The sequence below is a fragment of the Lachnoanaerobaculum sanguinis genome (assembly GCF_033242365.1).
In the GTDB taxonomy this organism is placed as follows: Bacteria; Bacillota; Clostridia; order Lachnospirales; family Lachnospiraceae; genus Lachnoanaerobaculum; species Lachnoanaerobaculum sanguinis.
This window is the reverse complement of the sequence record NZ_BTHK01000014.1, coordinates 1-57,671: the sequence shown is the minus strand read 5'-3', so window position 1 is coordinate 57,671 and position 57,671 is coordinate 1. Positions and strand designations below refer to the sequence as shown.

The window sequence follows — 57,671 nt, the reverse complement described above, 5'->3', positions numbered from 1 at the left end:
ATAAAACAAGGTATGGAGAGAATGGGAATGGAGGTTGAAACACAAAAAGGTAGTGGTGAGTTCATAGGTGAAACTATGCCTTATGTAACTGTAAGAGCAACCGATAATGGAAATACAGCATATCAAAAAATAGTATTTCTTAAAGTAGGAAATTATGTTGCGGAGATAACATCATATGCGGACAGTGAAGAAGGTGCAAGTAAATATATAGATATGTTTACAAAACTTGAAAAATAATATTTAATAAACTAAATTATCTTAAATAAAAATTAATACAAATCCTAAAGCTTTTATATGTTCCGGTTTGTATTTTGCACATGAGGTGGAGTCTATGAAACGAACCTTAAAATTAGTAATTATATGGTTTATTGCAGTAATTATATTACTGATTTCAGGTTGTAGAAATAATTTAAAAAATGTAGAAAATTTGGATTCAGAACATCAGGATTTAAAATACTCAGATACGGAATATTCAGATGATTATACTGGAGAAGTCCGTAAAGATGTATATATAAATGAAATGTTTCAGTTAAAACTTAACGGTAAAATACATAATATGTATGTGCTCGGCAGAAAAGAAATAGAAGGTATGGAAGTATACTCGGATACTGACTCTACAAAGGCCGGTAAAGACAAAAGAAATTATATAAATGATATGGAAGCATCGGATAGGTCAGGTGCATCCAGATATGTCAGCATAAAGATATATAGAGAAACCGAAGAAAAAGGCATGGAAAAACATATTGAAGCTGAGCTCCAAAAACAAAAAAAAGAATATGAAGGAGAATATGATAATGCTGAAGTGAAATTGTCAACCGGAATATTATTAGATAAAGAAGTACAGAGCATAGATATTCGCTTAAACGGAGAAAGAATAGAATATGCTGAAAGTATTTTATATATGAAAGTTGATGACTATTTTATTGAGATAAAAGTTGAGGGCAAAGACAGCAAGGATATTCAGGAAGTTTTGAGTATGTTTGTAGCTCCGGATTATGAAGAGCATGTAGAACCCAAATATATTTTTGATTTAGATGAAAATGTAAAGTTCACCGTCGGTGAAATTGAAAACGGTATATATACAAATAAGATGCTTAACTTAAAAGTTGACGGTAAAGCTAATAATTTAAGGTTTAGAAATGATGAGGAAATTAAAAAGAAGTTTGGATATAATGATTCTGACAGAGCAGATATAGAGTCTGTAAAAGAGGTTTTAAATAAAGGTGATTATTTTGTAGATATGCATGCTACTACACCTGATAATAAATTAGCTATTTCAATATTTGTTTATAAATCCGAATATGATTTGAATACATTCCTTGAAAAAGAACTTAATAAACTGAAAAAAGACTTTGATTCAAAAAAGAAAACAATAGAGTTATTTGGAGAAGAGGTTCCGGGTATAGAATTTAAAAAGGTTTATTATGACGGAACAGCAACCATAGAGTTGGCATTTATAAAAAGAGGAAAATATATAACCATTATTTCTTCAGGGGGAGAATATTCATTGGCACCAAAAGACGGATTTAAATTATTTGAAGTATTAGATAAACAAGTTGAGATTGATAGTGATGAAACAACAGATTCATCAGAGAGTATAAATGATGGGGAGGAAGTTGATAATAATTTTGAGTTTTCTATCGGTGAGATAAACAACGGTATTTACATAAACAAGATGTTCGGAATCAGATTTGATGAAAAATCACTTGGCATGAAGATAAAAAGTAGGGAAGAAGAAAATAATAGATTTTATAGTACCGATGAAAAAAAGTGGGATATTGATGAGGTATCGCAACTTCTGGAAAATGGTGACAAGTTTGTGGATATGCGTGCAGATATTGAAAATAAAAGTATATTAAGCGTCATTATAAAAAAGGAGGATACACTAAAGGACCTAGACAGTTATATAAACAGGCAAATGGCAGGCTTAAAGGATAAATATCACATGAAGGGTATATACCCGGAGATAAAAAAAGGTGAGGATGAATTTTTGGGAGAAACCAGAACATATATAAGTCTACACGCAAATATATATGGACAGGACTTATATGAAAGAGCTGTATATTTAAAAGTTGGAAATTATTTTGCTGAGATATCTGCATTTGCCGGTGATGAGTTATCAGCAAAGCAAATGATTGATGCAATCAGTAAAATTGAGGAATAAATATATTTGGAGGAGACTATGAAGAGAATTTTTAAATTAGGAATGCTGGCTGTTACTTTATCACTTTGCTTTTCGGGGTGTAGAGTAAAAGAAGATAAAAAAATAGGTGAAACTGTCAGTGAGTTCAAGGCTGAGGATATTTCTTTGGGAGAAGTAGTTGATGGAGTATACACAAGCAAAATGCTTAATTTAAAGTTTGACGGAAATGCCAATGATATGGAGGTATCAGTTGAAGAGGAATTTATCAACAGGCTTGACGGCAAAGTTGTAAAAAGGTCAGATATGAATGCTGTACATGACAGACTTAATAAGGGCTATTATATAAGTGATATGGAAGCCATTGATAATAAAAACCCCGGTAGTTATGTAGAGGTAATGATATATAAGGATAAAAACCATGAAATGAAAAACGGTTTGGAAAAGTATATTGATAAAGAGGTTAAAAAACAAGAAGGTGAGCAAAAAGAGAGATTTAAAAATCCTAAAGTAAAAAAGACAATAAGAGATTTTATGGGAGAAAAGCTGCTTAGTGTGGATATCGTTATAAATGAGGACGGTATAGAATATGCCGATTCTACATTGTATAAACAGTTAGGTGAATACTTTATAGAAATTCATGTAAGAGGAGATAATAGCGAGGATATTGATAAATATTTGGGAATGTTTGAAAAGTATACGGAAACTGATGGTGATGCAAAGAGCAGTAAATCTGATGAATCCGTTAAAAACGATACTAAATCGGAGATAGAATTTTCAAAGGGAGAGATAAATAATGATGTATATACAAACAAGATGTTTGATATAAAATTTGATGCAAAAGCAAACGGATATGTTTTTGATGAAGTAGCAACAAGTATTATGGACCCTATTTCAGAAGAAGATAGGATATATTATATTAAAAAAGGCGGATCTGCTATTGATATGGTGGTCAGTAAGGAGAGAGATAATGCACAAAAGCTGGTAGTTTCAATATCAGAAAACAAAGGACAACTAGACAAATACTTAGAGAAACAGTTGAAAAAAGATTCTAAGGCAGAAAGATTAACTGTTAAAATTTCCGGAAAGGATGTACCTTGTTTATTTACTGAAACAAAGGATAAAGATAGTAAATATCAATATACCGCCTATATAGAGGCAGGAGATTATATAGGAGTAATAAATTCTTACGGTCCGGATAAATACAGTGCTAAGTCAGCTTTTGAAATGTTTACAAAAACATCAGAAAACAGTGAAGATTCCGGTGATGTGCAGACAGATGGAATTATTCCGGGAAAAATAAATGATAATGTCTACAGTAATGAAATGATGAATATAAAATTCGATGCCAATACAACAGGTCTGGAGTTTGTAAGTGATGAAGGACTAAAAAATATGGGTAATGACGGTATAGAAAGATCGGATGTAAATGCTGTAAATAAGCATATTAAAGATGGTAAATCATTTATAGATATGTTTTTAATTGATAATACAGACACTACAAAGAGAATAAGTGTTTCTTTGGCAAAAAATGATATGTTAATGCCTATGGATGAATATTTGGATGCACAAAAAGAGATAATGGAAAGTCAACTTAGTAAAGTCCCTAAAGATCAGCTGAAAAGTTCAGAGGTAAAGAAATCGGATGCATATTTTCTCGGTAAGGAATTATCATGTTTGGATATTTATGTGGATACAACAGTTGCAAAACAGTGTCAGAAATATCTCTTTGTAGTAAAGGATGATTACATGATGATTATAGTATCAAGCGGAAAGGATGAAAAAGAGGCACAGGCAGGACTTGATTTATTTCAGAAATACGAATAAATCATATTAAACCTAAATTATCTTAAATAAAAATTAATACAAATCCTAAAGCTTTTATATGTTCTGTCTTGTATAATCAGTACGAAAAAAGTTATATAAAACGGAGGACATTATGAGAAGAAGTTTTAAATTAGCGGTATTGGCTATAGCATCGGTATTGGCTGTAACTGCATGTGGAGGTAACAAAAAGGCTGAAGCAACAGTGGGAAGTGAAAGTGTTTCTGAAGCACAAAGTAAAGAAACAAGCGCAGAAGCGACTACTGAAGAAAAGAAAGATGAAAGCAGCGCAGAAGCTTCAAGTGAAGCCAATATCCCTGCAGAGGATTTGGCAGGAGTTACTGCAGATAATGTTTATACAAATAAGGCTTTGAATTTGAAGTTTGATGCCACAGCCAATGATATGAGAATAGCAGATCAAGCTGAGCTTGAAGCTATGGGAATCCAGTCTGAAGGAAAATTGGAACTTTATGCTTACAACAATAATTATACTAAAATAGCTATGATAGGCATATTGGATGAAGGTACAGATTTAAAGACCTATATGGATGAGTATATTGAGACAACAAAGAAAAATAATGAGTCCTTAGGAAAGGATGCTTTAAAGATTGAAAGTACTACAACAAAATTAATGGACAAGGATGTACCTGCTATAGTTGCAGATTTAACTATGGGTGGAGTAACTCAGTATACAACTCAGGCTTTTGTTGAGGTTGGAGGAAGAATATATACAATTGCGACAATAACAACAAATGCTGAAGAAAGCTCTAAAGGACTTGATATGTTTACAAAGGCAGAGTAAACATTATTTATAATAAAAGGCATACCTTGATAAAAAAGGTGTGCTTTTTTGGTTGAACAATTTATTTTTATTTTAATAGGTGATATACTCAAATAAAAAGTATATTTTGTACTCGGGAGGAAAAATGAAGAAAAATTTTAAGCTTATAATTATGGGTGTTGCAGTGCTGTCTGTACTTTATATAACTGCTTGCGCCCGTAAAGATAAAGCAAAAGAGAGTGCACAGGCGGATAAGGATATAGTGGTGATGTCTTTTTCGGATGACAAAAAAAATACTGAGCTTGACGGTAAGCTTGACGGGGATGTGTATACCAATAGTGTATTTAATGTTAAGTTTGATGCAAAAGCTGCAAATATGGAGATAACAAGTGCCGACGAGATTAATGCTATGAGTATAAGCCACAATGATTATTCATTAAAGATGGAGGCACAAAGCGGCGATTCGGGTAGTAGGGTGGATTTTACAGTTTTGGATGACGGTACCGATGTAAAGGCGTACATAGATGAAGATATCTCTACAATAAAAGAGGAAAATAAAGGTCTTGGTGATGAGAATGTTAAAGTGGAAAGCTATACAATAAACTTTCTGGGTGAGGATGTAGAGTCTCTTCATGCGGAGCTTACTTCGGGAAGTGTGACATATTATCGTACAAAAGTATTTTTACAGTCGGACAACCATGTGGCTGTAATAGAAGTAAATTCACAAGATGCACAGAGTATTGATAATTGCCTCGGTGCATTTACAAAGGCAGAGTAAGTGTTTATAAAGGAGGAAAAATGAAGAAGAATATTAAACTTATAATGGCGGGTATTGTAGTTTTGTCTGCTCTTTCCATAACTGCTTGTGGAGGTAACAAGGCCGATAACAAAGCTGAAAGTAAGACAGAGAGTCCTGTTGCAAGTACTGTAGAAAGCACTGCTGAGCGCGCAAACAATGAAGATATGAACGGTACATATGACGGCAGTATATATACCAATAAAGTGTTTAATATAAAGTTTGATGCTAAGTCTGTAAATATGGAGATGGTAAGTACCGAGGATCTTAGTGATATGCAAAAAAAGACACATGATGATACATTAAAAATGTATGCACATGACACTGCAAACAGCAGCTCTGTATTATTCGGACTTGTAAATATAACCTCGGATTTAAAGGCATATATAGACGGAAATATAGCGAAAATCAATAAGGATAATGAGGGTGCGGGAGATATTAAGGCGGAAAGTACAACTATAAAATTTTTGGGTCAGGATGCTCCTTGTATAAATGCAAAGTTAACCGCAAACGGTGTTACACAGTATCATACACAGGTGTTTTTAGAGTCGGGAAAGGATGTATCAGTTATAGTTATAAATGCTAAAGACGAAAAGGTTGTTAAAGACTGTTTGAACGCCTTTACAAAAGCGCAGTAACTTGGAGTATATATGTTTTGGAATAAAATAAAAGATGCTTTTTCATCTAAAAAAAGTATTGATAATAAAGAAAATAAATCGGTTGAAACAGTTAAAAACAGATTTACCATGTTGGTAAAGAGCTGTAAAGATACGGGAAGTATAGTACTTGAAGGATATGTGCACGGTACGGTAAGTAAAGAGGAAGTAACCGTACTTTTTAAAAGCGGTAAAGTATCTCATCTTAAAATTGCAAAGATTACAGACGGTGCAGGAAATGATTTGGAAGTAATAAAAGATTCATATGCAAATATATGGTTTGAACATATAGACGAGTCGGATGATTTTAAATACGCTTTACTTACAAATATAGAATTTCAGATAGAATCCGATGTGAATAAGGCGGTGGAAAATCCATATATACTTGGACTTCTATATGAATATGATAATTACTATAAGGATGAAGATTTTGTAAATCTATTTTTCCGTGAGATGGTAAGTGCACATTATCTGTTGCCCATACATATGTCGGGAGATTTTAAGGGCAGCGGAGAGACTGTTTTAAAAAAAGATACAAAAATAAATATTTACGGTATAAATCTTGAAGGTGGAGTAACTGCACTTCCGGTATTTACAGACTGGACTGCTTTGAAAAATTGGGCGGATAAAGGACCTGCAAATTGGAAACAGGAAACAATCATTGTAAGATTCCCGGATATTTTGGGATGTTTAAAGAATGACGGTGGATTTATTATTAATCCTTACGGTCCTAAGTCTTTTTATATGAATCAGGAAAGTATCAACCGTATAGTTAATTCACCGGGGTATCAAAGCCAATTTGGAGAGGCAGTTATAGAAAAAAAGGTTACAAAAGGCGGAGAGGAAAATCTTTTGGTATATCCCTCAGATAATGAAGAAGTATCAGCTATAAAAAAGAGATTGATTGCCTTTGGAAATGCTCATAGTGAGATAAAATTAATAGACATGATGCTTAGGGTGGATGAGACAGGTACAAAATCATATCTTATAATAATGGATATAGATGATGAAGATGTCAGAAAATACTATAAGAGTGTTTATGAGAGTTGCAGAGATCTTCTTAGAGAAGTGGTATATCTGGATTTTGCCACTTTAAAACAGGCAGATTTTGCAAGTAATATGATGAAACAAGAGCCTTTATATAAAAAGAATTAGGCTAATTATTAATGATTAGAGAAGAGGGTTTAAAAAAATATTTACATTTTAATCACATTGTTGTAATATCTTATCAGAATTTAGTCACAGATGGATTCTAGAATACTCGGGAATTATTTATTACACGGAGTGATGACAATGAAGAAAAATATTTTTATACCTATATTATTTTTATCGGTTATGATGACTGCCTGTAGCGGCAAAACTAATGCCGAGACAACTGCCTCACAGGCGGAAACAACTGTAGTAGAAAGTACTACCGAAGTACCCACTACAGAGGAGACTACCACACAGGCTGAAGTCATACAGGAAGAGACACATGCCGAAGATGATATACAATATTACAGAGGCAGAAAAGAAGATTCAGTATATACAAATGAAGTTTTCAATATCAGGTTTGATGCGCCTGCAAATAATTACAAGATGGAAAGCAGAGATAATATCGCTCAGATGAGAGATATTTTTATAAAGCAAGCCGGTATGACACAGGAAGAAGCGGATGAAAGTATATATATGGATTTATACGCTACCAGTGAGAACGGTACCGGAGTCAGCAATGTAAATGTTGTCATAGAAAAGATGGGTACACCTTTTGAGACTGAAACCGAATTGGAAAATGTTGTGGCCAAACTCCAGGAGCAGTACAAAGCTTCAGGTATGGTAAATGTCAGTGTGGAGAGTGCCAAGGCAATGTTTAACGGTAGAGAAACCATAGCAATGAGTGCTACGGATACAAGCGGTGATTATACCGTGTACAGAAAGCAGATTTATATAAAGTCGGGAAACTTCATGGCAATTATTACAGCGAGCAGTACTTCTGAAGAAAAAGCACAAAAGGCTTTGGATGCATTTACATCATTGAAGTAAATTTTAAGAGTATAGTTTATATAAAAATATAGGCTATACTTTTTTTATTGCTTTAATTTATCGATGTAATGGTTTAAAATAAAAAGGTATTCTTTTAGATTAAGAGGGATAAAATGAAAAGATGGCAGACTTCAGAGTCCATAACGGTCGGGTTGTTCTTGGCACTTTCCGGAGGCTTTATGGATGCTTATTCATATATAAACCGTGGAAAGGTTTTTGCCAATGCCGAGACAGGTAATATTATACTGATGACAATAAAGATATGTGAAGGAAAGTTTTTAGAATCGGTAAATTATATTATACCTATAACATCCTTTGCCATAGGAGTGGCTATATCTGAAATAATAAAGCGTAGAAAAGAAAAAATTGATATGATACATTGGAGGCAGATTCCTTTACTGCTTGAAATAGCAGCATTTATAGTTGTGGCATTTTTGCCGCAGGATATGAACCAAATTGCCAATTCCATAATATCTTTGGTATCGGGAGTGCAGTTTGCCACATTCCCTAAAATTAGAGATGTTGTAATAGCAACTACAATGTGTACCGGAAATTTAAAGAGCGGAACACAGAATCTTTATCGTGGAATCAGTACCGGTGACAAATTTTCTTTAGAAAAGGGTTTATATTATTATATATGTATATTGATATTTATAGCCGGTACCGCTTTAGGATATTTTGCAGTAGGGCTTTTTAATGAAAAGGCTATTTTGATTGCGGCAGGAATGCTTACAATGATTTTTTTAATGATGTTCAAGGAATTTGAAAATTGATATTTGAAAGGGGTTTTTATGTATTTTGCAAAGGAAGACAGATATGAGAAAATGAAATATGCTTATTGTGGTAACAGCGGATTAAAATTGCCGTTGGTATCTCTTGGACTCTGGCATAATTTTGGAGACCATTCCAATCTTGAAAGTATGAAGGATATTTTGTTTACAGCTTTTGACAACGGTATCACTCATTTTGATCTTGCAAACAACTATGGTCCGGCACCCGGAAGTGCCGAAAAGAATTTCGGAATTATATTAAAAGAGGATTTCGGAAAGTACAGAGACGAGATGATTATCAGTACAAAGGCCGGATATACGATGTGGGACGGTCCTTACGGAGATTTCGGCAGCAGAAAGTATTTGATAGCAAGTATAGATCAGAGTTTAAAGAGAATGGGACTTGAATATGTGGATATATTCTATCACCACAGAATGGATAAGAATACACCGCTTGAGGAGACCTGTGGTGCTTTGGCGCAGATAGTAAACAGCGGTAAGGCATTATATGTCGGAATTTCAAACTATGACGGAGAAACTTTGGAGCAGGCTGCAAAGATTTTGGATGAGCTTAAAGTTCCTTTTATAATAAATCAAAACAGATATTCAATCTTTGACAGAACTATTGAAAATAACGGCTTAAAAGATATGGCAGGCAAATTAAAGAAGGGCATTATGTCTTTCAGTCCTTTGGCGCAGGGACTTTTGAGTGACAGATATCTTAACGGTATACCAAGTGACAGCAGAGTAGCAACTGACGGAAGATTTTTAAATGAAAATAATCTTACGGAGAAGAAAATGGAAGCTATAAGAAAATTAAATGATATCGCAAAAGAGAGAAATCAAAGTCTTGCACAGATGGCACTTTCATGGGTACTTAAGGATGATGTTATTACATCGGTACTTATAGGTGCATCCAAACCTTCACAGGTACTTGATAATATTGCATCTGTAGAAAATACTTCATTCAGCGAAGAAGAATTAAAAAAGATAGATGAAATCGTAAAAGCATATGAATAGGAAAATTCTCATTAAGCTTTTTATTTCAACTCTTTATTTGAGTGCATTCACCTTTGGTGGCGGCTATGTCATAGTTACTTTGATGAAGAAAAAGTTTGTTGATGAGTATCATTGGATAGAAAATGATGAGATGCTTGATTTGGTAGCTATTGCACAGTCGGCACCGGGAGCAATTGCAGTAAACGGAGCCATAGTGGTCGGATATAAGATTGCAGGAATTTTAGGAGTTATTGTGGCAATAGTCGCCACTGTCATTCCTCCTTTTTTAATAATTTCTATTATATCCATGTTTTATATTTTGTTTAGAGAAAACAGATATATTGCTTTTATGCTTGAAGGTATGCAATCGGGAGTGGGTGCGGTAATTGCTTCTGTAAGTTTTCAGATGGGGGTAGGTGTAGTAAAGAAAGGCTTTTTTAATATCCTTATAATGTTGGCTGCCTTTGTTTTGAATTTTTATTTTAAAGTTAACGTGATATATATTATATTAATTTGCATTTTGGTTGGAATTATAAAGACCTTTATATCAAAAAATGTGGAGAAAAGTAAATGATTTACCTAAAATTGTTTATAAGTTTTTTAAAAATAGGCGCCTTCAGTTTTGGTGGAGGTTATGCGGCAATGCCTATTATTCAAAGTGAAGTGGTGGATGCATATCATTGGCTTACACCTGAGGAGTTTACAGATCTCATCACCATATCTCAGATGACACCGGGTCCTATTGCAGTAAATTCGGCTACCTTTGTAGGTAGCAGAATAGGCGGTATACCGGGTGCAATAGTTGCCACTTTCGGTTGTATACTTCCGTCAAGCGTACTGCTTATTTTTCTTTCATGGATGTATATGAAATATAAAAAGCTCACAATACTGCAAACAATACTTTCCGTATTAAGACCGGCTGTGGTGGTTTTGATTGCAATATCGGGAATAAAGATATTACAGTCAGCCTTCGGATTGAACGGATTTAAAATAGATGATATCAGGCTACATATGGTTTTTATATTCGGTATATCTTTGGTACTTTTTGTAAAGTATAATAAGAATCCTATATCGGTAATGCTTCTTTCGGGAGTATTGAATCTGTTCTACAATATAATATTTCAATAAAGATATGGACTGCTGCAAATGCAAATGTTTGTCAACAGCCCTTTATTAAAAAAGAATAAATTTTCGTTAGTAATGCAATTTTTATCTATTGCAATTGTGGATTTCTTGATTGATAATTAAATTGCAGAGTGTTACATGTGAAAAAACAAAGAATTGGTTTAGGGAGCAAAAAAATGATTAACAGGCTTATCAATGAACTTATGGCTTACGGTATGCGTGAGTATCTTGTGGATGAAGATGACAGAGTATATATTACAAACCGATTGCTGGATCTTTTCGGTCAGATAGAGTTTGAAGAAGAAGAGGTGACTGAAGAAAGAGCGCTTGTGGATATACTCTCAGATATGTGTAAGTTTGCCTATGAAAACGGTATTATTGAGGATGATACCGTAACAATGACAGATCTTTTTGATACAAAAATTATGGGACAGCTTACTCCTATGCCTTCAACTGTAAGAAGAATGTTTAAAGAGATATATCATATAAGCAGTAAACTTGCTACAGACTTTTATTATAAATTCAGCAAGAGAACAAATTATATACGTACAGACAGAATTGCAAAGGATGAAAAATGGGTTACCGAAACGGAGTACGGACCTATAGATATTACTATTAATCTTTCAAAGCCTGAAAAGGATCCGAGAGATATAGCCAAAGCCGGACAGGCAAAGAAATCAGGATATCCAAGCTGTTTGCTTTGTATGGAAAATGAGGGATATGCAGGACATTTCTCACATCCGGCAAGACAGAATCTTATATTAATTCCTATCTCTCTTGACGGAGAGGATTATTTTTTACAGTACTCACCATATGTGTATTACAATGAACATTGTATAATATTTAATAAACAGCACAAACCTATGAAGATAGATAAGGCGGTATTTAAAAAGCTTTTAGAGTTTGTAAAGCTGTTTCCGCATTATACTGCAGGATCAAATGCGGATCTTCCTATAGTGGGAGGCTCTATTTTAAGCCATGATCATTTCCAGGGCGGCGGCTATGTGTTTGCTATGGCAAAGGCGGGGTATGACAGAAATTTTGTGATTCCGGGATATGAGGATATTAGAGCCGGTATTGTAAAATGGCCTATGTCCGTTATCAGACTTCAAGGTAAGGATATAGACAGGATTGTGGAGGCTTCCGATCATATTTTATCAAGCTGGAGGGCTTATACCGATAAGGATGCATTTGTATTTGCAGAAACTGACGGCACTCCTCATAATATCATTACACCGATTGCAAGAATGAATGGAGATTTGTATGAGATAGATCTTGTACTTAGAAATAATATCACAACTGATGAAAGCCCATGGGGTGTATATCATCCAAGTGCGGATCTTCATCATATCAAGAAGGAGAATATAGGTCTTATTGAAGTAATGGGACTTGCGGTACTTCCTGCAAGACTTAAAAAAGAAATGGCACTACTTGAGGAGTATATTCTTTCAAAAAAGGATTTAAGAAGCAGTGAAGAATTGGAAAAGCATGCGGACTGGGTAGACGGCTGGATTGATAAATATGATATCAATTCCGAAAATATTCACGGTATTGTACAGGATGAAATCAGCAAAGTTTTTGTAAAGGTTTTGGAATGTGCGGGTGTTTATAAGAGAACGAGTGAAGGTCAGGAAGCTTTTGACAGATTTGTAAAAACTTTATAATCCGGAATACTTTATAAATCATTAAGTTTGTTGTTATAAACTATAGTTGTAAGGCATTGCACTGATAAGATATAATTAGTGCGATGCCTTACATTTTTATAAGGTTTAACAACTAAAAAAGGTGGTAGTATGAGAGAAAATAAAACCTATTACAAAAAGAAAATATATCTTGTCATACTTGTTATGACAATTCTTTTCGGATTTCAAGGCATGTATGAATATTACAGTGCAAAGATAGACGATCCTTTCCAACTGATCTCTGCCGTATTATACGGTATCATAAAACTGTTTTTATTTGCACCTCCGATTTCACCGAGTGATAAGACAAATATTTTCTATGAGATTGCAAAATGGACTGCACCGATACTTACGTCCACTTTTGTATTTACCAAAATTTCAAATACTCTTTTACATATGAAAAACATAGTTGTAAATAAGATAAGCAGAAATCATATTTTGGTATTTGAGAACTCTCTTATGGGTGAAACATTGATAAATAATCTTATAGATGAAAAAAGTTCATATAAGATATCACTTATTTCAAAGAATTTCATAGATGACAATATGAAAAACAAGTATGAGAAAAAGGGAATTGCCGTTTATCAGACGGAGTTTGAAAACAGTGACAGAAATGAGATAAGAGAGCTTTTTGCCGCACTTAATATAAATAAGGCAAAGTATATGTTTTTTTGTGCCGATGCGGATCTTGAAAATTATGCCCTGTACACAAATGTTATAAAGAGAATAAAACCTCAAAGACATATTACCTGCTATGTAAAATGTGAGTCAAAAACAGTGTCCTCATATATAGAAGATATGATAGCTCAGGAAAGAAAAAAAGAAGAGAGTCTTAAAAATATAGATACCGTACATTTTGATGAGAGAGATCTGACTGTAAGAATGCTTATATCGGATAAATGTGTAAGCAAAAGTATATCAAATAATGTAGAGGCCCTCTCCGGTATAGGTGATGCAGTGACTCCTGAGCTGATTGATGAAAATATCAAAAGGATGCATATTTTAATAATAGGTATAAATGAGCTGACTTCTACATTATTAAAGTTTATTTCAAACGATATGACCATGTCGTTAAAGGAAAATACAAGGGTAAGCATCATAGACAGGGATGCGGACAGGAAGATGAAAGAGCTCCTGGTGGACAATGAGGGCTTAAATAATTCTTTGGATATACAGATAATGAGTCTCAGCTCTGAAAGAAATATGATGTATGATTATCTTAAAAGTATAAAAAGCGAAAAGGATCTGTCTCTTATTTTTTTGATGAACGAAGATGTAGTTAAGAGTCTTAAAAATTTGAAGCTTTTAAACAGGTATTTTGAAGGTGTTCCGAAGATAATAAGAAATGTATCAAATATAGATTTAAGTTATGTATTACCTAAAAATAATGATAATATAAAAATTTTCGGAGATGTTTCGCAGATTATGACAGAAGATGTTATGATAAGGGCGGCACTTGATAAGAGAGCAAAGCAGTTTAATGACAGCTATAACATATCTTCAGCGGCAGCAGGTATGGGAGATGGACAGAAATGGAATGAGCTCTCATATGTGAAGAAGACATCTTCAAGATTATCTGCCGCACATGACAGGGTAAAGGAAGAGATAGTAAGAAAGATATTTTCGGATAAATCTGAGGATGAGATAAAAGCTTATCTGAATTTAAAGTTTGAAGAATTCAGTGCACTGCAGGAAATCAGAAAAGTTGATAATGAAGAGTTCAAGAAAAAGTTTTGTGAATATCTAAAGAATGCTCCTGTACTTGATTTCTTATCAAGGCTTGAACATAAGAGATGGTGTAACAGCTATTATGCTATGAACTTTAAGTATGGTGAAAAGAAGGATGAGAACCTAAAGACACATCCATGTTTGATAGATGATTGGAAAATCATAATAGGTGAAAAGTTTGACACCTGCCATCCGGAATATGATTTATTATCGGTATTTACTTTATTTCAGAGAGAGGATTGAGAATGGAAAAAGAACAAAATCACAGGCAAAATGTAGATGAAATGCAAAAGGCGGCAAATGAATATAAAGAAAAAAGTTATAAGTATGACGCCTTTATAAGCTATAGGCATGTGGAGCCTGATCAAAGTATAGCTAAACAGGTTCACCAATTGATAGAGACATTTAAAGCACCTAAGGAATTTTATCAAAACGGTAAAAGGCCTACATTCAGAGTGTTTCGTGACAGAGAGGAGCTTGCCGCAAGGGATTTAAGTGCTTCAATAGAAGAAGCGCTTGCAACAAGCAGATACTTAATTGTTATATGTTCAAAGAGAACGCCGCTTTCAGAGTGGTGTCAAAGAGAGATAGAGATATTTAAGAGTTTGCACGGTGAGGAGAGGATAATACCTGTACTTATAGAGGGTGAACCGGGTGAAGCTTTTCCTCTGCCGTTAAAAGAGTTAAAGGGTGAGGAATCTGTAAGCGAGATACTGGCGGCAGATATAAGACCGGATGAGACATTAAATGCTGATTTTGAGGGTTATGAAGCTTTGCAAAATAACAATAAAGCAAAGTTAAAAGAGCTTACAAAGAAGTCTTTAGACATATTAAAAACAGAAAAATACAGAGTAATGGCAACAATTCTCGGCTGCAGCTTCGGAGATCTAAAGCAGAGAGATAAGGAGAGAAAAAGCAAAAGAATTATGACGGTCTCTACTGTTGCAGGAGCGGTATTTTTGATATTCGGTCTGTTTATGGCAAATGCTTATCAAAAGGCGGAACTTGCCAGACAGGAGGCGGTGCAGTCAAATGCAAGCATACTTATGAAAAGGTCTAAGGACTTTACAAAAGAGGGAGATTTTATCAAGGCTGTTTTAGTGGCGAAGGAAGCTATGAAGTCTATAAAACCTGATATGAAATATTATGATACTTTGAAGGCTGAAGAGGATACGATATTCAACAGTATGATATATCACAGCGGAGCTTCAACATTGACTTCCATATCTACTAAAAATATCTTTACATATATGGATGTAAGTAAGGATGAAAAATATGTAGCTTACGGATTTGATAACAATTATACGGCAATTGCAAGTGTAGATAACGGAGAAGTATTAAAAATCTTGCCGGGTCATACTCAGCAGGTGAAGGTGGTGAGATTTTCTAATGACAATAGATATCTGGCATCATTTTCATTTGATAATACATGTATTATATATGATGTTGAAACAGGTGAAGAAAGGGCAAAGATAGAAACCGAGGGTGTACCTATGCTTGTCAGATTTTCAGAAGATGATTCAAAACTGACACTTATTACATTTAATAATAATACCTCTACCAATTTCTATTTATATGACACCGCTGACTGGAAGCAGACAGGAGGATTTGTAATTGACTCTCTTATAAAAAATGCCGATATAAAGAGTGACGCAAGTGAGGCAATTATAATTACAAATCCGGACAGTGACGATCAGATAACAAGAAGAAGTCTCACAGACGGAAGTATAATAGAAGTTATTCCAAGTCTTACAGTTAATACGGTGGAACCGGGAGTAATAAAAAATAAACAGTACAAAACGGCAGCCTATTCAGCTGACGGAGAGAGTATTTTATTGAATACCCAGAATGATTTAATAAAAATTACATATGATAACAGGGAATTATTTCATCAGGAGATATCTATTAACTTTAGTGATCCCAAGGTAATATATGAAAGTGAGAATGGCGATAAAATTGCAATAAAATCAAATAATACTGTATATATTCTGGATGGAAAAACCGGAGAGACAATTAATAAAATATATATTCAGGACTTAAAGTATTATACTTACAACAGCAATACAAATACTGTAGTCGGATTTTCGGAAAACGGAAATTATTCTGTATGGAAGGATGGAGCTATAACTGACAGTAACTTAAATTATGGCGGAATATTGCCGATAGAATATATATTTTTAAAAGACGGAAGCAAAGTATTGGCAAGTTCTCATGACAGTCAGACAATAAAGATAATAGATTTAAAGTCAAGAATCTCTTCGGATTCCATACATGCAAGAATAGTGTCAAATTCAAATGATTCTTCAAAAATGCTTTTGTTTGACGGGAATGATGTATTTATATCGGATGATAACGGTAAAACGAGTAAAAAAATACCTTTTAACAATAATATTACATATGGAATAGCAGCAACTTTCAAAGATCAAAAGATATCAAATGACGGAAGATATTATACTGTTTTGGGAATAGATAAGGATACGCCGGATAAAAAGCCTACATTAAGTATTTATGATATTGAAAATGATACAATCAACAATATATATATAAATGCAATGGATTCAATACTGTCATTTAGCAATGATTCAAAGCAGATATTTGTACTTGACGCTGTAGAAGGTCTGAATGTATATAGTACAGACTCGTTTGAGAAAGTAAAAAGCTACAGTGATATAAAGGAAAGTTCAGGAAATATAAAATTGTCGGAGGATTCAAAGATATTTGTTATAAACAAATATTCGGGAATTTCCTCGATATATAATCTTGAGACCGGTGAACATATAGAAGATATACCGGGAGAAGTATTATACGTGGAAAACGGTGCAGGTGAAATAAGAGCAAAGGGAATACAAAATAATACGGCATTTACCTGGAGCAGTAAAACAGGACTGAAATCATGGGAAATGGATGAGGCCTGCAGTCAAACACCTCTGAGTCTTAAAGATGTCAATTTGTATAATGCAAATGCCGATATATTGCTTATGATCAGAAATAATGATACTGAAAGAAAATGCTATGTAGTGGATTTTTCAACAGGAAGACTCAAGATGGCTCTTAACTCCACATTGAAAGAATATGCTGTAAACGGACATATTTCTTCTGACGGTAAGATGATAGCTGTAGATCAAAATTATTATGCCGATTATGATTTCAATGCCGGAAAAAACAACCAATATATCGAGTCAACAGTGTACAAGATACTTAATGAAGAAGAGGTAGCTAATGAGATAGACAGTATTCTTTCGGGAAGAATACTTACTGAGGATGAAAAGATACAAATCGGTTTGACTACCAAATAAAAAATGTCCCCCTAATCTTAGGATTAGCGGGGACATCTGCATTTTATTATTTTTTGAAAAGTTTTGCAAAAAAGCCTTTTTTCTTAGGCTCGGCTTTTACGATTTTACCGCCCTTTACACTCTTTATATCTGAGATGTAAATACCGCTTACTACCGCTTTTACTTCCGTCTTTAGCGGTATAGATGCAAATACCTTTTCATCTGCCATCAATGTCATGATCTTCGGACCTACCTTTGCTTTTACAATAGGCACTTTAGACCATTTTAGGTACCATGGGGTTTGCTCATAAACAATTTTCGGCAAACCTGATTCTTTTATCTTCAGTTTCTTTTTATCTATAATAAGCATAGAAACAGTTTGTTTGGCAGCTTCCATAGCGGCCTGGGATTCTACTTGTTTTGTCTCCATTTTTCTTCCGAAGAAGTATAGTGCAACTAAGGCGACAAGTAATATAACGAGTATGACAATAAGTATTGTCAAAAATGTTCTCACTTTTCGTTCCTCCAAAAAATAAAAATTGTGAAGTATCACTGACGACAATTATATCAAAATCTTAACAATTTATCAACAATTTATCAAGATACTCATAGTACAATGGTTATTACAGGTTTGTATTTTTAGGTTTAATGTCAATAAAGACATGTGTTATAATACGAAAGACAAAAGAGCTGTGTTAGGAATTTAAATAAAATATTACAGTGGAGGTTATATGAGAAAGGTATTGATTGTTATAGATATGCAAAATGATTTTATTGACGGGAGCCTTGGAACAAAGGAAGCGGAGGCTATTGTAAAAGGTGTAACAGATAAAATCAAGGAGTACAAAAAAGAAGATGTATTTGCGACTATGGATACTCATAAGTACAGTTATCTTCAAAGTCAGGAAGGTAAAAATCTTCCGGTAGAGCACTGTATAGAAGATACTAATGGTTGGGAGTTGCATCCGGATATATCAAAGCTTATTGATCCGGAAAACATCTTTAAAAAACCGAGTTTCGGAAGTGTTGATCTGGCAAATAAGATGCTTGAGATATCAAAAAAGGAAGATATTGAAATAGAGTTGGTAGGACTTTGCACCGATATATGTGTTGTATCAAATGCACTATTAATTAAAGCATTCCTGCCGGAGGTGAAAATCAGTGTTGATTCAAATTGCTGTGCGGGAGTTAGTGTTGAAAAACATAATGCCGCAATCGAAACATTGAGAAGCTGTCAAGTGGAGATAAAATAGTTTTATAAATGAGAGTAATAGATTTAACACATACAATAAATGAAACCATGCCTGTATATCCCGGTACAGATACACCAAAGCTCACTCCTGCAAACACATATGAGAAAAATGGTTTTAAAGAAACTTTTCTTCAAATGTATACTCATACAGGAACACATATGGATCCTCCTGTACATCTTTATGAAGGTAAGAAGACTTTAGACGAATTTCCGATAGATCAGTTTATCGGAAAAGCCATAGTGATAGATTGCAGAATGTTAAAAGAGGGAGAAGCTATTACTATGAAGAATTTGCAGTTGTATGGTGATAAAATAGACAGGGCAGACTTTTTACTTTTTAATCTTGGCTGGGACAAGAGATGGGGAACTGAAGATTACTTTGGAGATTATCCATGCATTGATAATGAAGTGATGGGTTATATTTTGAAAGGAAATTATAAGGGAATAGGTTTTGATGTAATAGGACTGGATCCCATTGCAGATGAAAATCTTACAAGACATAAAAAGCTTTTCGAAAACTGTGATATCATCAATATAGAAAATCTTACAAATCTTGAGAAGTGTGGAGACGATTTATTTTGGTTTAGTTGTTTTCCTTTAAAAATTGAAAACTGTGACGGTTCACCTATAAGAGCGGTTGCATGGTTTGAGTAGGTATCAGAAAGCCTTACATTCAAGTTAAACTTGTTTGTAAGGCTTTTTTTCACATATTCTTCACAAATTAGCCTGTTTTTTTCAGCTTCATTTCAGTTTACTCGTGTATTCTTAGGGCATGAAAGGAAAACATTCCTTTAAAAATAATTTGAATATAAGAGAAATGAGGAGCTTATGAAAAGAGAGATAACAGATAAGAATAAGAAGATTAATAAAAATATTGCATTTTCATTGATGGGAATGGGACTGATGCTTAGCTTAGGAGCATGCAATGCATCACAGGATGCAAGTGCAGCAACTGTAAGTGCAAATGTAAACAGTAATAAAACTCAAAAAACTCAGGGAAATGAAACAAGTATAAGTATTGATAATAATACAGTTTCAATAAACGGAGACGGAGCAAGCAGTGAGGGAAAGGTCATTACAATAAGTAAGGCCGGAACATATCGATTAAGCGGGAAGCTTGATGAAGGACAGATAGTTGTAGATGCAGACGGAGATGTAAACTTAAATCTTGATAACTTTACAATATCAAATTCTTCAGATGCACCAATAGTCGGAAAGAGCGGAAATATAAATATCAACTTGGTTGATGGAAGTGATAATAAGATAAGCGATATGAGAGCTGCAAATACTCAGGATGAGAATTCAACAAGTGAAAATAATGCTTATGATGCGGCTGTTTACAGCGAAGGAGATATAAACTTAACAGGATCAGGTAAGCTTACAGTGGAAGGTGGATATGAGGATGCTATACATTCAAAATCAAATTTGAATGTAGAAAGCGGAAACTACAGTATTACTGCTTCACATCATGGACTTAACGGTAAGAAAACACTTGTTGTAAAGAATGGAAATTTTGATATCACTACTGTAGAGGATGCACTACATTCCAAGGGTGATGTTACATTTGAAAATGGAGAGTTAAATATAAATGCAGGTGATGATGCATTGCATGCTGATAATACTTTGACTGTTAAAGACGGAAAAATAAATATAGCGGCTTCAAATGAAGGTCTTGAAGGAATTACAGTAAATATTGAAGGTGGAAATATACTGGTAAACTCAAGTGATGACGGTATAAATGCAGCCGGAGATTCAACAGACGGATCACAAGTCAGCTATGCTATAAATATTTCAGGTGGAGATATAAAGATTATTCCCGGCGGTGACGGTATAGATTCCAATGGAGATCTAAATATTTCCGGTGGAAATATAGTTGTAGACGGACCTTCAGATGGTGGGAATGCACCGATTGATTATGACGGAACAGGTACTATTACAGGTGGAAGCATACTTGCAACAGGTAATTCCGGAATGTTCCAGGGATTTAACGGAAATAATTCAACCCAGTCAAGTATTATCTACTACCTGGACAGCAGTGCCGCTGCCGGAGCTACTATTAAGGTAAGCGATGAATCCGGAAAGGAGATTTTCACATCTGCAGATCAGACACAGAGCTATAATGCAGTTTTATACAGCAGTGCCGAGATTGAAAGTGGAAAAAACTATAAGGTAAGTGTAGGAAATAGTGAGGGTTCTGTTACTGCAGGAAATTCACAGGGAGGAAACTTTGGCCAGCCACCACAGGGTGGAATGGGCGGAAATGGTCAGCGACCACAAGGTCAACCACCTGAGATGAATGGAAACTTCCAAGGAAGAGGAGGAAATGGCCAGGGCCAACCACCACAAGGTCAGCCACCTGAAATGAATGGAAACTTCCAGGGAAGAGGTCAGGGAAATAACCAGGGACAACCACCACAGGGCCAGCCGCCGCAGGGAGGACCAAATGGCAACTTCCAGGGAAGAGGTCAGGGAAATAATCAAGGTCAGCCACCAATGGGTCAGCCGCCACAGAATGAAAACAATCAGAGCAGTAAAAATAAAACTGATTCTAAGAAGAAAAAGAATAAGCAAAAAAGCAATCAAAAGACAGGAGATACATCCGGAAATGAGAAGTAATGAAAAGAAAATTTGCCCTAATACCGGCATATAAGCCAAATGAAAATTTGATATATTTTGTGCAGTCCATTGAAGCAAGGGGAATAGAGGTAGTAGTGGTGAATGATGGTTCAGGGGAAGAATATCTTCCCCTCTTTTCACAACTGGAAAAGAACAGCAGAGCAAAGGTCATTCACTTTTATGTAAATCAGGGAAAGGGAGCAGCTCTAAAAGAAGGTCTGTCTTATTTAAATAAAATAGAGGATGATTTTGTAGTAATAACTTTGGACGCAGACGGACAGCATTCATTAAAGGATGCATTATACCTGCTTGATAAATCAATGGAAAGTGAAGACAGCCTAATACTTGGATCAAGAGAACAGTCAAAGGATTCCCCTCTCAGATCAAGAATAGGAAATTATATAACCAAAAAGATATTTTCTATTTCTACAGGCGTAAATATTGAAGATACTCAAACCGGAATAAGGGCATTTCATAAAAGTTTGATTCCGGAGCTGCTACAAATAAAAGGAGAGAGATATGAGTATGAGATGAATATGTTGCTTCATTTTGCAAGAAAAGGTATAAGGATGAAAGAATACACAATTGAAACGATATATATCAATGACAATGAAGAAAGTCACTTTGATACTATAAAAGACTCTGCAAGAATATACAGTCAGATCATCAAGTTTTGCGGCAGTTCTATTTTATCCTTTATTATAGATTTTTTACTTTACACAATATGCTTTTTGCTTTCAGGAAGCATAATACTTTCAAATGCGATTGCCCGCATTATATCACTACACTTCAACTTTTTTGTAAATAAAAAGTTTGTTTTTAAAAATAATAAAAAAGATGAGAAAAATTTTGCTGTAGAATATATCTCATATTTGGGACTGGCAGCACTTATATTTGCAATGAATACTTTGATTCTTCGAGGAATGGTAGAGGCATTAAATATAAATGCATATTTGGCTAAGATAATAACAGAAGTGGTTTTATTTACAGTATCATACTTTGTGCAAAGACATCTGGTTTTTGCAAAGAAAAAAGAGATTGTAAGAGAGAATAATTATGCTGCTTCTTTAAAATAGACAGGAGTAAAATATATGAAGAAATTAAATAAGAAGGGTTTAGGTATATTATATGGTGTAGCCTTATTTTCATTCAGTACATATGCGCTTTTAGATACATTTGTAATACCGCATCCTATGCAAAGTGTAATGGCTTCAAATGTAGTCGCAGAGACTACAAATAGCAGTATAAGGGAAAGTGTTGAAGCTGCTATAGAAGAGAAACTTAATACAGGAACAAGTACAACAAATAATATAACATCAGAGACAAATGTGACATCTGGCAGTACTACAGCAGAAAGTACTAATGAAACAAGCAGTGCTACATTGACTAATGTAGAGACTGTTGAAGGTGGAACTGTTATAGGAGAATATTCATACAGCAATACAAGCATTACATTAAAACAGTACAGAGCATATGGCAGTGATATTTATGTGGCTGATGTAACAGTAAGTGATGTTTCTGTTTTAAAGACAGCACTTGCAAATAATACTTACGGAAGAAATATTACCGACACAACTTCAAATATGGCCGCAGAAAACAATGCAGTTCTTGCAATCAATGGAGATTACTATGGTGCAAGACAGGCAGGATATGTTATAAGAAACGGAAATCTTTACAGAAATACATCCGGAGATAGAGATGCCTTGGTTATAACTAAAACCGGTGAGTTTGAGTTTGTTTCAGAGAATGAAACAAGTGCAGAAGAACTTTTACAAAGCGGAGCATATCAGGTATTGTCATTCGGTCCTGTACTTTTAGCGGATGGTGAAATATCGGTAGGCGAAAATGATGAAGTAGGAATGGCAATGGCAAGCAATCCAAGAACAGCAATAGGATATCTTGGAAACAATCACTATGTATTTGTGGTATCAGACGGAAGAACAAGCGAGAGTGCCGGATTAAGTCTTTATGAGATGGCAACTTTTATGAAAGAACTTGGTGTAGTTGATGCCTATAATCTTGACGGGGGAGGTTCTTCTACTATGGTTTTTAAGGGAGAAATTATAAACAATCCTACTACAAACGGTCGCTCAAATCAGGAAAGATCTGTCAGTGATATAGTATATATTGGAGGTGGAAACTGATGAAAAAATCATTGATTTATCTTGGAATTTCAGTATTTGTATTTATCTTCGGGCAGATATATGAGTACTTTTCACATGGAGTATATTCAAGCTATATGATGTATGCATTTTTGATACCTTTTATAGGACTTTTTATACCAAGCCTTTTAAATAATCTTATTTTAAAAAGAACAGTTTCGGATAATGTCACCTTGCCTTGGAAATGTGGCATAGCAACTCTTAGTGCAGGTTCAATATACAAAGGTATATTGGAGATATATGGAACGAGCGGAACTTTTGAAATAGTTTACTTAATAATAGGAAGTATATTTTGTATTATGGCAGCCGTATTTCTGGCAGGTGAAATAGCAAGAAAAGATTGTGAAAGCGACGCTTAGAAAAAAGGTGCAGATTCGATGGATTTTGAATCTGCACCTTTTTTATTAATAAAAATATTTTGTTGTATAAAATATTAAAATGCAATAATATGGAATAACAAACATGGTTTTTCTTTTTATCTAAAATATTCTTTATAAGGAGCGTTATGAAAAGTTCTAAAATATCTATAGAAAGGGTTCGAAAGGTTATCTCGGAATTAAATCCAATTGACGATTTGGTATTTAGAAAATTATCAGAAAGCAAAGAGTTTTGTGAAGAGATTTTAAGAGAGTTTATGCAAGACTCTGAATTGGAAGTGATAGAAAATCATTCACAAAATGCTATAACAAACATAGATAGGAAATCTATCATATTAGATGCCTATTGTTTGTTAAAGAATGGAAAAAGAGTTGATATTGAAGTACAAAACTTAAATGATATAAATCATCAAAGGAGAGTAAGGTACTATAGCAGTGTTTTGACTACTAATTTAGTGGAGAAGGGAACTGATTTTAACAGTATACCGGATAGCTGTATGATATATATTTGTAATTTTGATACTATATTCTTCTTTATCTTATCGTAGCTTCCCTCTCCGGTTTTTGTGTGTCTGAATTTATCATGAGTAAGCTTTATTCCGTCAAGAGAAATCCCCAATAAAAAATTGTTTTCCGAAAAAAAGCGACACCACTCTTCATCAAGCATATATCCGTTCGTCTGCAAAGAATTGCAAACCTTCGTGTTTTCCCTCACATATTGTTTTTGATATTTTATCGCCTGCTCAAAAAATTTCAATCCTCTCAGTAAGGGCTCCCCCCTGATATACATAACTTATCAAATCGGCTTTTGATATTGTTTTTCTTATAATATTTTTCAATGTCGCATCCGACATAAAGCCGTATGAAGCTTCCTGCCTGTTTTTAGTCTCATCCGTATAAAAGCAATAATCACAATGCATATTGCACATTCCGGACGAGGGCTTCATAAGTACACTTATTGAATGCATAAAATTTCCCCCGCAATAAATTGATTTTCGGGTCTATTATACTATAGGGAAGCAAAAAGATAATACTAAAAAATTTAATCATCATATATTGATATATTCTAAAATTGGAATATAATAAAATTGGATTAAGTTAAAAGAGAGGTATTTACACTATGTCTTTATCACACGGAATACTGGGCTTCTTATCCTACAGCAGTATGACAGGCTATGATTTGGCTAAGCTTTTTGACTCTTCAATAAAATTTTTCTGGTATGCCGGAGCCAATCACATATATTTCGAACTTAATAAGCTTGAAAAAAAAGAATTTGTGAGCTGCGAATATATAGTTCAACAGGATAAGCCCAACAAAAAACTCTATCATATTACAGATGAGGGAAAAAAAGAATTTTTAAGATGGCTTGCATCCGACTCAGAAGATGTAAGCAAAAACAAAAACGCTTTCCTGATGAAGGTGTTCTTTTCCGGCTCTTCGGACATTGACCAAAGCATCGCTATGCTTAAACGATTTATAGATGACTGTAACGCCTACATAAACAGCATGAATAAAGTTCCCACCGCTATAGATGCAAATAGGGGCTTTGTCGAACCACTACAGGCTTTGTACTGGGAATTTACGGCAGATTACGGACTTCGACAAACAAAGTTTTGTATAGAATGGGCGGGGGACTGTATAGAAAAATTGGAAAATTTCAAGAGAGGAAAATAAATATATGAATATACTTCTTATAAATGCAAGCCCTAAAGGCGATAAAAGCAACACCTTCAAACTTTCAAAGGCCTTCTGCGACGGAATATGCGAGCAGACTTCGGCAAATTTAGAAATTTTAGACCTCGCAAGACTTAATATAAAGGATTGCAGGGGTTGCTTCGTCTGCTGGAGGGATACTCCCGGTGTCTGCTGTATAAAAGATGATATGGGAGACTGTCTGGAAAAAATCAAAACAGCCGATATTATTGTCTGGAGCTTCCCTCTGTATTACTTCGGACTTCCTTCGAGAGTAAAAGCTTTCCTCGACAGGCAGCTCCCCTTAAGCCTGCCTTTTATGAACAAAAATGCTCACGGCGGCTCCCATCCGCACAGATACGACGATTTACATCAAAAAAATGTGCTTATATCCACCTGCGGTTTCTATACTACCGAAAACAACTATTCGGCGGTAACGACACAATTTGACAGGATTTTCGGCGAAAATAACTATACGAGTATATTTTGTGCACAGGGTGAACTTTTCAGAGTTGAGGAGCTTCGTTCATTGACGGAACCTTACCTTGAGCAGGTAAAAAAAGCAGGAAAAGAGTTTATTTCAGGAGGTATCAAGGAAGATACCGTAAATATATTAAACACAGTCTTGCTTCCCAGAGAAATATTTGAGCAAATGGCTGATGCAAGCTGGGGTATAGAACTCCCGACGGAAAACCCCGATTCTGATATACAAAGTTTTAATATTCCTTTGGCAAAAGATGATGAAAGTCTCGTTTTCACAAAGCAAATGGCATGTCTTTACAACAAAAGTTCATGGGACGGTAGCGACAAAATACTGGAACTTTTCTACACTGATATAGATAAACATTACCAAATAATACTCGGCAAAGACGGTTTTAAGATCCTTAATGAAAACTTCCTTAACTTTACTACAAAAATAGAAACTCCTTTTTCGGTATGGCAACAAATAAGCAGGGGTGAAATAAGCGGAGAAGAGGCTCTTATGGAGCATAAGTATAGAGTAGACGGTGATTTCACATTTATGATGAACTGGGATAAATACTTCGGTATAGGTACGACACAAAATAAAAACGAAAAATCGGGAAATGATGAACACTCCAAAAAAAGCAATATGAACCTGCTTCTTTTCCCTTGGATAATCGCATGGACATTGATTTCCATAAACCCTACCGTAGGGGGCTTTATAAGTATTCTGGCATGCAGTATACTTCCTTTTATGTATTTAAAGTACAAGCCTGTGATTTTCGAATATATAAGTATAGTTATGATAAATCTTTTGAGTCTCCTGTCCGTTTTGGGATATGACACGACAATACTGGTTCCTTTGTCTTATTTATTGTTCGGAGTACTTTGGTTCGTAACGCTCTTCCTACGTGTTCCTTTAACCGCCTATTACTCGTTAAACGAATTTTCCGTAAAAAATCCTTTGGAAAACAAGCTTTTTCTAAGGACAAATCGGATTATTACGGGATATTTTGCCGTACTCTATCTTCTTACACCTATATGGACATATTTTTTACTTACTTCAAGCTTCGGTGCATTTACAGGTGCCGTAAACTCGGTACTGCCTGCGGTGTTTGTCGCATTCACAAATAAGTTCAAGGATTTTTATCCTAAGTATTATATGACAAAAAGAGTATAGAAAAGGGGCTGTGAAACGAGTCCCTAAAAGAAATAGGACTATTCGTTCATGCGAAAGGTCCTATTTTTGTGGTATAATTAACTTGCAATGAAAACTTTACACAATAATTTTGTAATTCAAAACAAGGATATTTTCTACTGTTTCTTTCAGATTGTTTGGATGTAAGCGTCAATTCAAGTACACCTCCCCATAAATACACTTCTACTATAAAATAGCTTCATACTAAATATATGGAGGTGCCTATGGCTAAATATCCTAAAGAAGAAAAGGATCGATTGATTGAGGAGTTTAAAAATAGTGGATTAAGTATCACAAGCTGGGCTAGGAAGAATGGATTACCTATTTCAACAGTCACATGGTGGGTGAGTAAACATGATAAGAAATCAAAGCACTCTAAGGATGTTAAATTTATTGAGATCAAAACACCACACCCTAGCAAGGCCATAAAAATAGAGATAGGTGCTATCAACATCTTAATTGATGGTTCTACAGATCTTGAATTATTAGCAAGACTAATTAAGGTGGTGAATGCAATAAATGTTTAACTATGATAATCATCGTGTAATTCTCTCTTGTGGTGCTACAGATATGAGGAAAAGCATAAATAGATTGGCTGAAATTGTTTATAGCAATTTTAAGCTTGATCCAAGAGATAAGATTATATTTGCTTTTTGTAATAATTCAAGAGATAGGATAAAGCTTCTTGTATGGGAAGATAATGGATTTTGAATTCATTTTAAAAGAATAGAAAAAGGACATGTAGTTTGGCCGTCACAAAGTGATACAGAAATCACTATGGATTTATTAATAGATGACTTGAAAAATATAATAATGGCACCTGGAATAAAACAAAAAATCAAGCGTAGTGAAGTCTTTAAAAAGTGTTGATTTAGCTGGATTCATCATAGATTTTATAATATAATCTCTACATAAATATTTGAGATTTGGAGGTCTGGTAAAATGAAAACTATAGATGAATTGCAAGCAGAAATTTCCGGACTTAAGGCTATCTTACAGAAAAAAGACCAAGAGATTGAGACTTTAGAAAAAGCTAAAAATGAAAAAGACCAAGAGATTGAGACTTTAGAAAAAGTAAAAAATGAAAAGAGTGAACAGATTGCTAAGCTAAAGAAATTAAATAATTGGTATATGGAACAACTGAAATTAAAAGCAAGAGAGAAACTTGGTAAATCAAGCGAAAAAGCTATTGATGGACAACTTTCTCTTTTTGATGTCTTTAATGAGGCTGAAACATTTAGAGAGCCAATTCAAGGTGAGTCGCCACAAGAAAGGATTATACCGGAGCATAAAAGAAGAAAAGCTAAAGGGGGAAGCAAGTTTAATGACATTCCTGTTGAGGTAGTTGAATATAAATTAGATGACAGAGAACAGATATGTGATAACTGCCATAGACCTCTTACTGTTATGAAGAAAGAAATAAGAAAAGAACTGGTGATAGTACCTGCTGAGGTTAAGGTTATAGAGCATGTGACTTATGTTTATAGTTGTATAAACTGTGACAAGAATGGGGAGAGTGGCTTTATAAAGATAGCACCTCATCCTAAAGCTCTTATTAAAAAGAGTGTAGTATCACCAAGCTTTATGTCTTATATAATGAATCAAAAGTACACTCTTGCACTACCACTATACAGAATGGAGCAAGAGTTTAAAATGCTGGGATTTGAGATCTCAAGACAAAACCTTTCCAACTGGATCATAAAGGGAGCTAATATTCTAAAGCCTATATATGAGCAGATAAAGCTTAGTCTACTAAATGAGACACTACTCCATGCAGACGAAACGGTATTGGAGGTACTACACGAGCCGGGGAAAGAGGCGGGCAGTAAATCTTATGTGTGGGTATATAGGACAAGTCACTATAACACACATCCTGCAGTAGTATATGAATATACACTTGGACGAAGTGGGGATTATGCCAAGGAATTTCTTGCTGATTGGAATGGAACATACCTTCATTGTGATGGTTATGTGGGATATAAAAAGTTGGTAGGAAAGATGCTATGTGGTTACCTTGTACATGCGAAGAGAAAGTTCCATGAGGCATATGAGATTAATAAGAGTAATGAATATGCAAAACAAGGAGAGACTTATCTTAGAAAGTTATTTCAACTGGAAACTAAAGCTGATGAAGTTGAGCTTTCATTGAGAGAACACTTAGAGATGCGACAAACCAAATCTAAGCAAGTATTAGATGAGCTTTATAGCTGGATTTCACAAATAGAATCAAAAATCCTTTCTAAAAGTTTAATAGGGAAGGTTATTACTTATGTCATAAACCAAAAAGAGTACTTGGAGAACTTTTTAAAAGATGGAAGAATACAATTAAGTAATAATCTTGCTGAGCAAAGTGTGAAGCCATTTGTTATAGGTAGGTCTAATTGGCTATTTGCGAATACACCTAACGGAGCTAATGCCTCAACAATGATATATAGTATAATTCAAAGTGCAATACTTAATAACCTGATACCACAAAAATATCTTACATTTGTTTTTGATATCATACAGTCAGGTAGAGACGCTTCAAGCCTAGTACCTTGGTCAGATGAGATTCCTGAGAGTTGTAAAAATAAAAAGTCATAGGATTAGAATGATAAGTTCTAGTTCTATGACTTTTTTGCTCTATGTGTACTTAGCTTAACGCTTACAGACAGTTATATAAAAATGCAGGATCATGAAAAACGTAAAACAAGAGCATACAGTAAAGATATAGGTAAATACTACAACATGAAGACAATTTAAAGCAAATAAGAGTATGTATACAGTAAAGAGGAGTATTGACGGAATTAACATAAAATTGGATAATGGACTTGAAGAAAAATATATCAGTGCCAATATTAATGATGGAAGTTCTTTGTCAGAGCTTATGAAGGTTTTTACAAAAAGTGATTTTTATAGCGAAAAGTTTCCAATTACCTCAAATATGAAATATCGACTTAAATATGTAGAGAAAGGAGAAGGTATGACAGAAGCATTAAAGGAATTATATGAGGATTTAAGAAAAGAAGTAGATGTATTAGAGCTTGATAAAGCCAGAGAAAGTGGAATTGTAAGTACTTTGGTATCACTTGTAAAGGATGGTATATTGAGTGTTGATGAGGCTGCTAAGCGAGCAAAAATGAGTGTAGACAAATTTGAGAAGCATGTTAAGTAGAAGATACAAAATTACCCGGTTTTATTAAATATATAGGAGGATATAATATTTGCTATATCCTCCTAATTACTTAGTTAAAATTATATATGAAAATAAATCTCAAAGAATACTTTCTTATCCTTACTTACGACCTTAATTTCTCCCTTATGCATAAGCACTATTTCCTTTGCGATAGGAAGACCGAGTCCATAGCCACTACCGGAGTGAGATTCATCAAGTCTGTAGAAACGCTTGAATATATTGACGGTATCCTCTTTTGAAAGTTCTTTTTCCACGTCATTTTCAACAGATAAAACAATATCCTTTTTTCTCTTATTTAAAGTAAGTGTGGTGTGTGAAAGTGAGTATTTCATAGCATTTTCTAAAAGTATCGAGATAAGATCTCTTATCTTATTCGCATCTCCCAAAATAGAAATATTATCCTCTATATTGTAATCAAGTTCTTTATTATTTTCAAAAAATACGGGTTCAAAATACAGACATTCTTTGGTTGAAATATCTGATAAAACTATTTTTTCCATTTGCTCTTTTCTGTCCTGCCAGTTTTCAAGGCGACTTAAGTCAAGCAAGTTCTGTGTCAAATGTTTCATCCTTTCACTCATCTCATCAATGCCGTTAATATTTTTCTTCAGCAATTCCATATTTTCTAATTGAATAGAATTCTTTGATATTGCTTTTTGAATATTTCCCACATTATTTATTATAACGGTGAGAGGAGTTTTAAGCTCATGTGATGCATCTGAAATAAATTGGCGTTGTGAAGTAATGGCATCACTTACAGGTCTTATACTCTTTTTAACAAAGTATTTTGAAAAAAGTATAATCACAGTAGAGAGCACAAAGAACAGCAGTATAAGTAAAATCAAAAGATTGTTTAAATTTTTTATTTCAGCACTGAAGTCGGTTACTGCAATTCGATACAAAGTGGGCGGTCCGGTAAAATTAGACGGCATTGATTTATTCTCTGAAGAGTCTATACTTGTATCGGATTTATCTGTTTTATTATGAGGTCGCCATTCTTCATCATCAAAGCGATCCGGTGGAGCTTTGACTTCGCAGATATATTGAAGTTTTCCACCATTCATTGATGAATAAAACCTGTTTGAATTTCTATTTACTTTGTTTAATGCATCTGATATTAAATCCTGTTTTATTTCGCTATCAAGAAAAAAGTCAGCTCCATTTGTATCTATGATATTTCCGTCAGAGTCAAACATCATTTGAAAAAGTGCATAGGAGCCGGATGTGGAATCCTGATACATTGGTGTATTTATAGCTTCAGAAAGTGTGGATCTCATATCTCTGTAAATACTGTTTTTGTTGAAAAGAAAAGGGAAAACAAGCATAAATACAAGCAAAAAAATACTTACGGAAGATAAAAGTAATGTAAGTTTTTTTTGTAATTTCTCAATCATTCATCACCTCTTACTTCCAAATGATATCCGAGCCCTCTGCTGGCCACGATTGATATATCCGATGACAATGTCTTAAGCTTTTTTCTTAAAAATCCGATATATACCTCCACATTGTTTTCTGTAGCATCACTGTCATACCCCCAGATTTTTTCAAGGAACAGATTTTTTGAAATATTGTTTTTGCCTTCCTTTAAAAGTAGTCTCATCATTTGAAACTCCTTGGAGGAGAGGCGAATGGAATTATCACCGGAGATAAGTTCGGATGAATCTATATCCAAAGATGTATTGCCAAAGCTTATTTGATTTACTTCCTTGCCCTGCCTGCGAAGTAGAGCGTTTACACAGGCTAATAACTCCCTTCTGTCAAAAGGTTTTGTAAGATAATAGTCTGCACCCGAATCAAGTCCTTCCACCCTGTCAAGGATATCTGATTTGGCTGTTAATATCAAAATAGGAAGTCCATTTTTTTCTTTCCTGAGAGTTCTTGCCACCTCAAAACCGTTCAACTTAGGTAGCATTAAGTCAAGTACAAGCAGATCAAAATGTGAGGATCTTGCAAGTTCAAGACCTTCCATACCGTCATAGGCACAGATAACAGTATGTCCGCATTCTTCTAAAATTTCTTTAAGAGATGAAGCAAGCAGTACTTCATCTTCAACCACTAAAATATTCATACACACTTATTTTCTCATATAATTAACTTTTATTCAATTATATAGTCTTTTCTTTGTCTTATATTTTAACAAAAGATTTCCAAACACTTCTTACCATAAAAACAGCTAAAGCAAAGGAGAGTACATCTGCAATGGGTTGCAACAGATATATTCCATATTGGGAGAATAAGGCGGATAAAATATAAAGCAGGGGTATAAAAAATATTCCTTGGCGAGAAACGGATAGTATGGAAGCCATAAGGTATTTTCCTATATTTTGTAAAAGCATACTGCTTACTGCAAAGAAGCCTACAAAGGGCATAGTTATACATTGCATACGTAAAATCTGCACACTTATAGATATAACCTCAATATAGGAGGTCATCGTCTTAACAAGTTCAGATGAAAAGATATATAAAAGGATTGCAGAAAAAATCAGAAATATGCTGCCGATTGTGGCTGTAAGTTTAAAAGCATCTTTTACTCTTGTATATTGCTTTGCTCCGTAATTCATTGCACAGATTGGCTGAAAGCCTTGAGACCAGCCTATCATTATCATATAGGCGATTGCTGATATTCTTGAGCTTACTGTCAAAGCCGCCAAAAGGGAATCTCCATATTTTGCAGCAGTAATATTTAGTAAAATCAGAGCAATACTTGTAATTGACTGTCTGGAAAAATTCGGCATACCGCCGGCCAGGATATGATATATTCTCTCTTTATTAAAGTTTAAATTAAAAGCTATATTTCCTGATTTAAAAGAGAAATATGTCAGTACAAAAGAGCCTACTATCTGTCCTGTAAGAGTGGCATAGCCGGCTCCGATAAAGCCAAGTTTTAAAGTAAACATCATTACAGGATCCAGTATCATATTTGTGATCATTCCAAAAAGCAGTCCGGTCATTCCTTCCTTCACATTTCCGCATAGTCTGAGCTGATTATAAATTGTAAGCGAATAAATACCGAAGGGTATACTTAGAATAATTATCCGCAAATACTCTATAGTAAATTCAAATAAATCATTTGAAGCATTGCCACCTAAAAACTTTGAGAGAGGAATAATAAAAATCAGTGATAAAAAGGCGATAATTAATCCGGTTGATACTGCAAAGAATATCCCTATGGAAGCCATATTTTTAGCCTCTTTATCATTTTGCTCTCCGATTTTTTTTGACATTATATTGCCGCTTCCATAACCGAACCAAAATCCAAGTGCCTGTATAAAACTCATAAAGCTGAATACTATACCGATTGCGGCGGTCATAGACTTATTGTTTAAGATATCTACAAAGAAGGTATCTGTAAGATTGTAAATGACCATTACCAGCATACCGATAATAGTGGGAATGGAGGTTTTTATAAGTAGTGGAAGAAGAGCGTCATTTAAAATTGTCTTTCTTTTCATTTCTTTATTCATATCATAAACCTCGTACTGTTCCTTCATCACCGTCTACTTGAAGCATATCACCATCCTTATATTTTGTTGTTGCAAAGCCTACTCCAAGTACTGCCGGAATAGCATATTCTCTTGCAACTATCGCAGCGTGACTTAGAGCCGCTCCGGTATCAGCAACCACTGCACTTGCCAGTTTAAAAAGCGGAGTCCATTCGGGATCTGTCAGATGACATACCAAAATATCACCTTTTTGCATTTTATAAAACTCATTCGGACTGTGAATAATACAGGCTTTTCCTACTGCCTTGCCAAAGCTTCCGCTAACACCCTTTAAAATATCGCCCTCTGTTTCAAATACAAGAAGCTTGGATGCTTCCCAGACCTTTATAGAGAGTGGAAATTTTTCGTTTCTGTTTTTGATATTTTCAAGGTCGGATTTATTAAGATATCCTCTATGCATAGCTTTTATCAGTTCATTAAAGAAAAGATTTGCTATACCGGTTTTATAATCTTGATTTTCAAGAAGGAGTATGTTTGCCCTTGTTACACATTTTCTGACATAGTAAAACAAGCTCTCCCATAAATACTGGCTTTCTTCACGAACTATATGGAAGTATCTGAAGTTTTGTATATCAGCTTTTATAGACTTATATTTTCTGCCGGAAACAACTTCTAACCCCTTCATTAAATCATCAAAGCTTTCTGAACTTTTGTTTTGCTCAGAAGCTGAAGACAGTATCGGTTTTAAAATATTTATGAGTCTGTCAGGATCTTCAATAAAGGTCTTTGCTTCCAGACAGTAGCAGTTATAGTCGGATTTAAAGCCGTTGTTTTGTAAAAATCTATCCGCCATTGTTTTGAAATCATCAAACTTAGTATATAAGTTTTTATAGCTTTCACCGGAAAGTATGGCTTCGTTTAATTTGCTATGTTTTGATATCTCCTTTGCCATATCAGATATATCAGTGTCTACAGTTGCGGTTTTATTATTCAGATTTTTATAAAGGTCAAAGGCGGTATATTTTGGGTTTATCCTTTGAAGTAATTTAGTGTATTTATCAAATACGAGCATTGTCGGAAAGAGGGCATATTTGAATCTGTCATAGGTAAGATCTTTGGTAAGTTTATAGCTGTACTCTAAAAAATCTCTACATTCGTGAAGACTCATATTTTCAAAGTCTTTGGCCTTAAGCATTGAAATCTCTTCTTTATATTTGCACATAAATTTCTTACATATAGCAGCGCAGGAATCAAAGTCTTTGATTTGCTTCAGTATCTTAAAGAAATGGAAAATATTTTTGTTTATACCCTTTTTGCCCTTTGGAAGAGTCTGTATGCCGTCATTATCAATCTGTGGATCCGAGTCAAAGACTATTCCGCCTTCTGCAAATATTTTTGACATTTGATCATTGATTGCCATTATAAAATCATAATCCAAAACTCTGTAGGCAAAGGGCATTTTTTCAAGTTGAAATGCCAGTTTTTTACGCATACTCTTAGTTGGCTTTGTACCCTTTATGTAATTTTTTATAAGAGCATCCTCACCGGTATCTTTTTTTAATGTGGTTATAGCCCTTGCCTGTAAAATATAGATATTACTGTCTTTAATAGCCCACTCAATATCCATAGGCATACCATAATGCTTTTCTATTTTTAGTCCGCAGTTTACAAGCTCCGATATTTCATTATCATCTAAAACTCTCTTTTTTTGTTCCTCTTCATCTACAGCTATCTCTACAGTATCTTCGCTTCCATATACTATCTTTGTTTTCTTAGAGCCTATGGTTGTTTCAAGAAGTCTGCCGCTTTTGTCGGCAATATAGCTGTCCGGAGTTACTCTGCCGCTTACAACGCTTTCTCCCAAACCATAGCTTGCATTTATCTGAATTTCATTTGTGTTTTGGCTTAGTGGATTTACAGTAAATAAAACTCCGGCCCTTTCGCTCTCAACCATTTTTTGTACCACTACCGCAATAGCTACAGCAGTTTGATCATAGCCCTGATGAAATCTGTAACTTACCGCTCTGGGACACCATAGAGAGGCATAGCAGTTTCGAATCTGTAATAGAACATTATCTATGCCCACTACATTTAAATAAGTTTCCTGCTGCCCGGCAAAGCTGGCATCAGGTAGATCCTCTGCAGTGGCGGAGGAACGAACGGCAACTCTTATATTTTCACCAATACTCTTATATTTATCCGCTATAAGTTTTTTTGTTTCAGTGGAAAAATCCCCTGACCTTATAAGCTCACGAAAGTAGTCAGCAGCTTTTAAAAGTTGCCCTTCATCACCCGATACTTCTCTTAGCTTATTTCTAATAATTTCTTCTATGCCGTTTTCTTTAAGGAAAGCTTTATAGGAATCTGCGGCAATTACAAAGCCTTTTGGAACATTTATATTGGCAGAGACAAGCTCTCCAAGATTTGCTCCCTTTCCTCCGGCAAGTGATACATCTTCTTTTTTAATATCAATAAAATCAAGTATCATATCTCCCCCTTGTTTCATTTAAATAAATGAGTTTAGCTATTGCACAAAATATACAAAGCTTTAAAGCTATTATTGTTTTTATAAATATCACAGATCAATATACTTTTTGACTATTCCTGATATATACGTTTCAAGTACATCTTCAAAATATTTCTCATCAAAGAGATGGTGTTCTGAACAAAATAAGAAGCTGCCTATAAAGGCATTGGAAAGACCTTTTTCATCAGCAGATTTTATAGCTTTATTTTCTTTCCAGTAAGATACAAGTTTTTGCAAAAACTCTCCATAGAGCCTTTCTATTTGATTTACTTCATCAGCTTTTTTAACCTTAAGTATTTTAAAGGCTTCCTCATACATAGGCTGTGTTTTTATCTTTATCATCAAATCAAGAGAGTATTTATAGATGACCTCAGTTAAAAAGCCTATAGGATCATCAAGTGAACTTGAAAAGATCTTTTTAAGAGCTTTTAGTTTTTGCCTTGATCTATATGCCGCCAGGTCAATGATAAGAGAATCCTTATCCTTCCAAAAATTATAAAAACTTCCCTGTGCAATACCGACTCTTTTTGTTAAAACTGAAATACTAAGTGACTTTGTGCCATTATCATGAAACAGTTCAAGAGCAGTTTCCATAACAGCTTCTTTTATTTTTTCCTTTTCCTCTTCACTGAATGCCCTTCCCATACTCCTCCTTTATAGTAACAGCACTATGAATATAAATTTTATTATTCATAGATATTATAAACCTAAAAACTTAGATTATCAATGAATATAATTTACATTATTCATAGATATTATTTGTTAAAATATAACATTTTATTTCTTCAAAACTTTTAAAAAGGTCAGAGAGTTCAAAAAGAATTAAGCAAAAAGTATCTTATATAAAAGAAAGCCTGTATGGATGAAGTGACACTTGTGGGGTAAAATGTCTTTAATATTGATAACCGGATAAATATGTGGGATAATAAAAACGTGAATATATTCAGAAGTTTACCAATAAAATACAGACGAGGTGAAGGTTGAGTATGCAGGAAAAAAAAGACTGGAATGGTATCAGAGGTTATATAGATCATATTTTTGATGATACGGATATAGGAAATAATGCAAAGAAATTTGCGGACAATGTTGTTGAGAGCCTTAGGGAAGTAGATACACATACAAAGGAAAATTTTGAAAAGAATAAAGTAAGTGTAAAGAGCAATGTTAATAAAAGGAATACTGCAAAGATTTATCTGAGAACCAACAGATCGGATCTGTTGATAAGGATGTTTGTGGGAATACCTATGATGATATTTTTCGGTATTCCGATATTTGTACTTACACTGACCGTACTTCCTATTTCATTTACCGGATGGGTTGTGCCGATGATTGCGCTTATACCTTTTTTCGGAATAGGAGCATTTCTTGCATTTCCGGCAATCAGTGATCTTAGTCTTGTTGAAAAGGCGGACAGATATTATCGTATAATGAATAATAGGACTTATATGAATATAGAAGATATTGCTGCGATTTCAAATGAAAGTCCTGAAATTGTGGCAAAAAACTTAAAGAAAATGATAGACAAAAAGATTTTCACACAGGGCCATCTGGATAAAGAAAATAAATGCTTTATGTTAAGTCATGATGTATATAAGGGCTATTTGGCGTTGGAGGAGCAAAGAAAATCGGAACAAAGAAAGAATGATATCATTGAGAAAAAGGTTGATATTAAAGACGGAAGCCTTATATCCGAGGGCAGGGAGTATATTATATCCATTAAAGAGTTGCATCTTGGAATAACAAAGGAGCCTATGTCATCCAAGCTTACAAAGCTTGAGACTATACTTACTGCAATATTTGACAGGGTGGAAAAGGAACCTAAGGAAACAGAGAAGCTTTATAAGCTTATGAAGTATTATTTACCTACAACTGTAAAGCTCATAAAGACATATTCCGATTTTGACAATGTTATTTCACCGGACAGTGATATTTTGAATACTAAAAAAGAGATTGAATTAACAATAGATTCTATAAATGAAGCTTGTGGTGAATTCCAAAACCGTCTTTTTAAGGATACCGCATTTGATGCGGACACCGATGCGGCATTATTAAAAGTTATGCTTGCAAAGGAAGGATTGATAGGCGGCGGAATGGAAGAAGATGAGAGGTGAGACTATGAATGATAATGAATTAAAGAACAATGAAATAAATATGGATTCACTGGATGATATGTTAAAGGAAGGTCCAAGTCTGACATTTGACATTGAAGAGAAGGCACCTGAAACCGCTGTAGTGGAGACTGCAAAGCCTGAGAGTGCGCCTCAGATAAAACTCTCCCCTGAAGAAGAAAGACTTGTAGAGGAGTTTTCTTCCAAAATAGATATCAGCAATTCACAGGCTGTACTTACATATGGAGTCGGAAGTCAAAAAAAGATTGCGGAATTTTCAGAGAATGCACTTGAGAGAGTTAAGACAAAAGATCTCGGTGAGATAGGCGATATGCTTGCCGGAGTGGTAGGTGAGATTCGTTCTTTGGAGATTGATGAAGAGGACAAGGGATTCTTCGGACTGTTTAAAAAGAGCGGAAATAAGCTTGCAAATATGAAGGCTAAGTATGACAAGGTAGAGGTCAATGTCAATAATATTTCAAAAGCTTTAGAGGATCATCAAGTAACTTTGATGAAAGATGTTTTGATGCTTGATAAGATGTATGAGCTCAATATGAACTACCACAAAGAACTGTCAATGTATATTATGGCAGGTAAAAAAAGACTTGAGAGAGCAAACAATATAGAATTGCCGGAACTTATCAAAAAAGCTGATGAAAGCGGATTGCCTGAGGACACACAAAAAGCTAAAGATTTTTCACAAATGATAAATCGTTTTGAAAAGAAGATACATGATTTGGAACTTACAAAGACAGTATCATTACAGATGGCACCTCAGATAAGACTTATTCAAAACAATGATTCCATGATGTCTGATAAGATACAGTCAACTATTGTAAACACAATTCCTCTTTGGAAAAATCAGATGGTAATTGCTATAGGATTAAAGCATTCCACCGATGCCGCAAAGGCACAAAAGGCGGTATCCGATATGACCAATGAGCTTTTAAAGAAGAATGCCGAAAGCTTAAAGGCCGCCACCATAGAAACAGCCAAAGAATCGGAGCGTGGAATAATAGATATAGAGACATTAAAGAGCACAAATAAAACTCTTATTTCCACATTTGATGAAGTTATAAAGATACAGGATGAGGGTAGAAAAAAGAGGAAAGAAGCGGAAGCCGAGCTAAGGAATATAGAAAATGAAATGAGAACCAAGCTTCTTGAAATCAGTAACAGACAGGTAAGTGATAATCAATAGATAGGAAATAAAATGAATAATTGGAGACAAAAATATCATATAGAGCCAAAGAGCGGTTGGCTGAACGATCCTAACGGACTTTGCTTTTTTAAAGGATATTACCATGTGTTTTATCAGTATGCTTATGAGCCGAATGGTGGAAATAAATACTGGGCACATCTAAAGTCAAAGGATTTGTTACACTGGGAAGAGGCACCGATATTCCTTTCACCGGAACATGAGTATGATAAAAGCGGTGCATATTCAGGCTCTGCTCTTATAAAGGATGATACCATGCATATTTTCTATACCGGAAATGTGAAAAAAGACGGAGATTTTGACTATATATATGCAGGTAGAGAGAGTAATACAGTTCATGTGACAAGTTCAGACGGAATAAAGCCAGACTCCGGTAAAGTCGTTATGTACAATAAGGATTATCCGGAAGGACTGTCTTTGCATGTCAGAGATCCCAAGGTATTTGAATACGAGGGCAAATACTATATGGTAATCGGTGCCAGAACTATGGAAGATAAGGGAGAGGTGTTGGTTTTTGAATCGGAGGATCTCGATAACTGGAAGCATATCCGTACCTTTGAAACTATGGCAAGAATAGGATATATGTGGGAATGTCCGGATCTTTTTGAGATAAACGGACAGTGGATACTTATGGCATGTCCACAGGGACTTGAGGGTGGAAAATATGAATTCCAAAATATTTACTCCTGCGGATACTTTATTATAGAAGGTGATTTCAGAACAAACGGCTTTATAACGGAGTATAAGGAAGCCGACTTCGGATTTGACTTTTATGCACCACAGACATTTGTACATGAGGGTAGAAGACTTTTACTTGGATGGATGGGTATGCCTGATGCAAAGTATACAAATCCTACTGTTGAATACGGATATCAACATTGTATGAGTGTATTCAGAGAATTGGACTTTGCCGGTAATACATTGTATATGAAGCCTGTTAAGGAGCTGGAGAATCTAAGAAAGTTTGAGTTTGAGTATAACGAAGAAAATACTTCTTATAAGGTTTCGGATGAGAAAAGAACATTTGATCTGGAACTTCAAAACTTCGGTGATAAGTTTGAGATAGAAATATTTGATACTCTAAAGCTTGATTTTGATGCAAATAGAGGAGACTTGGAGCTTTCATTTATTGCAAACGGATATGGCAGAGATAAAAGATTTTTAAGAACCAAGAGTATAGAAAATATACGACTTATGATTGATGCAAGTTCAGTGGAAGTGTTTGTAAATGACGGCAAACAGGTGATGTCTACAAGAATGTATCCGTCAAATTACAGTGATATAAAAGTATCCGGCAATATCAGGGGAAAGCTTTATAGTTTGGATATATAATTTTACAATGGCATTACTTGGTATACTAAAGAGATTATTTGATAAAGATAGAAAAGAAAGTAAAATGAAGTTAATAGTTGGTTTGGGGAATCCCGGAAGAGAGTATGTAAATACCAGACATAATGCGGGTTTTTATGTTGTGGAAAAACTTGCATATGAGCTTGGCGAGGATATATCCGAAAGAAAATATAAGGGACTTTTTGCAAAGGTCAGAATAGGGAATGAAAAGGCAATTATTTTAGAGCCGCAGACTTATATGAACAATAGCGGAGAATCTGTGAGAGCCTTTATGGATTATTTTAAGATAGAGGCGGCAGATGTCATAGTGGTTTATGATGATATAAACCTGGAGCCCGGAAATTTGCGTATCAGATTAAAGGGAAGTGCAGGCGGTCACAACGGTATCAAGTCATTGATTGCACATATGGGAACATCCGATTTTCCGAGAGTCAAGGTGGGAGTAGGTGAAAAGCCTGCGAGGATGGATCTGGCTGATCATGTACTTGGAAGATTCAGTGATACAGACAAGAAACTGCTGGATGAGGCGGCATCCGATGCCATAGAAGCGATAAAGCTTATGGTGGACGGTCAGTACGATACTGCAATGAACAGATACAATACCAAAAAGACAAAGTAAGGAAGAATATGAGTTTATTTGAAAATCCCTTAAAAAGATTAGCGGATTTTGAATCTTTAGAAGAAAGTATAGAAAAAGAAAAATTCCCGGTACAGGTAAGTGATATGTCCGAGCCGGGAAAAGCACATCTGATTTCCGAGCTGATGAAAGAAGAAAAGGCTTGGAAACTTGTTATATCATATGATGAGGACAATGCGAGCAGGCTATATGAAGATATAGGCTGCTTTTTGGACGAGGTTTATCTATATCCTGCAAGGGATCTTTTGTTTTTTACGGCAGATATAAGATCATCACAGATAACAGCTAAAAGAGTGGAAGTATGGAAACATTTAAGGGAGGATAAGAGCGGTGTCATAGTAACAACGGTGGACGCTCTTATGGATAAACTTGAAGATTATCATAAGTTTTGTGAAGCCACTTTGGAGATTAAAAAAGAAGATATTATCGATATAGAAAAGATATCAAAAAAGCTGACGGATATAGGCTATGAGAGAAGCTTTGAAACAAGTAATCCCGGACAGTTTTCAATAAGAGGAGGAATAATAGATATTTTTCCGCTTACTGAAGAATATCCTGTAAGAATAGAACTTTGGGATGATGAAATAGATGCTATGAAAAGTTTTGATCCGGCAAGTCAAAGATCGCTTGATGAGCTGGATTATGTAAATATTTATCCGGCAAGAGAAAAGGTACTTGGCGGTGAGCAGTCATTTTTAAGATATTTTGATTATAATAATACCCTTATATATATTGATGAGCCTGCAAGAACCATGGACAAGGCGAGAAAAACGGAAGATGAATACAATCAAAGTGCAGCCGGAAGAATAGAATCCGGACAGTACAAAAAAGAAGATATTCCCGATATATTCGGAGCCGATGAGGTGTTTCACAGCTTGAATAAAGCGCCGAGTATTGCACTTACAGGACTTGATAACAGAATAAAGGAACTGGAAATCAAAGCAATGTACTCCGTGTTTTCAAGAATGAGCGGAGTATACCATGAAGATTTTACAAATCTTGTGGACGATTTGAAAAAATACAGAGCTGACAAAACCAGAGTTGCTCTTGTTTGTGCATCAAAGACCAGAGCAAAGAGACTTGCGGACAGTTTTAGAAATGATTATTCCTTGGATGCTTTCTTTTCTGAAGGTGAAAAAGATATAAGTATCGCTCCGGGGCAGATTGCAATATTTGTTGGAAATATTCACTCGGGATTTGAATATCCTGCGATCAATTTTGCGCTGATTTCGGAAACCGATATTTTTAAAACTCCGAAGAAGAAAAAGAGAAGAGAAAAAGAATATGAGGGTGACAGAGTAACCTCATTAAGCGAACTGCATATAGGCGATTATATCGTACATGAAGACCATGGTCTTGGAATCTATAAGGGTATAGAAAAGATAGAAAGAGACGATGTAATTAAGGACTATGTAAAGATTGAATATCAGGGCGGTGACAATTGTTTTGTACCGGTTTCAAAGCTGAACAGAATACAAAAATACGGCGGCGGAGAAATAAAAAAACCCAAACTCAATAAGCTTGGCGGAGTAGAGTGGAGTAAGACCAAATCAAGAGTAAAGACGGAAGTCGAAGAGATGGCCAAGGAGCTTGTGGAACTCTATGCAAGCAGACTTAAAGGACAGGGGGTATTCTATGGAGAGGATACTCTTTGGCAAAGAGAGTTTGAAGAAATGTTTGAGTATGAGGAGACTTATGATCAGATAAAAGCCATAGAGGATGCCAAGAGAGATCTGGAGACCGGAAAGATAATGGACCGTCTGATATGCGGAGATGTGGGATACGGTAAGACTGAGATTGCCTTAAGAATTGCTTTTAAGGTAATACAGGAAGGATATCAGGTACTTTACCTTGTTCCGACAACCATTCTTGCAAGACAGCATTACAATACATTTGTTCAGAGAATGAAAGACTTTCCTGTAAAAATAGGTTTACTTTCCAGATTTAACACAAAGAAGGAGCAGAATCAGACTGTCAGTGATCTTGAAAAAGGTCTTGTGGATATAGTGATAGGAACACATAGACTTTTATCAAAGGATGTAGCACCTAAAAAACTCGGACTTGTGATAGTGGATGAGGAGCAAAGATTCGGTGTAAGACATAAGGAGAAATTAAAGCAGCTTTGTGAAAATGTAAATGTGCTTACACTTACCGCAACACCGATACCGAGAACTCTTCATATGTCACTTTCGGGTATCAGAAATCTGTCGGTATTGGAAGAGCCGCCTGTTGACAGAAAGCCGATACAGACCTATGTAATGGAGTATCATGATGAGACGGTTAAAGAGGCTATCAGAAGAGAGGTTGCCAGAGGCGGTCAGGTTTACTATCTTTACAACAGAGTCAACAATATAGAAGAAGTTGCCGCACATGTCAGAGCGCTATTACCTGATATAAATGTGGAATATGTGCATGGAAGAATGGATGAGAGACATTTGGAAGAAAGAATGGTCGATTTTATCAATGGTGATGTGGATGTGTTGGTAACCACAACCATAGTGGAGACAGGTCTTGATGTTCCGAATGCCAATACCATAATTGTTCATGATGCGGACAGACTCGGACTCTCACAGCTTTATCAGCTTAGAGGTAGAGTCGGAAGAAGCAAAAGAAGTGCCTATGCCTTCCTTATGTATACGAGAAATAAACTTTTGTCCGAGGAAGCTTCAAAGAGACTTAAGGCAATAAGAGAATTTACGGAACTCGGTTCCGGAATAAAGATTGCAATGAGAGATCTTGAGATAAGAGGAGCCGGAAATGTGCTGGGTGTAACTCAGCATGGTCATATGGAAGAAGTCGGATACGATCTTTATGTGAAACTTTTAAACACTGCGGTAAGAGCCTTAAAGACAGGAAAGCCTGTGGAAGAAGAAGTGGAGGCAAGTGTTGAGATAGACAGCAGTGCCTATATTCCAAGCAGCTATATTTCCAATGAAGAGACAAAACTTGAGATATATAAAAAGATAGCATTGGTAAAAACCGAGGAGGATTTCCTTGATATGCAGGATGAGCTTATAGACAGATTCGGTGAGATGCCGAAGTCTGTTGCCAATCTTTTGTATGTTGCAAGAATAAAGGCTCTGGCAAGCAGTATGTTTATTACCGATATTATTGTGAATAAGTTGCAGATAAAGTGGACAATGAGAGAAAATAAAGAGATAAAAACGGATAACCTCGATGCTTTCTTAAAGTCCTTCGGAAAGAATTTAACTGTAAAATATGACAAGGTATTGAACTGGGAGTACAGGGATAAGGAGAAAATCTCAACCGAGGACAGGATGGAATTTACTATAGGTTTGCTTGAGAAAATGAGAGAGCAATTGTTTTAGCACATCAAAAATCATTTGACAAATATAGATCATTGCAAGTATACTTGTTAATGCACAGCCGGGAAGATAGCGGTGTCCTGTACCTACAATCCGCTTTAGTAGGGGTGATGTCTTGCCTAGGGTGTTCATTTGCTTGGCAGTCTGGAGTAAGTGGTGTTGAAGCGGGGGTCCCCACGCAATGGAAACTTTCGAACCGTGTCAGGACAGGAATGTAGCAACACTAAGGAAGACCTTTCATGTGCCGTGAGATAGCCGCCGCAGAGCTAACTGCTTTTGTAACGCTTGTGAATGGCATTCGAAGCAAGACGTGCATATAAAAGGGCATTATTAAGAAATCTGTTTTAGATTTTTTGATAATGCTCTTTGCATTTTGTAAATTAGAATTTGTTAATTCCATGACAAGACTATTGAAAAATGTTTTTCATTAATATAAAATGATGTAGATATTTATATATGTATATTCTTACCGAGATATACTAAATAAATTACATATAGAAAAAAGAGTAGATCCGTTTTTTAAAATAGGAGGAAATATATGGCAATAAAAACTATAGGCGTTTTGACAAGTGGTGGTGATGCACCGGGAATGAATGCGGCTATCAGAGCGGTAGTTAGAACAGCAATACATAACGGAATAAATGTAAAGGGAATCATGAGAGGTTATGCAGGACTTTTACAGGAAGAGATAGTAGATATGGACAGTACCAGCGTGTCTGAAATCATTCACAGAGGTGGTACAATTCTTTATACTGCAAGATGCCAGGAGTTTACTACAGCAGAGGGACAAAAAAGGGGTGCTGAAATCTGTAGAAAACATGGTATAGACGGAGTTGTCGTTATAGGTGGTGACGGATCGTTCCAAGGTGCCGGAAAGCTTTCCGCACTGGGAATAAATACTATAGGAATACCGGGAACTATCGACCTTGATATAGCATGTACAGACTATACTATAGGATTTGATACTGCGGTAAATACTGCAATGGAAGCTATTGATAAGGTAAGAGATACTTCCACATCACATGAGAGATGCTCAATAATTGAGGTAATGGGTAGAAATGCAGGATATATTGCACTTTGGTGCGGATTTGCAAACGGTGCAGAGGATGTGCTTTTACCTGAGAGATATGACGGAAACGAGCAGGTGCTGATTGACAGAATCATTGAAAACAGAAAGCGCGGAAAAAAGCATCATATCATAATCAATGCCGAGGGAATCGGACATTCAACTTCCATGGCAAAGAGAATAGAAGCTGCTACAGGAATCGAGACAAGAGCTACAATCTTAGGTTACATGCAAAGAGGTGGTGCGCCTACATGTAAGGACAGAGTTTATGCTTCAATTATGGGAGCAAAGGCTGTAGAGCTTTTATTGGCAGGTCATTCAAACAGACTTGTTGCATACAAAAACGGTGAGTATGTTGACTTTGATATTCAGGAAGCATTGGCAATGACTAAGGATATACCGGAAGATCAATTCAGAATAAGCAAGCTTTTGGTAAGATAATATGCCTGAAATGATAGACGGATATAATTACGATTGGACAAACAGTGAAAACATGGTGCTATGTGGTGCCAGCTCATATGTTCAGAAGTATTATTTCAATGAAAAGTTCAAGCTTTTGCCGGATGAGATAAAAAACGAGCTTAAAATAATGTGTGTGTCTTTTGCCGAAGAGGCGGGAGGCATACTTACTATGGAGTTTGATAGGTTCGGTAATTTGAGCTTTTGTGTAAGAGTTGATGATGCCGATTTTTATTTTGACGAGATAGAGAGCGGCTTGAAGATAAGCTTATACCAAAGAAAAAAAGAAGAGCTTTTGTCACAGCTGGAATTGTTTTATAAAGTGGTGATATTGGGAGAGAGTGCAGAATAATTATGCTTGAAAAAATATCATATTATATAAAAAAATATGAGAGTGTATTACTGTATCTTATTTTCGGTGTACTGACCACTCTTGTAAATTTTGCGGCATACCATGTTTGCTATACAAAGCTCCAATTTCCGAACTTGGTATCCAATACGATTGCATGGATATTATCCGTTCTTTTTGCCTTTATAACAAATAAAATATGGGTATTTAAAAGTAAAAGCTTTGAGTTTTCGAAACTGGCAGTTGAACTGTCAGGCTTTATTACGGCAAGATTGTTTACAGGTTTTTTGGATACGGCGATTATGTTTGTTGGAGTAGACTTATTAAAGAGAAACTGGATAATTGCAAAAATAGTCTCAAGTGTGGTCGTAGTTATACTTAATTATATTTTTTCAAAGCTGTTTATTTTTAGAAAGAATAAGGAATAATGCTAAAAGATTTTAAAATCGGAAATATAAATATAGAAGGCGGTTTGTGCCTAGGACCAATGGCAGGTGTAAGTGACTTGCCATTTCGTCATTTATGCAAAGAAATGGGAGCTTCACTTCTTGTTACAGAGATGGTGAGTGCAAAGGCTATCTATTTTAAAAACAAAAATACGGAACCGCTTATGAAAATAGATAAAGGGGAACATCCGATTGCGCTGCAGCTTTTCGGCTCGGACCCCGATATAATTGCACAAATGGCCGCAAGTATAGAAGAAAGAGATTTTGATATATTTGATTTTAATATGGGTTGTCCCGTACCGAAGATAGTAAATAACGGTGAAGGTTCGGCACTTATGAAGAATCCGAAACTTGTAGAGGAGATACTTACAAAGCTTGTAAAGAGTGTAAAAAAGCCTGTTACATTAAAGATAAGAAAAGGGTTCAATGACGACAATATCAATGCGGTGGAAATTGCAAAAATAGCCGAAGCTTCAGGTGTAAGTGCTGTTGCCGTACATGCCAGAACCAGAGAACAGTACTATTCGGGTAAGGCGGATTGGAGCATTATAAAGGCTGTAAAGTCAAATCTCGGCATTCCGGTAATTGGAAACGGAGATGTGGTGGACGGCAAAAGTGCAAAAGAAATGTATGAGTATACGGGCTGTGACGGGATAATGATTGCAAGAGCGGCAAGAGGAAATCCGTGGATATTCAAAGAAATCAGAGGGTATTTGAATGGGGAAATCATAGAAAAACCCGAGAAAGATGAAATCGTGGATATGATACTCAAACATTGTAAACTGCAAATGCAATATGATGATGAAATTATGGCTATAAGAAAGATGAGAAAACATGTTGCATGGTACACACATGGTATGAAGGGCTCATCGGCACTTAGGGATAGGGTGAATCATGTTGAAAGATATGATGAACTTGAAAGACTGTTAAGGTCAGTATAAAAGATTTTATCTCTTAATACAAAATTATAAATACATATATTAAAAATATGCTACAATAGTATCGGAGTGAGAGGTATTGGAGGAGATATGAATACAAAGGAACAGTATAAACGAATTGTAAAATTCGGTTCGGCAGCTATCATATTGCTAATAGAAATAGGGCTTTATTGGGCGCTATGGTATTTTCATCTGAATACTATTATAGAGGTAAGATTCTGGAGAAGAGGAATCTGGCTGTTGGCTGCAATGTACGGAATGTTGCTGTTTTTCTTTCTGCAGACATACGGCGGTTTAAAAATAGGTTATTTAAAAAGAGGTAATATAATCTATTCTCATATTTTATCGCTTTTGATAGCCAATGTAATAGGATATATTATACTTGCATTGGTGGATAAAAGATTTCATGCACCGACACCGTTTATAATTTTAACTGTTATAGATGCCGCATTGGTATGTGCCTGGGTGTTTTTGTTTCAGTGGATATACAGTGTGCTCTTTCCGCCAAGAAGACTTTTGGTAGTCTATGGAAACAGACCGGTATTTTCCATAATGGAAAAAATAGGTGCCAGAGATGACAAGTATATAATAGGCGGAGTAATAAGTACCAAAGTCGGTATTGATGAAATAATGAAAAGAGCGGAGGAGTTTGAAGGTATGGTTGTAGGAGATATACCTTCACATGAAAGAAATCTGCTTTTAAAGAAATGTTATGATGCAGGTATCAGAGTATATATGATACCAAAGATAAGCGATATATTGATAAGAACTTCCACAAATCTGAATCTGTTTGATACACCTATTCTTCTTTCAAGAAATGAGGGGCTTCAGGCCGATCAGATGCTGGTAAAGAGAATCATAGACGTTGTAGTCAGCGTAATAGGTATAATAATTACTCTGCCACTGTTTGTCATGTTCGGTGCGGCAATACATCTTACAGACAAAGGTCCGGTATTTTATAAGCAGACCAGACTTACACTTGACGGAAAGCTGTTTGAAATATATAAATTCAGAACTATGAGAGAAGATGCGGAAAAGGACGGTATAGCAAGGCTTGCCGGAGAAGATGATGACAGAATCACGGCAGTCGGAAAGCTATTAAGAGCTACGAGATTTGACGAACTTCCACAGCTTTTTAATATAATAAAGGGTGAAATGAGTCTTGTAGGTCCAAGACCTGAGAGACCGGAGATTGCCGCAGAGTATATGGAAGAGCTTCCGGAGTTTTCTATGAGACTTAAAATGAAGGCGGGACTTACAGGATATGCACAGGTTCACGGCAAGTACAATACAACACCATATGATAAATTAAAGCTTGATCTGCATTACATAAGAAATTACAGTATATGGATGGACCTTATCTTGATAGTTTTGACACCTAAAGTTTTGTTCATGAAAGAGTCGACAGAAGGCGTCGGAGAAGGTGAAATTACCGCAAATACCAAGGATAAATAATATATTAAAGCAGGATGCATAAATTAGTGCAATCCTGCATTTTTTATGTTACAATCATATTACATGGCAGATATTATATTTTTCAAAAATTTCAGTAATTATTTTATATTCTTAGTTTTAATGTCTTAATTTTAATTCCCTTTATATCATTGTTGACAAATAAAAGAGAAGCATATACAATAAAACAAGAACATACATTCGATGGAGGTTGTTATGAAGAAGGAAAAAAGTTCCAAAGCAGCACAACAGGTTAAAAGAGTAATGGAAAAAAGTGAGAAACAGGCGGCACTTGAGTCTGCCTTGACACAGATAGAGAAGGCATACGGTAAGGGTTCGGTGATGAAGCTGGGAGACGGAAATACAAATATGTTTGTAGAGACCATTCCTACAGGTTCACTGGGGCTTGATATAGCATTAGGTGTAGGCGGCATTCCGAAGGGAAGAATTATAGAGGTATATGGACCGGAGTCATCAGGTAAGACAACCGTAGCCCTTCATATGGTAGCCGAAGCTCAGAAGCTTGGAGGTATTGCGGCATTTATAGATGCGGAACATGCGCTTGATCCTGTTTATGCGGATAAGATAGGTGTAAATATAGACGAGCTGTATGTATCACAGCCTGATAACGGTGAGCAGGCGCTTGAGATTACGGAGACTATGGTAAGATCCGGTGCTATTGATATTATAATAGTCGACTCTGTAGCGGCACTTGTACCCAAGGGCGAGATAGAAGGAGATATGGGAGATTCCCATATGGGCTTGCAGGCAAGACTTATGAGCCAGGGACTCAGAAAGCTTACAGGTATAGTAAGCAAGAGCAATTGTATAGTTATCTTTATCAACCAGCTAAGAGATAAGATAGGTGTAATGTTTGGAAGCCCGGAGACCACCACCGGAGGTAGAGCCTTAAAATTTTATGCATCTGTAAGACTTGATGTAAGAAAAGTTGAGCAGATTAAGCAGGGCGGTGAAATCATAGGAACCAAGACCAGAATAAAGGTTGTTAAAAACAAAGTGGCACCTCCTTTCAAAGAGGCCGAGTTTGATATAATGTACGGACTGGGTATATCAAAGTCCGGAGAGATACTTGATCTGGCGGTTGCAAGTGATGTTGTGGAAAAAGGCGGTGCATGGTACTCTTATGAAGGAAACAAGATCGGTCAGGGAAGAGAAAATGCAAAGACTTTCCTCATGGAAAATCCTGAGATTTGTGAGAAAATAGAAGAGCAAATCAGAGAAAAGTTTGTACTTGAAGCTGAAAAGAACGGAAAAACTTTAGAGTATGACTCTGTAGATGATGATGACGAAGAGTTTGACGGTTCACCTATAGAGGATGATATGGATGAAGCCGGCGGCATAGAGCTTGAGGAAGAAGATTGATTGTAAGTGAAATTATTTCTCTGAATACCAAAAAAAGCAAAGTTATATTTCAGGATGGAGAAAGTCTTGCCCTATATAACGGCGAAATCAGACGACTGGATATTGCTGTTGGAAAAGAGATAGATGAAGAGGAATATTATACAACCATCTATCCGGTTTTAAAAAAGAGAGCTTTTGCAAGGCTGATGCATATACTTGAGAAATCTTTTAAGTCGGAAAACGATATAGTAAAAAAGCTGAAGCTCTCATTTTACCCTGATGAGGCCATCAAAGAGGCTATAGAAAAGGCAAAAAAATTCGGCTACATAGATGATGACAGATATGCCGAGCGATATATCAATACATATAAAGATAAGTACAGCAAAATGAAATTAAAATACAAGCTGCTGGAAAAGGGCATAAATAAGGAAATTATTGATAATGCACTGGAATCATTTACAGTAGATGAAGAGCCTATGATAAAAAAGCTTCTTAATAAAAAACATTATTTTGAAACTGAGGAACCTGATAAAAAACAAAAGATAATTGCCTCTGTAATGAGACAGGGATTCAAATATCAAAAAATAAAAGATGTTATAAAAGACACTTCTATGAGTTAGAGACACTCAAGGAAGTGTCTTTTTTGTGAGATTATTAGCATGTAACGCTAGTTAAATAACAAACATATTTGTTAAATAAAATACTTTTCAGAAAAGTATTACAATATTTATAAAAAAAGTATATAATGAATGCATAAAGTTCGTATCAAATAAATGTAAAGATATGTGCTCTTATTATTTCATGAAATAGACAATTTAAAATCTATATATGTAATTCATTTACATATATTAATCTACCGGTAAAACGGTTAAATAATTCTAGGAGTAAGAGGTATGAGTAGATTAGAAATAGTCTCCCCAAGTAGAGCCAGAATTGTTATGGAGGAGCTATACAAAAATTTAGAAAGAAGAATCGAGGCATCTCCTCCTGGGCTTTGCCCGGTTGATATGTCAAGAGCTTTCTTGGAATTGGCTCACGCTCAGACTTGTGGTAAATGTGTTCCATGCAGAATCGGTTTAGGACAGCTTGAAAAGCTGATCGAAAACGTGCTTGACGGTAAGGGTAGTATGGCTTCTTTGAAGTTAATGGAGAAGACAGCCCTCAGTATTATGGAATCGGCAGATTGTGCCATAGGCTATGAAGCGGCAAATATGGTTTACAAAGGTATTATAGGATATAGAGATGACTATATCGAACATATAGCACATGGCAGATGTACATGCTCATACAATCAGCCTGTACCTTGTGTAAATTTATGTCCTGCACAGGTGGATATACCGGGATATATTGCTCTTATAAAGGAAGGCAGATATGCAGACTCTGTAAGATTGATAAGGAAAGATAATCCTTTCCCTACTACTTGCGGATTTATTTGCGAGCATCCTTGTGAGGCAAGATGTAGAAGAAACATGGTGGACGACTCTATAAATATTCGTGGTTTAAAGAGAGTTGCGGCAGATTTTGCGGGAGAAGTCGATCCTCCAAAATGTGCTCCGTCTACAGGTAAAAAAGTTGCAATACTCGGTGGTGGACCGGGTGGACTTAGTGCGGCTTATTTCCTACAGCTTATGGGACATCAGACAACTGTATATGAGATGCTGCCTGAGCTTGGAGGTATGTTAAGGTACGGTATTCCGAATTACAGATTACCGAAGGACAGACTTGATGAGGATATCAAGGCTATTTTAAAGACAGGTGTAGAAGTTAAGCATGGTCTCAAGATTGGAGAAGATATTACAATGGACGACTTGAGAAATGCTTTTGATGCGGTGCTTATAACTATAGGCGCAAGTACAGATAAGAAACTTGGACTTGAGCATGAAGATGCAAACGGTGTGGTATCTGCTGTAGAATTCCTGCGTGATGTAGGAAAGAATATTATAAAAGATCTTACAGGCAAAAATGTTTGTATAATCGGTGGCGGAAATGTATCCATGGATGCTGTAAGAACCGCAAAGAGAATGGGTGCAAAGAAAGTAAGTATTGCATATAGAAGAAGAGTTGCCGATATGACAGCTTTACCGGCTGAGATAGAGGCGGCGGTTGCAGAGGGCATTGAGCTTAGAACTTTGATGGCACCATCCGCTATAGATGTTGATGAGAACAATAATATAAAGGGTATATATGTAAAACCTCAGATGATCAGCTCTATTAAAGACGGAAGAGCAAGTGTAAAGGCTACAGGCGAGGAAGATGTTTATATTCCTTGCGATATACTTGTAGTTGCAATCGGTCAAAATATAGAGACAAAGCATTTTGAGGAAGCGGGAATCCCTGTATCTAACGGAAAGATAATTACAGATTCTACAGGTGCATTTAAGGATATGCCGGGAGTATTTGCCGGAGGAGACTGTGCCAGCGGACCGGCTACGGTTATCAAGGCTATCGGTGCGGCTAAGGTAGTAGCTGCAAATATTGACGAGTATTTAGGTTATCACCATCAGATAAGTGTAGATGTGGAAATTCCTGAGGCAAGTCTTGAGGATAAGAGTCCTTGTGGCAGAGTAGAGCTTACAGAAAGAGAAGCTTGTGAGAGAGTTCTCGATTTTGACGGCGTTGAAAATTGCATGACAGAAAAAGAAGCAAAGCAAGAGGCAGGCAGATGTTTAAGATGCGACCACTTCGGCTTCGGTATTTTCAAAGGAGGTAGGGAGAGTATATGGTAAACTTAACTATTGATAATGTACCTGTTTCCGTAAAAGAAAATACTACTATTATGGAAGCGGCGGCGAAAATAGATATAAATATTCCGAAACTGTGTTTCTTGAAGGATTTGAATGAAATAGCGGCATGTAGAGTATGTGTCGTTGAATTAAAGGGTAAAGATAAACTTATCACATCATGTAATAATGTGTGTGAAGAGGGCATGGAGATCTTTACAAACAGTAAAAAAGTAATCAGAGACAGAAGAAAAACTGTAGAGCTGATACTTTCACAGCATGACAACAGATGTGTAATATGCGCTAAGAGCGGCAACTGTTCACTTCAAAAAGTTGCCAATGACCTAAATATACTTGAGATACCTTTTGCTGTTGAGCTTGAAAAACAGCCGTGGAATAAAAATTTCCCACTTATAAGAGATTCATCCAAATGTATTAAGTGCATGAGATGTATACAGGTTTGTGATAAGATGCAGACTTTAAGTGTTTGGGATCTCCACGGTACAGGAGCAAGAACTACGGTAAACGTAACCGGATATAAAAAGATTGAAGAAGCCGACTGTTCACTTTGCGGACAGTGTATAACACATTGTCCTGTAGGTGCATTGAGTGAAAGAGATGATACTTCAAAGTTCTGGGAAGCTGTTGCCGATCCTGAGAAGACGGTTGTTGTTCAGATTGCACCTGCTGTAAGAACAGCATGGGGTGAGGTTTTCGGACTTAAGGATAAGGATGCAACTGTAGGAAAGATTGTTGATGCATTAAAGAAGATGGGTGCAGACTATGTGTTTGATACCTCATTCTCAGCAGACTTGACAATTATGGAAGAGGCAAATGAGTTTGTACACAGATATACAAACGGACTTATCGGAGACAGACCTATGTTTACATCATGTTGTCCGGGTTGGGTAAGATTTGTAAAATCACAATATCCGAGAATGACAAAGTCACTTTCAACAGCAAAGTCTCCACAGCAGATGTTCGGTGCTGTAATGAAGTCTTATTTTGCTGAAAAAATAGGTGTAAAACCTGAGAATATGGTTTCTGTTTCTATAATGCCTTGTGTAGCTAAAAAAGGCGAAAGAGAAATGGAACTCTTCCATGGTGAATATGCAGGTCATGATGTGGATATTGCGCTTACAACAAGAGAGCTTACCCGTATGATAAGAGCTTCTCATATAGATCCGAAGAGTCTTGAGGATGTAGTAGCCGACAGACCGATGGGTGACTATTCAGGAGCCGGTGTAATATTCGGTGCTACCGGAGGAGTAATGGAGGCGGCACTAAGAACCGCTTACAGCATTATAAAGAAGGAGAATCCGCCTGCGGACGCATTTAAGCCTGTAAGAAGTAAGGCATTCCAAGAGAATGACGGAACGGTGGAAGCTAAATTTAAGATAGATGATATAGAACTTAATATTGCTGTGGTGAGCGGACTCGGTAACACCAGAAAATTGATTAACAAGATTGAACGCGGCGAAGCAAAGTATGACTTTGTCGAAGTAATGGCATGTCCGGGAGGCTGCGTAGGCGGTGGTGGACAACCTGTAAAGGATGGCTATGAGCTTGCATTTAACAGAGGAAAGAAGCTTTACTTCCTGGATGAGAACTCCGAGATAAGATACTCACATGAGAACAAAGATATTATTGCACTGTATGACGAGTATTTCCATAAACCTCTTTCACATAGGGCACATGAGCTTTTACATGTACACGAGTAATGTTTTTATAATAAAATAGTTTTGAACTTGTGATTTACATATCGGTACGAGTGCGTTAAATAAATTTATTTTCTAAGGAAGTGTTTTTACATTTCCTTAGAATTTTTGTATGCAATATTATTAAGATGGAGATTAGAGTATGTTGTTTAATATCTTTAACAAGAGAAAGTCTGATTGGAAACTTGATATTGACGGAGTAGAAAAGGGTGGATGTACAGTAGAAGATGTTGAAAAACTGTTAGATTCTATAAGAAACGGTAAGATATATTTTATTGTCTTGACACCGGCAAAGAAGGTGGATGTAAATAGCAGGAGATTGAATTTCGTACAGATATGTAGGGATGAAGGTGATGATAATTATCATTTTGAAGTAAGCACATCGGATGTTAATGACAGTGATAACATTATTATTTATGGCAAGGAAGGGTTTGGCAAAGATAAGGTAATGGATATTATTCAACTTCTGATGAAGGATGATATAGTTCCTGATTATTCCGGTTGGGGAGTTGTATTTGACAGTGCAGATGTTAAAATAGATAATGTTGAAGTCTATAGAGAGCTTGTAAAGACAATATCGGATGATAAAGGCTTTTTGCAAAATATGGACAGATGTTTTTGCTATCCGAGAGAGTACTTTAAAGATAATGCGGACAGGTATGATGATAGGGGTATTACAAGCAGAGATGCTATAGATACCTTTGTTTGGATTGCCGTAGCGGATGAGATGCTTGAGAGCGGGATCGCAATAGAGCTTGATTGGAAAGAGGAAAAAGACGAATTCTTATCATGCATAGAAGAATTGACAAAAGAGAATAATCTTGTTGTGGATGAAGGTATGCTTGATGATGAAGGGGATATTCCTTCTTGGTGTAAAGAGTTGGACAATAAATGGATGAAAGACGGATATTGTGTAGCGGGTATTGATATTGATAGCGACAGTTATGTATTATTCGTATGTAAAACAGATAATTTAAAGAGTTTGACAGAACTTGCCAAGAGTATAAATCACAGGATAGATTTTGCTAAGAATATGTGATTTTTTGATTTGTCAAAAATGTTTAAAAAACTTTAAAAAAGTTATTGACAAGATTAGAGTTATTCTTGTATAATGTCTAGGCATTGCGAAAGCAAATGAGGAGAAGTACTCAAGAGGCCGAAGAGGCGCCCCTGCTAAGGGTGTAGGTCGGGCAACCGGCGCGAGGGTTCAAATCCCTCCTTCTCCGCTTCTTGTCAAAGAAGTTAAAAAATATTCTTGACAAGATAATATTAACATGATAATATATCAAAGTTGCTCCAAAAGAGCAAAAGCTTAAAACAATCTCAAAAATAACTTAAAAAGTTGTTGACAAGATAAAATAAGCTTGATATAATAGCTAAGCTGTTTCAAACGGCAAGCAAATGAACCTTGATAATTTAAGATTAAACAGTACACACAACCCTGAAAAAATTCTTGATTATTTCAATAATCAATGAAGTTTCAGAATAACAACGTTTAGATTCGAACAGAATTTAAAACCTTTAAAAAACAGTAAATCTGTGAAAACAGATGCAAGCTAGCGAGAAGGCTAGATTAAACTTTTATATGAGAGTTTGATCCTGGCTCAGGATGAACGCTGGCGGCGTGCTTAACACATGCAAGTCGAACGAAGCTGCTTAAAGGAAGTCTTCGGATGGAATTTAAGTAGACTTAGTGGCGGACGGGTGAGTAACGCGTGGATAACCTGCCTTATACAGGGGGATAACGGAGAGAAATTTCCGCTAAGACCGCATAAGACCACAGCACCGCATGGTGCAGGGGTAAAATATTTATAGGTA

General features: G+C 35.7%; 50 protein-coding genes, 1 tRNA gene, 1 rRNA gene, 1 other RNA gene and 1 pseudogene (1 of these 54 running past the window's edge). 47 read left to right on the top strand and 7 right to left on the bottom strand.

What is annotated here, in order from left to right; all coding sequences use genetic code 11:
- The 15 genes from SBH76_RS10085 to SBH76_RS10015 all read left to right on the top strand — a co-directional run.
- Positions 1 to 237 carry the 3' portion of a hypothetical protein gene (locus SBH76_RS10085; protein ID WP_317977717.1) on the top strand. It extends 1,050 nt beyond the left edge of the window, so only the last 237 of its 1,287 coding nucleotides appear in the window; its start codon lies beyond the left edge, outside the window; its stop codon occupies positions 235 to 237.
- 94 nt (positions 238 to 331) lie between these two features.
- Positions 332 to 2,164: a hypothetical protein gene (locus SBH76_RS10080; RefSeq protein ID WP_317977716.1), complete on the top strand. Its 1,833-nt coding sequence runs from the start codon at positions 332 to 334 to the stop codon at positions 2,162 to 2,164.
- A gap of 18 nt (positions 2,165 to 2,182) precedes the next feature.
- Positions 2,183 to 3,967 (top strand): hypothetical protein, encoded by a 1,785-nt coding sequence (locus SBH76_RS10075; RefSeq protein ID WP_317977715.1) that lies wholly within the window; start codon positions 2,183 to 2,185, stop codon positions 3,965 to 3,967.
- Positions 3,968 to 4,079: 112 nt separating this feature from the next.
- Complete coding sequence (locus SBH76_RS10070) at positions 4,080 to 4,766, top strand: hypothetical protein (protein ID WP_317977714.1); 687 nt, start codon at positions 4,080 to 4,082, stop codon at positions 4,764 to 4,766.
- 124 nt (positions 4,767 to 4,890) lie between these two features.
- Positions 4,891 to 5,523: a hypothetical protein gene (locus tag SBH76_RS10065; protein WP_317977713.1), complete on the top strand. Its 633-nt coding sequence runs from the start codon at positions 4,891 to 4,893 to the stop codon at positions 5,521 to 5,523.
- 20 nt (positions 5,524 to 5,543) lie between these two features.
- Entirely contained in the window at positions 5,544 to 6,179 is a 636-nt protein-coding gene (locus SBH76_RS10060) for a hypothetical protein (protein WP_034211266.1), read from the top strand.
- 12 nt (positions 6,180 to 6,191) lie between these two features.
- On the top strand, positions 6,192 to 7,352 hold the full coding sequence (locus SBH76_RS10055) for an SseB family protein (RefSeq protein ID WP_317977712.1): 1,161 nt from the start codon (positions 6,192 to 6,194) through the stop codon (positions 7,350 to 7,352).
- Between the two features lie 138 nt (positions 7,353 to 7,490).
- Complete coding sequence (locus tag SBH76_RS10050) at positions 7,491 to 8,219, top strand: hypothetical protein (RefSeq protein WP_317977711.1); 729 nt, start codon at positions 7,491 to 7,493, stop codon at positions 8,217 to 8,219.
- Between the two features lie 113 nt (positions 8,220 to 8,332).
- Positions 8,333 to 8,992 carry a YoaK family protein gene (locus SBH76_RS10045; RefSeq protein WP_317977710.1) on the top strand — a complete coding sequence of 220 codons (660 nt, stop codon included), beginning with the start codon at positions 8,333 to 8,335 and terminating at the stop codon, positions 8,990 to 8,992.
- Between the two features lie 18 nt (positions 8,993 to 9,010).
- Positions 9,011 to 10,009, top strand: coding sequence for an L-glyceraldehyde 3-phosphate reductase (gene mgrA / locus SBH76_RS10040; RefSeq protein WP_317977709.1), 999 nt, complete (start codon positions 9,011 to 9,013; stop codon positions 10,007 to 10,009).
- Complete coding sequence (locus tag SBH76_RS10035) at positions 10,002 to 10,562, top strand: chromate transporter (RefSeq protein WP_007595018.1); 561 nt, start codon at positions 10,002 to 10,004, stop codon at positions 10,560 to 10,562. The genes mgrA and SBH76_RS10035 overlap by 8 nt, the downstream gene beginning before the upstream one ends.
- Positions 10,559 to 11,116: a chromate transporter gene (locus tag SBH76_RS10030; protein WP_317977708.1), complete on the top strand. Its 558-nt coding sequence runs from the start codon at positions 10,559 to 10,561 to the stop codon at positions 11,114 to 11,116. Before SBH76_RS10035 ends, SBH76_RS10030 begins: the two co-directional genes overlap by 4 nt.
- A gap of 173 nt (positions 11,117 to 11,289) precedes the next feature.
- Complete coding sequence (locus SBH76_RS10025) at positions 11,290 to 12,777, top strand: UDP-glucose--hexose-1-phosphate uridylyltransferase (RefSeq protein ID WP_317977707.1); 1,488 nt, start codon at positions 11,290 to 11,292, stop codon at positions 12,775 to 12,777.
- A 129-nt stretch (positions 12,778 to 12,906) separates the two neighbouring features.
- Positions 12,907 to 14,766, top strand: coding sequence for a hypothetical protein (locus SBH76_RS10020; protein ID WP_317977706.1), 1,860 nt, complete (start codon positions 12,907 to 12,909; stop codon positions 14,764 to 14,766).
- Positions 14,767 to 14,768: 2 nt separating this feature from the next.
- On the top strand, positions 14,769 to 17,819 hold the full coding sequence (locus SBH76_RS10015) for a TIR domain-containing protein (protein WP_317977705.1): 3,051 nt from the start codon (positions 14,769 to 14,771) through the stop codon (positions 17,817 to 17,819).
- A gap of 46 nt (positions 17,820 to 17,865) precedes the next feature.
- Here SBH76_RS10015 and SBH76_RS10010 read toward each other — a convergent pair whose 3' ends face one another.
- Complete coding sequence (locus tag SBH76_RS10010) at positions 17,866 to 18,312, bottom strand: hypothetical protein (RefSeq protein ID WP_007595028.1); 447 nt, start codon at positions 18,310 to 18,312, stop codon at positions 17,866 to 17,868.
- A gap of 217 nt (positions 18,313 to 18,529) precedes the next feature.
- Here SBH76_RS10010 and SBH76_RS10005 point away from each other — a divergent pair, with 217 nt between their 5' ends.
- The 7 genes from SBH76_RS10005 to SBH76_RS09975 all read left to right on the top strand — a co-directional run bounded on the left by SBH76_RS10005 (position 18,530) and on the right by SBH76_RS09975 (position 24,753).
- Positions 18,530 to 19,051 carry a cysteine hydrolase family protein gene (locus SBH76_RS10005; RefSeq protein ID WP_317977704.1) on the top strand — a complete coding sequence of 174 codons (522 nt, stop codon included), beginning with the start codon at positions 18,530 to 18,532 and terminating at the stop codon, positions 19,049 to 19,051.
- An 8-nt stretch (positions 19,052 to 19,059) separates the two neighbouring features.
- Positions 19,060 to 19,704 (top strand): cyclase family protein, encoded by a 645-nt coding sequence (locus tag SBH76_RS10000; RefSeq protein WP_317977703.1) that lies wholly within the window; start codon positions 19,060 to 19,062, stop codon positions 19,702 to 19,704.
- Positions 19,705 to 19,878: 174 nt separating this feature from the next.
- Positions 19,879 to 21,666, top strand: coding sequence for a carbohydrate-binding domain-containing protein (locus tag SBH76_RS09995; protein WP_317977702.1), 1,788 nt, complete (start codon positions 19,879 to 19,881; stop codon positions 21,664 to 21,666).
- Positions 21,666 to 22,742 carry a bifunctional glycosyltransferase family 2/GtrA family protein gene (locus tag SBH76_RS09990; protein ID WP_317977701.1) on the top strand — a complete coding sequence of 359 codons (1,077 nt, stop codon included), beginning with the start codon at positions 21,666 to 21,668 and terminating at the stop codon, positions 22,740 to 22,742. Before SBH76_RS09995 ends, SBH76_RS09990 begins: the two co-directional genes overlap by 1 nt.
- A 15-nt stretch (positions 22,743 to 22,757) precedes the next feature.
- Complete coding sequence (locus SBH76_RS09985) at positions 22,758 to 23,810, top strand: phosphodiester glycosidase family protein (protein WP_317977700.1); 1,053 nt, start codon at positions 22,758 to 22,760, stop codon at positions 23,808 to 23,810.
- Positions 23,810 to 24,187 carry a hypothetical protein gene (locus SBH76_RS09980; protein WP_317977699.1) on the top strand — a complete coding sequence of 126 codons (378 nt, stop codon included), beginning with the start codon at positions 23,810 to 23,812 and terminating at the stop codon, positions 24,185 to 24,187. Before SBH76_RS09985 ends, SBH76_RS09980 begins: the two co-directional genes overlap by 1 nt.
- Positions 24,188 to 24,333: 146 nt before the next feature.
- Positions 24,334 to 24,753, top strand: coding sequence for a PD-(D/E)XK nuclease family transposase (locus tag SBH76_RS09975; protein ID WP_317977698.1), 420 nt, complete (start codon positions 24,334 to 24,336; stop codon positions 24,751 to 24,753).
- 195 nt (positions 24,754 to 24,948) lie between these two features.
- Here SBH76_RS09975 and SBH76_RS09970 read toward each other — a convergent pair whose 3' ends face one another.
- Positions 24,949 to 25,173 (bottom strand): hypothetical protein, encoded by a 225-nt coding sequence (locus SBH76_RS09970; RefSeq protein WP_317977697.1) that lies wholly within the window; start codon positions 25,171 to 25,173, stop codon positions 24,949 to 24,951.
- Positions 25,174 to 25,325: 152 nt separating this feature from the next.
- Here SBH76_RS09970 and SBH76_RS09965 point away from each other — a divergent pair, with 152 nt between their 5' ends.
- The 7 genes and pseudogenes from SBH76_RS09965 (at position 25,326) to SBH76_RS09940 (ending at position 30,712) form a co-directional block, all read left to right on the top strand.
- Complete coding sequence (locus tag SBH76_RS09965; RefSeq protein WP_317977696.1) at positions 25,326 to 25,880, top strand: PadR family transcriptional regulator; 555 nt, start codon at positions 25,326 to 25,328, stop codon at positions 25,878 to 25,880.
- A gap of 4 nt (positions 25,881 to 25,884) precedes the next feature.
- A complete protein-coding gene (locus SBH76_RS09960; protein ID WP_317977695.1) occupies positions 25,885 to 27,540 on the top strand; it encodes a flavodoxin family protein in 1,656 nt (551 codons plus the stop codon).
- Positions 27,541 to 27,627: 87 nt separating this feature from the next.
- A pseudogene (locus SBH76_RS13945) lies at positions 27,628 to 27,704 on the top strand (transposase); the annotation flags it as partial.
- A gap of 78 nt (positions 27,705 to 27,782) precedes the next feature.
- Complete coding sequence (gene tnpA, locus SBH76_RS09955) at positions 27,783 to 28,085, top strand: IS66 family insertion sequence element accessory protein TnpA (protein ID WP_317977694.1); 303 nt, start codon at positions 27,783 to 27,785, stop codon at positions 28,083 to 28,085.
- On the top strand, positions 28,078 to 28,269 hold the full coding sequence (gene tnpB, locus SBH76_RS09950) for an IS66 family insertion sequence element accessory protein TnpB (protein WP_317977693.1): 192 nt from the start codon (positions 28,078 to 28,080) through the stop codon (positions 28,267 to 28,269). The genes tnpA and tnpB overlap by 8 nt, the downstream gene beginning before the upstream one ends.
- 231 nt (positions 28,270 to 28,500) lie before the next feature.
- Positions 28,501 to 30,141, top strand: coding sequence for an IS66 family transposase (tnpC, locus tag SBH76_RS09945; protein WP_317977692.1), 1,641 nt, complete (start codon positions 28,501 to 28,503; stop codon positions 30,139 to 30,141).
- Positions 30,142 to 30,313: 172 nt separating this feature from the next.
- Positions 30,314 to 30,712 (top strand): hypothetical protein, encoded by a 399-nt coding sequence (locus SBH76_RS09940; protein ID WP_317977691.1) that lies wholly within the window; start codon positions 30,314 to 30,316, stop codon positions 30,710 to 30,712.
- Between the two features lie 80 nt (positions 30,713 to 30,792).
- On the opposite strand, the gene SBH76_RS09935 is transcribed toward SBH76_RS09940, so the two are convergent.
- The 5 genes from SBH76_RS09935 to SBH76_RS09915 all read right to left on the bottom strand — a co-directional run bounded on the left by SBH76_RS09935 (position 30,793) and on the right by SBH76_RS09915 (position 37,348).
- Positions 30,793 to 32,127, bottom strand: a complete 1,335-nt coding sequence (locus tag SBH76_RS09935; protein ID WP_317977690.1) for a sensor histidine kinase — start codon at positions 32,125 to 32,127, stop codon at positions 30,793 to 30,795.
- Positions 32,124 to 32,801 (bottom strand): response regulator transcription factor, encoded by a 678-nt coding sequence (locus tag SBH76_RS09930; RefSeq protein WP_317977689.1) that lies wholly within the window; start codon positions 32,799 to 32,801, stop codon positions 32,124 to 32,126. Before SBH76_RS09930 ends, SBH76_RS09935 begins: the two co-directional genes overlap by 4 nt.
- A 58-nt stretch (positions 32,802 to 32,859) precedes the next feature.
- The gene (locus SBH76_RS09925; protein WP_317977688.1) at positions 32,860 to 34,197 is read right to left on the bottom strand and encodes an MATE family efflux transporter; all 1,338 of its coding nucleotides are present in this window, start codon (positions 34,195 to 34,197) and stop codon (positions 32,860 to 32,862) included.
- Between the two features lies 1 nt (position 34,198).
- Positions 34,199 to 36,664, bottom strand: coding sequence for a PEP/pyruvate-binding domain-containing protein (locus SBH76_RS09920; RefSeq protein WP_317977687.1), 2,466 nt, complete (start codon positions 36,662 to 36,664; stop codon positions 34,199 to 34,201).
- An 87-nt stretch (positions 36,665 to 36,751) separates the two neighbouring features.
- Positions 36,752 to 37,348, bottom strand: coding sequence for a TetR/AcrR family transcriptional regulator (locus tag SBH76_RS09915; protein ID WP_317977686.1), 597 nt, complete (start codon positions 37,346 to 37,348; stop codon positions 36,752 to 36,754).
- Between the two features lie 341 nt (positions 37,349 to 37,689).
- On the opposite strand from SBH76_RS09915, the gene SBH76_RS09910 reads away from it, so the two are divergent.
- The 18 genes from SBH76_RS09910 to SBH76_RS09825 form a co-directional block, all read left to right on the top strand.
- On the top strand, positions 37,690 to 38,814 hold the full coding sequence (locus SBH76_RS09910) for a 5-bromo-4-chloroindolyl phosphate hydrolysis family protein (protein ID WP_317977685.1): 1,125 nt from the start codon (positions 37,690 to 37,692) through the stop codon (positions 38,812 to 38,814).
- Between the two features lie 4 nt (positions 38,815 to 38,818).
- Positions 38,819 to 40,012 (top strand): toxic anion resistance protein, encoded by a 1,194-nt coding sequence (locus SBH76_RS09905; protein WP_317977684.1) that lies wholly within the window; start codon positions 38,819 to 38,821, stop codon positions 40,010 to 40,012.
- A 12-nt stretch (positions 40,013 to 40,024) separates the two neighbouring features.
- Positions 40,025 to 41,362: a glycoside hydrolase family 32 protein gene (locus SBH76_RS09900; RefSeq protein WP_317977683.1), complete on the top strand. Its 1,338-nt coding sequence runs from the start codon at positions 40,025 to 40,027 to the stop codon at positions 41,360 to 41,362.
- A 7-nt stretch (positions 41,363 to 41,369) separates the two neighbouring features.
- A complete protein-coding gene (gene pth, locus SBH76_RS09895) occupies positions 41,370 to 41,999 on the top strand; it encodes an aminoacyl-tRNA hydrolase (protein ID WP_317977682.1) in 630 nt (209 codons plus the stop codon).
- Between the two features lie 8 nt (positions 42,000 to 42,007).
- On the top strand, positions 42,008 to 45,346 hold the full coding sequence (gene mfd / locus SBH76_RS09890) for a transcription-repair coupling factor (RefSeq protein WP_317977681.1): 3,339 nt from the start codon (positions 42,008 to 42,010) through the stop codon (positions 45,344 to 45,346).
- Between the two features lie 50 nt (positions 45,347 to 45,396).
- Positions 45,397 to 45,659: signal recognition particle sRNA large type (gene ffs / locus SBH76_RS09885), an RNA gene on the top strand.
- Positions 45,660 to 45,881: 222 nt separating this feature from the next.
- Positions 45,882 to 46,850 carry a 6-phosphofructokinase gene (pfkA, locus tag SBH76_RS09880; protein ID WP_317977680.1) on the top strand — a complete coding sequence of 323 codons (969 nt, stop codon included), beginning with the start codon at positions 45,882 to 45,884 and terminating at the stop codon, positions 46,848 to 46,850.
- A gap of 1 nt (position 46,851) precedes the next feature.
- On the top strand, positions 46,852 to 47,220 hold the full coding sequence (locus SBH76_RS09875; RefSeq protein WP_315034282.1) for a DUF6145 family protein: 369 nt from the start codon (positions 46,852 to 46,854) through the stop codon (positions 47,218 to 47,220).
- 2 nt (positions 47,221 to 47,222) lie between these two features.
- A complete protein-coding gene (locus SBH76_RS09870) occupies positions 47,223 to 47,645 on the top strand; it encodes a GtrA family protein (protein ID WP_009662208.1) in 423 nt (140 codons plus the stop codon).
- The gene (dusB, locus tag SBH76_RS09865) at positions 47,645 to 48,604 is read left to right on the top strand and encodes a tRNA dihydrouridine synthase DusB (protein WP_007595067.1); all 960 of its coding nucleotides are present in this window, start codon (positions 47,645 to 47,647) and stop codon (positions 48,602 to 48,604) included. Before SBH76_RS09870 ends, dusB begins: the two co-directional genes overlap by 1 nt.
- An 87-nt stretch (positions 48,605 to 48,691) precedes the next feature.
- Positions 48,692 to 50,056, top strand: a complete 1,365-nt coding sequence (locus tag SBH76_RS09860; protein WP_317977679.1) for an exopolysaccharide biosynthesis polyprenyl glycosylphosphotransferase — start codon at positions 48,692 to 48,694, stop codon at positions 50,054 to 50,056.
- 213 nt (positions 50,057 to 50,269) lie between these two features.
- On the top strand, positions 50,270 to 51,436 hold the full coding sequence (gene recA, locus SBH76_RS09855; protein ID WP_009662148.1) for a recombinase RecA: 1,167 nt from the start codon (positions 50,270 to 50,272) through the stop codon (positions 51,434 to 51,436).
- Positions 51,433 to 52,035, top strand: coding sequence for a regulatory protein RecX (locus SBH76_RS09850; RefSeq protein ID WP_009662146.1), 603 nt, complete (start codon positions 51,433 to 51,435; stop codon positions 52,033 to 52,035). The genes recA and SBH76_RS09850 overlap by 4 nt, the downstream gene beginning before the upstream one ends.
- A 273-nt stretch (positions 52,036 to 52,308) precedes the next feature.
- Positions 52,309 to 54,141 carry an NAD(P)-binding protein gene (locus tag SBH76_RS09845; protein WP_035619688.1) on the top strand — a complete coding sequence of 611 codons (1,833 nt, stop codon included), beginning with the start codon at positions 52,309 to 52,311 and terminating at the stop codon, positions 54,139 to 54,141.
- Positions 54,135 to 55,856 carry a [FeFe] hydrogenase, group A gene (locus tag SBH76_RS09840; RefSeq protein WP_009662147.1) on the top strand — a complete coding sequence of 574 codons (1,722 nt, stop codon included), beginning with the start codon at positions 54,135 to 54,137 and terminating at the stop codon, positions 55,854 to 55,856. Before SBH76_RS09845 ends, SBH76_RS09840 begins: the two co-directional genes overlap by 7 nt.
- A gap of 139 nt (positions 55,857 to 55,995) precedes the next feature.
- Positions 55,996 to 56,892 carry a DUF6630 family protein gene (locus tag SBH76_RS09835; protein WP_314099728.1) on the top strand — a complete coding sequence of 299 codons (897 nt, stop codon included), beginning with the start codon at positions 55,996 to 55,998 and terminating at the stop codon, positions 56,890 to 56,892.
- A gap of 99 nt (positions 56,893 to 56,991) precedes the next feature.
- Positions 56,992 to 57,079: transfer RNA gene (locus SBH76_RS09830), tRNA-Ser, on the top strand.
- Positions 57,080 to 57,434: 355 nt separating this feature from the next.
- Positions 57,435 to 57,671: ribosomal RNA gene (locus tag SBH76_RS09825) — 16S ribosomal RNA — on the top strand; the annotation flags it as partial.

What these genes read in the sequence shown, in the direction of transcription:
- SBH76_RS10025 (WP_317977707.1), top strand. Translation starts at nt 11,290, where the DNA reads ATGATTAACAGGCTTATCAATGAACTTATGGCTTACGGTATGCGTGAG.
- SBH76_RS10015 (WP_317977705.1), top strand. Translation starts at nt 14,769, where the DNA reads ATGGAAAAAGAACAAAATCACAGGCAAAATGTAGATGAAATGCAAAAG.
- SBH76_RS09840 (WP_009662147.1), top strand. Translation starts at nt 54,135, where the DNA reads ATGGTAAACTTAACTATTGATAATGTACCTGTTTCCGTAAAAGAAAAT.
- SBH76_RS10075 (WP_317977715.1), top strand. Translation starts at nt 2,183, where the DNA reads ATGAAGAGAATTTTTAAATTAGGAATGCTGGCTGTTACTTTATCACTT.
- SBH76_RS09835 (WP_314099728.1), top strand. Translation starts at nt 55,996, where the DNA reads ATGTTGTTTAATATCTTTAACAAGAGAAAGTCTGATTGGAAACTTGAT.
- tnpB (WP_317977693.1), top strand. Translation starts at nt 28,078, where the DNA reads ATGTTTAACTATGATAATCATCGTGTAATTCTCTCTTGTGGTGCTACA.
- SBH76_RS09860 (WP_317977679.1), top strand. Translation starts at nt 48,692, where the DNA reads ATGAATACAAAGGAACAGTATAAACGAATTGTAAAATTCGGTTCGGCA.
- tnpC (WP_317977692.1), top strand. Translation starts at nt 28,501, where the DNA reads ATGAAAACTATAGATGAATTGCAAGCAGAAATTTCCGGACTTAAGGCT.
- SBH76_RS09845 (WP_035619688.1), top strand. Translation starts at nt 52,309, where the DNA reads ATGAGTAGATTAGAAATAGTCTCCCCAAGTAGAGCCAGAATTGTTATG.
- SBH76_RS09920 (WP_317977687.1), bottom strand. Translation starts at nt 36,664, where the DNA reads ATGATACTTGATTTTATTGATATTAAAAAAGAAGATGTATCACTTGCC.
- SBH76_RS09935 (WP_317977690.1), bottom strand. Translation starts at nt 32,127, where the DNA reads ATGATTGAGAAATTACAAAAAAAACTTACATTACTTTTATCTTCCGTA.
- SBH76_RS09900 (WP_317977683.1), top strand. Translation starts at nt 40,025, where the DNA reads ATGAATAATTGGAGACAAAAATATCATATAGAGCCAAAGAGCGGTTGG.
- SBH76_RS09985 (WP_317977700.1), top strand. Translation starts at nt 22,758, where the DNA reads ATGAAGAAATTAAATAAGAAGGGTTTAGGTATATTATATGGTGTAGCC.
- SBH76_RS10055 (WP_317977712.1), top strand. Translation starts at nt 6,192, where the DNA reads ATGTTTTGGAATAAAATAAAAGATGCTTTTTCATCTAAAAAAAGTATT.
- SBH76_RS09970 (WP_317977697.1), bottom strand. Translation starts at nt 25,173, where the DNA reads ATGCATTCAATAAGTGTACTTATGAAGCCCTCGTCCGGAATGTGCAAT.
- dusB (WP_007595067.1), top strand. Translation starts at nt 47,645, where the DNA reads ATGCTAAAAGATTTTAAAATCGGAAATATAAATATAGAAGGCGGTTTG.
- SBH76_RS10070 (WP_317977714.1), top strand. Translation starts at nt 4,080, where the DNA reads ATGAGAAGAAGTTTTAAATTAGCGGTATTGGCTATAGCATCGGTATTG.
- SBH76_RS09960 (WP_317977695.1), top strand. Translation starts at nt 25,885, where the DNA reads ATGAATATACTTCTTATAAATGCAAGCCCTAAAGGCGATAAAAGCAAC.
- SBH76_RS09995 (WP_317977702.1), top strand. Translation starts at nt 19,879, where the DNA reads ATGAAAAGAGAGATAACAGATAAGAATAAGAAGATTAATAAAAATATT.
- SBH76_RS09975 (WP_317977698.1), top strand. Translation starts at nt 24,334, where the DNA reads ATGAAAAGTTCTAAAATATCTATAGAAAGGGTTCGAAAGGTTATCTCG.
- SBH76_RS09870 (WP_009662208.1), top strand. Translation starts at nt 47,223, where the DNA reads ATGCTTGAAAAAATATCATATTATATAAAAAAATATGAGAGTGTATTA.
- tnpA (WP_317977694.1), top strand. Translation starts at nt 27,783, where the DNA reads ATGGCTAAATATCCTAAAGAAGAAAAGGATCGATTGATTGAGGAGTTT.
- SBH76_RS10065 (WP_317977713.1), top strand. Translation starts at nt 4,891, where the DNA reads ATGAAGAAAAATTTTAAGCTTATAATTATGGGTGTTGCAGTGCTGTCT.
- SBH76_RS10000 (WP_317977703.1), top strand. Translation starts at nt 19,060, where the DNA reads ATGAGAGTAATAGATTTAACACATACAATAAATGAAACCATGCCTGTA.
- SBH76_RS10030 (WP_317977708.1), top strand. Translation starts at nt 10,559, where the DNA reads ATGATTTACCTAAAATTGTTTATAAGTTTTTTAAAAATAGGCGCCTTC.
- SBH76_RS10050 (WP_317977711.1), top strand. Translation starts at nt 7,491, where the DNA reads ATGAAGAAAAATATTTTTATACCTATATTATTTTTATCGGTTATGATG.
- SBH76_RS09910 (WP_317977685.1), top strand. Translation starts at nt 37,690, where the DNA reads ATGCAGGAAAAAAAAGACTGGAATGGTATCAGAGGTTATATAGATCAT.
- SBH76_RS09905 (WP_317977684.1), top strand. Translation starts at nt 38,819, where the DNA reads ATGAATGATAATGAATTAAAGAACAATGAAATAAATATGGATTCACTG.
- mfd (WP_317977681.1), top strand. Translation starts at nt 42,008, where the DNA reads ATGAGTTTATTTGAAAATCCCTTAAAAAGATTAGCGGATTTTGAATCT.
- SBH76_RS09925 (WP_317977688.1), bottom strand. Translation starts at nt 34,197, where the DNA reads ATGAATAAAGAAATGAAAAGAAAGACAATTTTAAATGACGCTCTTCTT.
- pth (WP_317977682.1), top strand. Translation starts at nt 41,370, where the DNA reads ATGGCATTACTTGGTATACTAAAGAGATTATTTGATAAAGATAGAAAA.
- pfkA (WP_317977680.1), top strand. Translation starts at nt 45,882, where the DNA reads ATGGCAATAAAAACTATAGGCGTTTTGACAAGTGGTGGTGATGCACCG.
- SBH76_RS10080 (WP_317977716.1), top strand. Translation starts at nt 332, where the DNA reads ATGAAACGAACCTTAAAATTAGTAATTATATGGTTTATTGCAGTAATT.
- mgrA (WP_317977709.1), top strand. Translation starts at nt 9,011, where the DNA reads ATGTATTTTGCAAAGGAAGACAGATATGAGAAAATGAAATATGCTTAT.
- SBH76_RS09990 (WP_317977701.1), top strand. Translation starts at nt 21,666, where the DNA reads ATGAAAAGAAAATTTGCCCTAATACCGGCATATAAGCCAAATGAAAAT.
- SBH76_RS09940 (WP_317977691.1), top strand. Translation starts at nt 30,314, where the DNA reads ATGTATACAGTAAAGAGGAGTATTGACGGAATTAACATAAAATTGGAT.
- SBH76_RS10060 (WP_034211266.1), top strand. Translation starts at nt 5,544, where the DNA reads ATGAAGAAGAATATTAAACTTATAATGGCGGGTATTGTAGTTTTGTCT.
- SBH76_RS10020 (WP_317977706.1), top strand. Translation starts at nt 12,907, where the DNA reads ATGAGAGAAAATAAAACCTATTACAAAAAGAAAATATATCTTGTCATA.
- SBH76_RS09875 (WP_315034282.1), top strand. Translation starts at nt 46,852, where the DNA reads ATGCCTGAAATGATAGACGGATATAATTACGATTGGACAAACAGTGAA.
- SBH76_RS09980 (WP_317977699.1), top strand. Translation starts at nt 23,810, where the DNA reads ATGAAAAAATCATTGATTTATCTTGGAATTTCAGTATTTGTATTTATC.
- SBH76_RS09915 (WP_317977686.1), bottom strand. Translation starts at nt 37,348, where the DNA reads ATGGGAAGGGCATTCAGTGAAGAGGAAAAGGAAAAAATAAAAGAAGCT.
- recA (WP_009662148.1), top strand. Translation starts at nt 50,270, where the DNA reads ATGAAGAAGGAAAAAAGTTCCAAAGCAGCACAACAGGTTAAAAGAGTA.
- SBH76_RS09965 (WP_317977696.1), top strand. Translation starts at nt 25,326, where the DNA reads ATGTCTTTATCACACGGAATACTGGGCTTCTTATCCTACAGCAGTATG.
- SBH76_RS09930 (WP_317977689.1), bottom strand. Translation starts at nt 32,801, where the DNA reads ATGAATATTTTAGTGGTTGAAGATGAAGTACTGCTTGCTTCATCTCTT.
- SBH76_RS10045 (WP_317977710.1), top strand. Translation starts at nt 8,333, where the DNA reads ATGAAAAGATGGCAGACTTCAGAGTCCATAACGGTCGGGTTGTTCTTG.
- SBH76_RS10005 (WP_317977704.1), top strand. Translation starts at nt 18,530, where the DNA reads ATGAGAAAGGTATTGATTGTTATAGATATGCAAAATGATTTTATTGAC.
- SBH76_RS10035 (WP_007595018.1), top strand. Translation starts at nt 10,002, where the DNA reads ATGAATAGGAAAATTCTCATTAAGCTTTTTATTTCAACTCTTTATTTG.